This is a genomic window from Campylobacter sp. BCW_4332 (assembly GCF_001763175.1).
Taxonomy (GTDB): Bacteria; Campylobacterota; Campylobacteria; order Campylobacterales; family Campylobacteraceae; genus Campylobacter_D; species Campylobacter_D jejuni.
In genome coordinates, this window is the sequence record NZ_MJYF01000069.1 from 28,863 (window position 1) to 77,551 (window position 48,689).

The window sequence follows — 48,689 nt, forward strand, 5'->3', positions numbered from 1 at the left end:
TAATCACCCTTTTTAGGAAGTTCAAAACCTAATTCTTGAGTTTTAAAAAAATCATGTGGAATTCAGTATTGGGTGATAAAAACATCTGCGCTACGGCATAATCACCCTTTTTAGGAAGTTCAAAACCTAATTCTTGAGTTTTAAAAAAATCATGTGGAATTTGGATCAAAATCCCCGCTCCATCACCTGAATTTTCTTCAGCTCCTGCACCACCTCGGTGCTCAAGATTCATCAAAATTTCTAAAGCATCACAAATAACCTTATAAGAGGCAATACCGCGTATATTAGCAATTGCAGCGATACCGCAGGCATCATGTTCGTTCTTTGGGTGATATAAACCTATGCTTTGATTATTTTCTAGGATATTTTCTAAATCCATTCTGCTCTCCTTATAAGACTGATTTAAATTTTGTTAGCTTTATAAAGGATTATAGCATACATTTTTTTAAAATCGATATAATTTTTATCTTAAAAATAAATAAATTAAAAAATATTTTGATAGATTTGTAAAAATTATAAAAACATGGCGATAATACTACCTAAAATCAATAATGAGCCATTATAAAAAATAAAAGTTGGTATGCAAGTATCTTTAATGTGATCGTGTTGTTTATCAGCATTTAATCCTACAGTAGTTCCCATGGTTGTTTCACTGGCTGGACTTCCTGCATCTCCTAAAGCTCCTGCTACTCCTAAGATAAATATAATAAGTGCTGTACTAAAACCAAGTTCCAAACAAATAGGACAAAAAAGCGTAGCTATGATAGGTATAGTTCCAAAAGAAGTACCTATACCCATAGTGATGATAAGTCCTATTAAAAGCATAAAAAATACTGCTAAAAATTTACTTTGTTCCATCCAAGGAACGACTGAATTTACAAGCTCTACTACTGATCCACTTTCTTTTAAAACTTCTCCATATCCTGCAGCAACAAGGATAACAAAAGCTATAAAACCCATCATTTTAAGTCCATCATCAAAAACTTCATTGACTTTTGAAAATTCAACTCCACCCAAAATAACCATTAAAACAAAACCCAAAAGCCCTGATAAAGGTAAATTCATAGTCAAAATTTGCAAAATTAAAGTTAAAACAAGCCCAGCTAAAACGCCCCATTCCTTACGAGTCATTTCAAGATTTTCTAAATTTACTTTAGCAATTTCTACTTCTTGATACTCTCTTGGCTTACGATAAAACACAAAAAGCGCTAGAAAAAGTCCTGTTATCATACAAATAGCAGCAAAATACATAGTATTTGTAACATCATTTAAAGATACACTTACATTATTTGCATTTAAATTATCTTTTAAAAGATCTTGAAAAGTAAGTCCAAAGCCTACTGGCAAAACCATATAAGGCGTAGTAAGTCCAAAAGTTAAAGCACAAGCAACCGCTCTACGATCGATTTTAAGTTTATTAAAAAGACTTAAAAGAGGTGGAATTAACAAAGGTATAAAAGCCACATGAATAGGAATTAAATTTTGAGAAAAACAAGAAATCAAAGCTATAGACAAAAGCAATAAATATTTTTTATGAGATATAAAATGGCTTACTATCTTAATCAAATATGCAGTTAAATTTGTCTTTGAAATCGCTGCGGCAATGGCCCCTAAGAGTATATAGCTAAGAGCTGTTTTTAAATTTTCCTTCATTCCGCTTATAAGTATATTCATAGTATCTACGAGTTCAAGATGAGAAAATACACCTGCAACAAGAGCTGAAATCAAAAGACTCAAAAGCACATTAAAACGAAACAAACAAAGTAAAGTCATCAAAACAACACTGATAATGATAGGATTAGTAAGTAAAGTCAAAATCATTCCTTAAATAATTTTAAAAATTTAATTGTAGAAAAAACTTAGTTAAAATGTAATAAAACTCGAACATATGATGATTTTATTTAATATGTAAAATTATAAAAATAATTAATTTTTTTAATTTAAATAATTAATATAATTAATTATTTAAATTTTTAAAATTTATAATAAAATAAAAGATTATATAAATATTTAAGGATATTTCAATGAAACAGAACGATCAAAAAGAAAATCGTAGAGACTTTCTAAAAAATATAGGACTTGGTTTATTTGGCATTAGTGTATTGTCAAATTTTTCTTTTGAGAATTTTTTAGGAAGTAAGGCTTTGGCAAAAGAATTACCTGATTTTAAAATAGAAGGTAAAAAAGATCTTATCTATCATGGTGAAAAACCATTAACAGCAGAAACTGAAATTTATGCTCTTGATTCTGATTTTACAAAACCTGAAAATTTCTTTGTTAGAAATAATGGCTTACCACCAAGCCTAGAAACGATAAAAGAAAGACTTCATAAAGGTTGGACTTTAGAAATCGATGGAGAAAGTATTATCAATAAAAAATCTTACACCATAGAAGATTTAAAAAAGAAATTTAAAACCTATACTTATGCCTTAACAGTTGAATGCGGTGGAAATGGTAGATCTGAAGTTATACCTAGCACAAAAGGAACTCAATGGGGTTATGGTGCAGTAGCTTGTGGTAGATGGACAGGAGTGCGTTTAAAAGATATTTTAAAAGATTGTGGCATCAAAAATGATGCGGTGTATATCGGATATTATGGTATAGATACAAAATTAAACGGTGAAGAAACTTCACCTATTAGTAGAGGAGTTCCTATTTCTAAAGCTTTACAAGATGAAACTCTAATAGCTTGGGCTTATGAAGGCAAAGATATTCCTTTAGTTAATGGCTATCCACTTAGACTTGTTTGTGGTGGTTACCCTGCAAGTACAAGCGGTAAATGGCTTTATAAAATTTCAGTAAGAAATAAAATTCATGATGGTGAAAAAATGGAAGGTTCTTATAAAGTTCCTGTAAATCCAGTAAAACCAGGAGATTTTAACTATAAAGGCGAGATGAAAATCATAGAATCAATGCCTGTAAGATCTGTAATCACTAATATCAAAAATGGTTCTGAAATAAAAGCAAATAAAAAATTTGAAGTTAGAGGTAAAGCTTGGGCTGGCGAACTTGAAGTTAGTGAAGTTTATGTAAGCAATGATTATGGCGTAACATGGACCAAAGCAAAAGTAGAAAAACCATTAAATAGATTAGCATGGCAAAAATGGAGTGCTCAAATATCAATACCGACAAAAGGATATTATGAAATTTGGGCAAGAGCTATCGATAGTCAAGGTAACAGTCAACCTATGGTTTTAGCACAGTGGAATCCAGGAGGATATATCAATAATGCATGCCATAGAGTTAATGTTTATGGAGTTTAAGAATGAAAAAAATTATATTGATCTTAGCATTGTTTTTAAGTGCAAGTTGGGCTCAAAATCTTGAAATTAATCCTGATACAGGATTGATTATCGATCCTGATTCACCTTTAGTGGAAGCAAATTGTTTAGCTTGTCATGGATCCAATCTCATTACCAATATGCACGCAAGTAGAAAAGCTTGGTTAGCAGCTATAAGATGGATGCAAGATAGTGAAGGACTTTGGGAAATAGAACCTGAAGATGAAGAAAAAATTTTAAATTATCTTGAAAAATATTATGGAGAAAAATACGATACAAGAAGAAGAATTCCTCTAGCTATATTCTTACAAAACAAAACTCATTGAAGAAATCATTTCTTCAATGATAAATTTACACATCCAAATGTTTTACATCTTTAGCGTGTGCTTGGATATAATCGCGTCTTGGTTCAACTTCATCGCCCATAAAGAGATTAAAGGTATCGTTTGCACTTTGTGCATCTTCAATAGTAATTTTTAAAAGTCTTCTTACACTTGGATCCATTGTGGTTTCCCAAAGTTGCTCAGGATTCATTTCTCCTAAACCTTTATAGCGTTGTATAGTAGCACCTTTTTTAGCATTGGTTTCAACATCTTCAAGAACTTCTAAAATATCTTTATCAAATTCCAAGCCTCTATCTTTAATCTTATCAAAAATATAACTTGCTTCTTCATATAGTGGATGAGTGAAAAGTTCTTCATTGATCACAAGTTCTTCTAGGCCATTTTGAGTTTGAACAAAAGCTCGAATTTCATTTTCGTTGATATAATGATTTAAGATATTATATCCTTGTGTTTCTAAAAATTGTTTGATTACACTAAATAATTCTTCATTATTTGCTTTAGCTAAATTTGAATTTTCTATCATATAGCGTATCACAGAAATCACATTAAAACGCTTTTCAAGATCTTTTAAAATTGCACGATAAGCTGCAACGATTTTTAAATAATCTTTTAAATCATTCATTCCTATACCTTCATAATTTAAACCTTCTATTCCCGTTTCTATCAGGTATTCGCTCAAAGCTTTTTCATCTTTTAAATAAATTTGCTTTTTAGCTTTTTTATAAAGATATAAAGGCGGTTGTGCTAAATAAATATGTCCATTTGTCACAAGTTCATTCATAAAACGGAAGAAGAAAGTTAAAAGCAAGGTTTGTATATGTGATCCATCAACATCCGCATCTGTCATGATGATGATTTTATGATATCTTAGTTTTGAAAGATCAAAATCTTCACCTATACCACAGCCAAAAGCGGTAATCATATTTTGAATTTGCTCAGATTTTAAAATTTTATCCAGTCTTGCTTTTTCAACATTTAAAATTTTACCACGCAAAGGCAATATAGCTTGGAAAGATCTTTCTCTACCTTGTTTTGCAGAACCTCCTGCAGAATCCCCTTCCACAAGATAAATTTCACTTTCACTTGGATCTTTACTTTGACAATCAGCTAATTTCCCTGGTAAAGTTCCTACGCTTAAACTTTCTTTTTTACGCGTTAATTCTCTGGCTTTTTTCGCTGCTTCTCTACCACGAGCAGCCATTAAAGCTTTGTTCATTATAGCTTTAGCTTCGATAGGATTTTCTTCAAAATATTTAGTCAAATACTCAAAACTTGCTTTTGAAACTATAGGACGCACATAAGTTGAACCAAGTTTTCCTTTGGTTTGTCCTTCAAATTGTGGTTCAGGCACCTTTACACTCACAACAGCGATTAAACCTTCACGCACATCTTCACCCGTGATTTTATTATCTTTTTCTCTAGCACTTGCATTTGCTTCTATATAGTTACTTATCACACGAGTTAAGCCCATTCTAAAACCAGCTTCGTGTGTTCCACCATCTGGAGTTTTGATATTATTTACAAAAGAGAGTAAATTTTCGCTATAAGTATCATTGTAAAGCAAAGCTACTTCAACATTCACATCTTCTTCATCTACGCTAAAGAAAATTGCTTTAGTTAAAGCTTCTTTTTTATTTAAGTCTGTAACAAACTGAGAAATTCCACCTTCAAAGTGAAAACTTTCATGTTTGCCTACGCGGTTATCTTTAAAATTTATAGTGATTTTTGGATTTAAGTATGCAAGTTCACGAAATCTTTTAGCCAAAATTTCATAATCAAATTCAGTCACTTCAAAAATTTGATCATCAGGCCAAAATTCTATAGTTGTTCCTGTCTTTTTACTTTTTCCTATCACACCAAATTCACTGATAACTTTACCTTCTGAAAATTCTTGACGATAAATTTCTCCATTTCTTTCAACTGTAGCTACAAGTTTTTTAGAAAGTGCATTTACAACCGAAACCCCAACACCATGCAAACCGCCTGAAACTTTATAAGTATCTTTATCGAATTTTCCCCCTGCATGAAGGACAGTTAAAACAACGGTTAAAGTTGGCATATTTTCAGTTGGGTGCATATCAACAGGAATACCACGACCATTATCACTAACTATACAGCTTCCTTCAGTAGTGATTTCTACATCTATAGTATCACAATGTCCTGCCATAGCTTCATCGATAGAATTATCCACAACTTCATAAATCATATGATGAAGTCCGCCTATGTTTGTATCTCCTATATACATACCTGGGCGTTTTCTAACAGCTTCTAGGCCTTTTAGGACTTTAATATTACTCGCACCGTAATTTTCTTGCATATTTTTCCTTTATCTTTTACTTGTTCTTATTATAAAACCATAGGCATGATAATCATTGATAGTCCTTGGGATTTGACTATAAATGCTGAATTAGGTTCATTTACACTTAAAGTGAATTTTTCTTCTTCTATAGAAGTTAAGAAGTCAAGTAAATATTTGATTTTTATAGTAAGATTAAATTCTTCACTCACTCCTGTTTGAATTTCAAGTTCTGTTTTTGCTTCCATATTGTCTAAACTTATACCTTCAAAGATGATTTTATCTTTGTTAAAATGAAGTTTCATTTTTTCAGTTACAACGCTGATTTTTTTAAGACTATCTATAAAATCTTCAGTTGAAAAGCTAAGTTCTTGTTTGAAAGTTTTTGGTATAACTTTTTCATAATCTGGAAATTTATCGTTAATAAGTTTTGTAAAGAATTCAAAGTTTTCATTTTTAGCGATAAGCATATTTTGATCATAAAAAATTTCTATTTTTTCATAGAAAAGTTTTTGCATTTCCATGATAGCTTTTTTAGGGATACTAAAACTGAATTCTTGATTATTTGCTTTTTCTAAAGTATAGATTGCAAGGCGTTTTGTATCAGTTCCTACGAAGTTAATTTTATCTGTTTTTATATCTAAAAATGCACCATTTAAGGAGTATTTTGGATTGTTTGTATCAATACTTGGTAATATCTTTTTAAGAGAACGACTTAAGTCACTTGAATCAATGTCAAATTGGTTTTTTCCTTCTGTATTTGGAAAATTTGGAAAATCTTCGTGATTAAACATAGGAAGTTTGTATTTTGTACTTTTTTGTCTTATAAATAAGAAATTATCAATAGTTTCTAAAACAACTTCTTCGTTGTTTAAGCTTTTAATAACATCTGCAATACTTTTTGCATTTGCAGTAGCAAAACCACTTGATTCTACGCGGATTTTTTTTATCTTATAGTTGATACCTATTTCATAATCACTAGCTCTAATAAGAAGTTTATCTTCATCAGCATGAAAAAAAAGATGAGAAGTAATGGTGCTTGAATCTTTTTTTTCTACATAAGCATTACATAAAATCACTGCAGATTCTAAAGTATTTTTATTGATACTTAACTTCATTTTTTCTCCTTGGTTTATTTTAATTTAAATTCGTTGTAATAATAAGCTTGTTGAAATTGTGAAATTCTTCAAAGCAAAATAATCAAATTTGTATTTTATCATACTTTGCTTAATTTCTTTTTTTCACACTCTAGAATTTATTTTTCACATCCTTTCACTTAACTTTGACTTTTAACAAGAATTTTGTTTTTAAGTTCTTCGATTTTTGCTTTTAAAGAAGCATCATTTTCTATCATTTCTGTGATTTTTTTAACATTATGTGAAATAGCTGTATGATCTTTCATTTCAAAATAATTCGCAAGTTGTGGCATAGTCAAAGCTGTAAGTGTCCTAGCTAGGTAAATCACAATGCGTCTTGCTGTGACTATATTTTGAGTTTTTTTATTGGATTTCACATCGCTTGGTTTGATGTTAAATTCTTTACATACTAAAGATAAAATATCATCTATGGTGATATTTTCTTTCTTTTCTTTGATATGATCTTTCATCACACTTTTGGCAAGTTCGAGTGTGATTTCTTGTCCTAGTATGGTTGCATAAGCATTTAAACTTATGATGATACCTTCGATTTCTCTTATATTATCCCCTAAAGAAGTAGCGATATAGTTTATGATATCATTAGAAAGATTGATATCGTTAAATTCACATTTTTTTCTTATGATGGCTATTTTTGTATCTAGTTGAGGTGGAGTTATATCAGCTATGATCCCATGTGCAAAACGACTTTTTAAGCGTTCGGTTATACCTTTTAGCATGTTGGGTGGATTGTCTGAAGTCATGATGATTTGTCCATCGTTGTTTTTGATTTCATTAAATATAAAGAAAAATTCTTCTTGAATTTTATCGGTTTTTCCTAAAAACTGCACATCATCTATAAGCAAAACATCGCAGTTTCTATATTTTTCATGAAATTTATCTAAAGAGCCATTTTTTAAATTTGAAGTAAAATCATTGATAAAATTTTCACTTGTAGCGTAAATGACTTTTTTTCCCATTTCTAAGCTCGCATTTCCAACTGCTTGAAGTAAATGTGTTTTTCCAAGTCCTGTAGGCCCATAAACAAAGATAGGATTATAAAGTTTTCCAAGCTTGTCTTTATGTATTATAGCTTTACATGCTCCATAAGCGTATTTGTTAGAATCCCCTACAACAAAACTTTCAAAAGTAAAAGAAGGATTTAAAATCGTGCTTTGTGCCTTTATATGAGCTATGTCGATTTTTGTGCTTTTGTTGCTTTGCTTAGCACTTTGTGCTTGTATGTTTATGATGGCTTTATTTCCGCTTTGCACTTCATAAAAATGCGCGATTTTTTTGCCGTATTTTGTTTGTATGAATTTAGCCATGAGTTCATTTGGAGCGTTAAAAACCAAAAGATCTGCTTTGCTTTGTTTTTCGTTGAATTTTAAATTTGATAAATAGTTTTCGTATTCGTTTTCGCTTAATTCTTTTTTTAAATTTTCAAGTATTTGGCTTGGATTCATAATCTCTCTTTAAATTTTGCATAGTGTATAAATTTTATCTTAAATTTTATAAAAAAAGGTTAAAATCCGCTTTTGTATTTTATTTTAAAAAGGTATGAATTTGAAAATTTTAGGTATAGATCCAGGTTCGAGAAATTGTGGTTATGCTATCATAGAAGCCAACAAAGGAAAAAACATTCTCATAGAAGCAGGGCTTATAAAGATAAAGCCAAGCACCTTACAGTATCAAATCACAGAGCTTTGTGAGGGTTTGGGCTTGATTTTTAAAAATCATTCTTTTGATGAGGTGGCTATAGAAGATATCTTTTTTGCTTACAATCCAAAAACCGTTTTAAAACTTGCACAATTTCGTGGAGCCCTATCTTTAAAAATTCTTCAAATTCATGGAGACTTTGCAGAATATACTCCCTTACAAGTGAAAAAAGCCGTCACAGGAAAAGCCAAAGCAACCAAAGAACAAGTTGCTTTTATGGTAAAAAGACTTTTAGGACTTAGCAAAGATATCAAACCTTTAGATATCACAGATGCTATAGCAGTGGCTTTAACCCATGCGGCAAATTTAAGAGTTAGGGTATGATTTTGGTAATTTTCATTACATAAAAGCCCAAAGTTCCATAAACTCCTAAAATACCTTTAAATTTTTTCTATAAATTTTTAAAAAATTCATAAAAAATTTCAAAAGTTGGAACAGAACTTGCTTGTAAAACTTCACATAAACGCAAAAGTTTTTAAAGTCAAAGCGTTAAATTTTTAAAGCAATATTTTATAAAGGATTTAAGATGATGAGATCACTTTGGTCTGGCGTAAGCGGACTACAAGCACATCAAGTTGCGATGGATGTTGAAGGTAATAACATTTCAAATGTTAATACTACTGGTTTTAAATACTCTCGTGCAGATTTTGGAACTATGTTTAGCCAAACAGTAAAAATCGCTACTGCTCCAACTGATGGAAGAGGCGGACAAAACCCACTTCAAATCGGTCTTGGCGTTTCAGTAAGTTCTACTACAAGAATTCACTCTCAAGGTTCAGTTCAAACTACAGATAAAAACACTGACGTTGCTATCAATGGTGATGGTTTTTTCATGGTGAGTGATGATGGTGGTCTTACAAACTATCTTACAAGAAGCGGGGATTTTAAACTTGATGCTTATGGAAATTTCGTTAATAACTCTGGTTTTGTTGTTCAAGGATGGAATATCAACTGGGATGATCAAACCATAGATAGTTCAAGAACACCGCAAAATATCTTTATCGATCCAGGCATGCATATCCCTGCAGCAAAATCAACCGAAGTAGCTATCAAAGCAAATTTAAATAGTGGTTTAAATATAGGAACTTCAAGTAGAAATCTTTATGCACTTGATTCAGTTCATGGTTATAATAACAAAACCAATAGAGCAGAAGATGAGAACGATACAGGAACGACTCAGTTTTATACCACTTCTAAAAATTCAGTTGAAGTTACAGAAAAAGGTGTGGATGCGGCTTCTTTATTTAATGCTAAAGGACAAGGCTTAAATTTAAGAGACGGACAAGGTATTTGGGTATCTTATGCGGATGCAAAATACTCTACAAATAAATTAGGTGTAAGCGCTTTTGATCCAAATTTACAGAAAAATCAAACCGCAGCTTTTTGGGGAAATGCGGATCAAAAAGTAACTTTAGATATTATGCTAAATGGGGTTAGAATTACAAATGAAAATATCCAAAGCATAGATGATGCGATCGCTTATATCAATACTTTCACTGCTCCAACAGATACAAGAGACGGAACAGGGGTAAAAGCGGTTAAAAATAAAGATGGCAGTGGAATTGATTTTATCAATACAAATTCCGATGGTAGCACGGATAATATGAAAAATATCGATCTTAGTGTTTTAACATCAAATACAGCAGGTGAAGTTTGGACAGCTACTTGGAGTGATCAAACAAAAAAACATACTTTTCAACACAATAAACAAGATACTACATCTTTATGGACAGCAACAGGTGGAAATGCAACTGCCTTGCAAGGTGATAGAAATCCAGTAAAAGTTATCACAGCTCATAAATATATTTATAGTTCAAATCCTGTCGATATAGGCCCTATGTATAATCCTGATGGTGGTCCTTCTTTCGTCGATAATGACAATAATAATGGAACAAGACCAACAGATCCAGCTTCAGGAGCTTATTATGACGCAGTCAATGGCGGACTTTTAAATACCAATGCAAGAACCTTTAGAACGACAGAAGATTTAAGAGAACTTTTACAAAGAGACGCCAGATATGGGGTGGATTATGATGGAAGTGGAACTTTTGCAGCAGCAGATATCAATCAAAATGTAAAAGTTGTCGTAACAGCAAATGGAAATTTCGCTATCTCAAATGCCAATGAAAAATCAGAAGTTCCAGCTAATGCAATCAAGGGTGTGGCAAATGCAACCACAACAGATCCAAAAAATATGAGCTTTAATATCACAGCTTATTCAAACAAAGAAGGTACAGTAAGTAAAAATGATGCTTTTACAAGTATTTTTAAAGCTTTTGATGGTCCTTTGGTTGTAGGCGGATCGATAAAAGAAAGTGAGCAGCTTAAACTTTCAGCTTTTTCAGCAGGACTTGAAATTTATGATTCTTTAGGTTCAAAACATACTTTGGAAGTGCAGTTTGTAAAACAAAGCACTACTCAAGATGGGGGTAATGAATGGCAAATGATCATCCGTGTGCCAGAACCTGCGGAAATCAATACCACAGGAGAAGGTCCAAACAATATCATCGTAGGAACAGCAAGATTTAATAATGATGGATCTTTGGCAAACTATACACCAAAAACGATCAATTTCTCACCAAATAATGGTGCTGCGCCAAATCAACAAATCAAACTTTCCTTTGGAACAAGCGGAAGCAATGACGGCCTTGTAAGCTCAAACTCTGCTTCAACTCTAACAGGACAAGCAACCGATGGTTATACTTCGGGTAACTTAAAACCTGATGCTATCCGCGTTGATGATAAAGGAAATATCTTAGGCGAATTTACCAATGGTAAAACTTTTGCAGTGGCAAAAATCGCTATGGCTTCAGTGGCTAATAACTCAGGTCTTGAGGAAATCGGCGGAAACCTTTTCAAAGTTACTGCAAATAGTGGTAATATCGTAGTAGGTGAAGCAGGAACAGGGGGTCGTGGTGAGATGAAAACCTCAGCTCTTGAAATGTCAAATGTGGATTTGAGCCGTTCTTTAACAGAACTTATCATTATCCAAAGGGGTTATCAAGCAAACTCAAAAACCATTTCAACCAGTGATCAAATGCTTCAAACCTTGATCCAGCTTAAACAATAATTTAAGCTTAGCATTCTATAAAATATTGTTTTTTGCTCCCTTAAAGGGAGCAAGCCTTGCTTTACAAGCCTATCTTGGTAGTCTTGTAATACTAGGCTTAGGCTTGAACTGCCTTCAATTTATTGCTAACTCACTCTTGCTAGGGGTGAGTTGCAATAAAATTGCATTTTCTTATCTGTATCATAATCGTTTTAAAAACTTATTTTGTTATAATTTTTGCTCGAAATTTAAATTTTTAAGGAAAATCTATGCGTTATGGTGAAAAAGAAATCAAAGAATTTGATGTAGAAAATATGGAAATTTGGCCAAATGATGCGAAAAATGACTATATCATTAAAATCACTTTGCCTGAATTTATGTGTTGTTGTCCGCGTTCGGGTTATCCTGACTTTGCGACGATTTATCTTGAATATATGCCTGATAAATTTGTGGTTGAGCTTAAGGCGATAAAGCTTTATATCAATACTTTTATGTATAGAAATGTTTCACATGAAGCAAGTATCAATGAAATTTACAATACTTTAAAAGATAAACTAAAACCAAAATGGATTAAAGTTGTGGGGGATTTTAACCCGCGTGGAAATGTGCATACGGTGATAGAATGTCGTAGTGATATAGTTGTTCCAAAATAATATTTGAGTAAAATATTCACATATTTTTATGTAAAGATTAAATATTTTATAAAAAATTCTTATTTAATCTTTGAAGAATATATAATATAAAAAGATATAAAATTTTTAGATCGAATTTTATTATAAGGAGTTAGGATGAATAAAAAATTATTAAGCATTGTCGCAAGTGCTACTTTGTTTTCAAATTTGGCTTTAGCAGATGAGAATTCTGGTTTTTTTATAGGTGCTGATGCAGCTTGGATGCATGCTCAAGTAAAAAGTGAGTTAAAACATAAGAATACAAAGCAAAATTTTAATGGAGATATTTCAGGTAATATACCATCGTTTGGTCTAAAACTTGGATATCGTTTAAATGAAAATCATAGAATTTATGCTGGTTATAATTATTCTGATGAATTTAGTGATTTTATCAAAACTCCTAGAATTCAAATCGAAGGTGATTTTACTACACATAAATTTTTAACAGGTTATGATTTTACTCCTGAGCTTTTTGAAAAAACCAGAGCTGTTTTAGGTGTGTATGGAGGATATGCAAGAACAGATCTTACCTTAAAAACAAGCTTTTTATCTTTGTCGCAAAATTTTGACGGTTATTTTTATGGAGCGAAAATAGGTGCTTTATATGATTTGACACCACATAATGAAATAGAATTAGGCTTTAAAGCAGAGCAAATTCATTATAATTCTAGAAATTTTTATCAAAATAAAGTGGGCTCAAACTTTTACGATCCTAAACAAACAAATTATGGTGTATATTTAGGATATAATTATAAATTTTAATCTAATGCAAGTTTTTATAACTTGCATTAATGAAATCAACCTCCACCAATAAAGTATTTTTCAACATCATCAAGTAATTTTTCACAAATTTGAGAATCTGTGTTTTTTTCTACTATAAGATTTATATAAGTTTTAGTATCTCTAAAGCTTCCTGCTGATTTTGAATTTTCGCGAGTGAGTTTTTGAGTGTCTCTAGTGTATTCTATATTGATGTTAAATTTTAGCGCAGCGCTTGCTTCTCCTAAATTTGTTTTTACTACTACATTCATTTTAGAAGCTTTAGCGAGTGTGGCTTGGGTTTTATTTATGATTTCTTTAAAGCGTTGGCAAGATCGTATGAGTGTAGCGATAAATTTGTTATCAAGTCCCTCATAAGCTACTTTGAGTTTGTTTTTGATATCTTTTGTACTTTCCTTTTCAGGGGCGACAAAAACCATGTAAAAACCGTTTTTTATAGCTACATTGTCTGTTTTTACATCGCGTCCACTTGACATAACTTTAACATAAATGGCATTATCAAGATAAACACGATCTACCATAGGGCCATAAATTTCGTATTCTTTTTTTCGGACTATGACTTCACGGGCTAGCATATTTAATTTTACATTGGCTTCGTGAATAACAGGTTCCATTTCTTTTTTAATCTCTAAGAGTTCTTTTAACATCAACATCCTTTTTGTTACTTAAAATTACAATTATATCAATAATTTTCTTAATTTAAGAATTTTACAAACACATTTACTAAAAATATGATACATCAAGGATTAGTTTTAACAAAGGAGGAAAAGATGAAACAAATTTGTAAAATTTCAAATTCAGTCCAACAAAAAAGTAAAGACAATACTTTTAATCTGCTACTGCAACTCTCACTCTAAAACTCAATTTTATTTTTAATCATTTTTTACATTTTTAATTTTTTATCATTGTTGTTAAGTTTTTGAAATTTTATTCATTTAGTCTATTTGGTTTTAAAGGATTAAATCATGAAAGATAATAAAATCATAATCTTTGATACCACTTTGCGTGATGTGGAAAATGCGATTTAGAAGAAGTGGTTATGGCGATAAAAACTTGCCTTGAAAATTTAGACTACGATGAAAATATTTATAATTTAGATGATGTTTATGTTTGGTGAGTTTTGAAAATTTTGGTAGTGGCTCTTCAAGAGAGCATGCGCCTTGGGCTTTGGTTGATTATGGTATTAGAGCTATTATCGCACCTTCTTTTGCAGATATTTTTAAAAACAATGCCTTAGGAAATGGTTTGCTTACCATAGAACTTACTAAAGATGAGGTTTTGGAAATAGTTGATGAGTTAAAAAAATCCCAAGATAAAAATATAGAAATTTCTTTGTTGGAAAAAAAGAGTATTTTTTAAAGATAAGATTTTTTCTTTTGATTTAGATGATTTTCACAGAATTTGTCTTTTGGAAGGACTTGATAATATAGCTTTGACTTTAAAACATGAAGCACAAATCAAAGCCTATGAGAAAAACTCAAAAAGCTTTTTGGTTTAGAATTTTTTCATAAGCTAAAAAAGGATCTTGGTAATTAGGTATGTTAAAATTTCCACAAAAATTAAAATCAAGCTTTTTAAAAAGCGAATTCATAGGAAAATTTTTACTATGAGTATCTGCTCTTAAACTTGCCTTGTGATTTTCCAAGGCAAAATTTTCGCAAAAATTTAAAAGTTTTTGTGCCACGCCTTTGCCTTTTGCATTTTGTTTGACGGCTAAACGGTGTAGATAAAAAGCTTTATCATCATATTTTTTGTTAAAAATAACTTGTTTGTAAAATTCAGGTTCAAATTTTTCATTGATACAGATAAAGCCTAAAATTTCATCATTTTCTTTAAACACATAAAGTTCTTGTGCTTGTATATCTTCTTGAAAAACTATTTCATTAGGATAATTCTCATCCCATTGATGAAAATTCATAGCTTTCATAGCGTTTAAAGCATCTTTTGTGATTTCAAGTATAGAATTTAAATCTTTATGGACGGCTTTTTGTATGATAGTGTTTTGCATGATAATCCTTTGTATAAGGAAGGGTGATGGTGGCTCCGATTGGACTTGAACCAACGGCCACTACCATGTCAAGGTAGTGCTCTACCAGCTGAGCTACGGAACCATATGGTGGAGCATAGCGGGTTCGAACCGCTGACCCCAACGCTGCCAGCGTTGTGCTCTCCCAGCTGAGCTAATGCCCCTTTATAAGTCTGAGATTTTATCGCAATATTACTTGTTTTTGGCTGAAAACTAAAATCAAATTTTTAATTTATGATGTAATATACTACTTTATTAAAAGATTTAAATCAAGTTTCTAAATATGTTAAAGATGAAAAAATTAAAAAACTTTTAATAGAAAAAGATAAAGATAAAAAAGGCGAAAATGGCGGAATAGGAATTCCAGCAACAAGAAGTAATCACATAGAAACTTTAATAAACAGAGGCTATATTGTAGTTTCAAAGGATAAAAAGCAAGTTGTTAATGCTACAGAACTTGGAATTAATTTAATCCAAAATTTAGATCCTATATTGACAAATCCAGACATGACAGCTTTATGGTTTGAATCTCAAAAAGAGATACAAGAAGGAAAACTAAAAAGAAGCGATTTTTTAAATTCAATTAATGATTTTATTTTAAAAATAATTGATAATGAAAAGAGTTTAAACAAAAAATTGTTTCTAATGAAGAAAAAGAAAAAATAACTTGTCCTAAATATCAAAAAAGGTTTTTTAAGAGAAATAAATGGAAAATTTGGAAAATTCTTTTCTTGTTCTGAATATTCTAATGGTTGTGATTTTAAGGCGAAATCTGTTAATGGAAAACCTGAATTAGAAAATAAAAGCACTAATTTAAATACATCTTTTAAATGTCCTCAATGTAATCAAGGAAACTTAATAAAAAGAGAAAGTAAAAATGAAAAAAACAAATTTTGGTATGGTTGTTCTGAATGGAAAAATGGTTGTAAATTTATGTGTCCTGAATTAAATGGCGAACCTAATTTAAATGCTAAAAATAATTTTCAAAACAATTATAAGCAAAAGGTTAAATACAAATGAAAAAAATAATTTTATTTTTATTGCTGTTTAATTTCTTATTCGCAGAAGGAACAAATAATGGGCAAGGAGTTGTTTCTGAAACTACTAAAGAAGAAATGCAAAAAATATTTCCTGATAGTGATGACATAGAAACTAATGATAGATGTAGTTGGGAGTGTAGAAAGGTTAATAGCGGATATGGAACTCAAATCATAGGATTTGATTTTAAAAATGGGACAACTTTTTGTAGAGTTTATAAAAATGAAAATTTTGATTTAGATTTAAAATTTAATGCTTCAAAAACTAATTTATCTTGTGCTAAACAAGTGTATACAGGACTTGATACTGAATTAAAAAATTATGAAAATATAGATAGAAAAATTAATTTAGAAAGTATAATTAAATGGACGCCAAGCGATACTAAAATTAATTTTGCAAAATATTTAGTTGCTTTAGCAACTTTAAATCCAAATATTATTGATAGAGAAAAAACTTATAATTTAGGAGAATTAACCTTAAAAGATGGTATAGATAATTTTAGCATTAAAACTATACAAAAAAATCAAAGTTTTATGGATTTTTTGATAGCTCCAAATTCTGTTTTAAATCAAAATAAAGGATTTTCTGCTTCAAGTATAAGTTTGCAAGAAACTTCAGCTGTAGATGGTTTTAATAAAAATAATATGGCGTATTTTTCAAATCTATTTTTAGCCAATGAAAAAATTTATCAACATTTACAAATTCTAATTCTTGTTTTAGTTGGTGGATTTTTTCTTACTTCAATTAGTGCAGAAAAAATTCAAGCTTACTTAGAAAATAGGGGCGAAAATGAAGGAAAGCAAAAATTTTTACATAAATTTTATATTCCAATGATTATGATAGGAACATTTTTTATGCCTATACCCGAAGGAAATGGTTTAGCTCACTCAACAATTATGCAAAACGTCATTAGATATTTTGCATTAAAATCAACAGATATTGCAGATATGGCTAGTGCAATTGGTGGAAAAACCTATATGGATAAAATTTATAAAAGTATAGGTGGAGTAAATATTCAAGGTATTAAAGCCTTATTAGAGAAAAAGAAAGAAAATGAGTTTCTTATAAGTCAAGGAGATGAAATTTATAAAAAAACTTGTTCTTTAAGATATAAAAACCAACTATCTGCCATTAGAGAAAGCTATATCACTTCTTTAACAGATGAAGATAAAGAAAAAATAAAACGATTTTTAGCTGAAGATAGTAATGATATGGCAGGAAAAAATGGCGATATTTCCTTGGAAGCTTGTATAGCTTTAGAAGCTGATATTTTAAAAGCAAGAAATGAAATAACTAAAATAAATTCTCAAATGGAAAAAATTGATAAATTAAGAGATAACACTCAAAAAATCAATGAAATGAAAAATCTTGATGCTTATTTTGCAGTAAGAGAAATGCAACTTGGATGGATAAATTCTTTATTTACGCCAAGTAGTGCAATTTTAGCAGAAGTAACTATGTTTAAAGAAGAGCAAGGTGATGAAGATGAACAAAAAGAAAGGATGATTAAAGCAACTAAAAAAATATTCAAAACACTAAAGAAAATATAAATAAAGGAGATATTGAAATTAGTAAAGATGATATTACAGATAGCTCTTTAGGATGGATAGCAGGTAAATTAGTATGGATGATGTTACCAGGAGCTTCAACTATAAAAGATTTTGTAATGGAAAATACTGGAAAATTCATGGCTGTAATTCAAGCAGCAGCAGCTTCTACTGTGCCAATCATAGGAACAGTAGGTGGAGCTATCGTTGGATACATAACAGGAACAGTTGTCTCAACAATTACAGGATATGCTATAGCTATAATGTTAATAGAATGGACTTTTCAAAAAATACCATTATTGGTTTGCACTACAGCTTCTATTATAATATTTGTATCTTATTTAGTTTCTTTGATAAAATATTTTTATATTTCACCATTCGTTGTAGCTTTCTCCTTAGCAACTAAAAGAATGGATAAAATTATTGAATTCTTAATTAATGGCATGGCTATATTTTTAAAACCCGTATTAATTATTCTCTTTATATATTTATCATTATTTATAAATGTTTTAGTAGACGAATTTTTCTTATTTGTTTCTGTAGAACAATTTACAGGAATTAAAACTAGCGTATATAATTTTCACACTAACTTTATTATAGGTGCAATCACAGGCTTATTAACTATATTTGCAAAAATTGCTTCAGTGGTAATTATGTGGAATTTAATTATTAAAGGGTCTTCATGGGCTTTATCATTAGTAGGTATTGATGGAAAACAAAGTGAAATGATTTCTCAAGGTATGGAAAACACTTTAAACAAGAGAGCAAATATTGTTTAAAGAAATCTCAACTAAACCAAATATATACAAAGGAATAAAATGGAAAATAAAATGAAAAAAATATATAGAACTTGAAAGAAAAGAAGGACAAATCAATGACATTCCATACACTATTTTGAAAGTTGAATATCCTAATCTAAAAGAATTAAAAGATAAGGATTTATTAATGCAAAATGACAAAGGACAATGGCTTTGTGGCTATATTGGCTTAAAACACGAACAAGAATTAGATTTTAATAAGTTGAAAAATGAAGTTTGTAAGCCCCTATTTATTTAGAAAAATTTGACACTGATTTATTTGAAAAAGACGAGAATATTACTAAAATCATATTTTTTGATCAAAATCATTCTTGGAATAAAAGTAGGATAAATACTCAGTTAGATGAAGATTTATGCTTAAAAGATATTGAAAAAGTAGTAAATCACATTATTAATTTTAACAAAAATAATATAAAAGAAGAAAATTCCAATAAAGAATATAAATTTCAAAGGAGAAGAAAATGACAAAAATAGATTATTATAATTTTTTAGATGAAGCAGATTACTTAATGAAAAAATACAAAGAAGAACAAAAGGAGCTTACAGAAGAAGTATTTTTAAATTTTTTAAAAGAAATGGTAGAAAAATACAATCTTAATAAAAGAAAATATGATTTTTTTGTGCTTCATAATAATTTTTTCTTTGTAACAAAAAACAAGCAATGTTACACAATAATCAGCTTTGAAAAAGACAAAGATAGAAAAATAGATTTTTCAGGATATAGCCTTGAAACAAAAGAATAAGGACAAAAATATTTTGAAGAAAATTTTAAAGAATATGAGAAAGTTGATTTTTTATGGAAAACATAAAATTTGAGAAAAAATTAAAAGAATTAGAACTTACAAAAAAAAGAATTTGTAAATATGGAAAGAGTAACTATGTTAAAATTACAAATCCAAACGCAACAAAAAAAGATATAGAAAAGAATAAAAAGAAAATGGTAGAAGAGAAAGAAAGTAAGGGGAGCAATCTTATACAATTAAGAATTAGCGATAAGACGAAAGAATACCTTCAAGAGAGAGCTGACAGCTTAGGTTTTCCTTTAAATACATATATTTATCATCTTATTATGAAAGATATGGAAACTTTTAATCGAAAGTGATTAAAAGTTTTTTCGAAAAATGCTAAACTCAAAGAAACACTAGATAAAAAAGCTGAAGAGTTAGGCATTAACACAACTCAACCCATAAAAACATTTTAATTATCAGAAATATCACAAAATTTCCTTCGCAAATTACACTCAACGCTAAGTATACTATAATGATCATTATAATTTATAATCATTATATCAGCATATTCATATCTTCCATTTTCAATTTCTTTTTTAGATTCTTTTTGTGAATTTAAAAGAAAATTATAATCTCTTTCTTTAAGTGTTTTAATATTTTTTATTTCGCTTAAATCAATTAAAGAATACTTTCCACTTGTTTTATACTCTTCATCAATTTTTTTAAGTGCAAATTCATATCCTTCTTTACTTCCTTGCTCTGAATTATAAGTATATTCTTTAAGTTTAGGTTCTCCACAACCTATAAAAATTAAAGATAATCCAAAAATAATTAAATGCAAACTTTTTTCTTTTTTCATTTTAGTTCCTTCTTATTTTATCTTTTAAATTTTCTTGATATTCATTTTTTTCATTTTTTAGAGCGAAATGTTTTCTTTTTTCTAGTTCATTTTTAACTTCTTTTATTACTATTGTGTCAAATTTTTCAAAGTTTTTATAATAACAAGCTTCTTCCAAAGCTTGAAAGTATTCTTCTTTTGAAGAATACTTAATATTGATAGGTGGATAATTATTTTTAACAAGCTCATAATTCATTAAAAGCCTTGACATTCTTCCATTACCATCAATAAATGGGTGTATTCTAACAAAGTCAATATGTATTCTTGAAGCTCTAATAATAGGGTGTAAATTTTGTGCTTCATTCTCATACCAATTTAAAAAGTTTTTCATTTCAAAATCAATACTCAAATAATCAGGTGGAATATGTTTTGCACCGCTAATCACTACATTAGCCTTTCTATATACTCCAGCATTCTTTATATCAATTGTTTGTAAAATAATTTGATGTAAAGATTTAATATCAAATTCATTTAAAATTGTATTAGCATTTGCAAGTTCTAACATAAAATCAATAGCATGTGAATGGTTTATGGTTTCTAAGTGTTCTTTTACACTTTTTCCTGCAATAGTCATACCTTCAAGCACTGCTTTTGTTTCAAATAAGGTAAGTGTATTTCCTTCGATTGCATTAGAATCATTTGTATATCTTAATTTAAAATCTTCTTCTAGTGATTTTTTAGTTTCAAAAGCTAGTTTGTGTTCTTTCAAAAAATCTTTTAGAATATCAATTTCCTTTAGAACATCTTTTAAATTCATTTTCTTTTCCTATTTTTTATAATGATAGAATATTTTTTTATTTTATCAATTTTTCTATTAATTTAACCATCCCAATACAAAAAACAGATATTTCTCCATATAAGACAGAAATTCCCTAACTTTTCTTTTGTTATTCATTTTTTTCTCCTTTTATTCCAAAGATAATCAATATTATATTATATAGTATTATATTATAAAATTTTCACTCCTTAACTTCTAAATAACTCCTTGTTTTCGTAGATATTGCCTACGATTTCAAAATTATAATAATATTTTTCATAATAAGTTATTTCTCCACCTTGTTCCGCATCTTCATCTATATTCGATGTAAGCACAAAACCATTTTTCCCAAATTTAACAATACCCATATATTTTTGCCAAAAATGATAAGCTGTGATAAATGTATAAAAAGATTTATTTTTTATGAAAAATTAGAGAATTAATGAGAGTAATTTTACTATTTGATTAATTCTAAAATATCTCTTTTTTTGTTAAGTTCAAGTTGTCTAGAATAATAAAAATATTTAGTCAAAACCAAAATTCCTATATGGAATTCTTTTTTCTTATCTAAAAATTTCTTAATATATTGATGAGCATTATTAATAATTTCCAATGCATCTTTTGGGCGACTTTTAAAATATTCAATTACTGCTGACAAATTCTCATTATCAATCAAAGCAAAGTGATAATTTGGTTTTAAAGTTCCTTCCATAAACCAAGTTTCGCAAGTTATTTTTGGAGCTAAAACTAAAGAATTAGAATTCATAGCCCATTTTAAGTTGCTTGCTACATCGTTACCCTCTAAAGAAATTATAAATTTATATTTCATTTGTTCTTTTTTGTTTAAAAAGTTTTTTTCCATTGGCTAGGTTGTTTTGAAGTATCTCCTATATCGCAAAAAGTTCTACCAAAATAAGAATCAAAAAATTCTTTTCGATGTTTTTGATATACTGCTCCTCTAAATATCGCTATATCCTTTTTATTTTCATAGTTTATGTTATCTTTTAAAAAGCAAAAGTGCCTATTTTTATCAAGTTTTAATAAAATATTATTTATATTATTTTCCAAAGATTTCGATTTGCAAATAGTTGCTTCTTTAAAAGTATGTCTTACATCGCCAAATTCTTTATTCCATAAAAATTCATCTTTAAAGTATTTACTGATTTCATAAGCATCAAAAGCATAAGAGGTGCTTTTAAAAGGAAATTTTCCTATTTTTTCCTTTGCTGTAGGTGTAAAAAATTCATCTATTTGATTATAATATTTAACTCGAGTTTGTATTTCTTTTAAGTCTTTAATATTGTATTTTTATCTAAATTTATTTGAAAAAAATATCTTGGTATAAAAGATATTCCCATTCCTTTTAAATTTATCAAAAGTCTTGATTGTAGCATTATAAAAAACCTAATAAATAAAATTTTTAATATTTTATCAAAAATTTAATAATTTATAAACAATAAAATAACTTTTGACAAAACAATAGTATTTTAAATATTAAAAATAAGAATGGCAGACAGGAAGGGATTCGAACCCTCGAAAGCTTGCACTTTACACGCGTTCCAGGCGTGCTCCTTCAACCGCTCGGACACCTGTCTATGAAATAAAGCGTTCATTATATCTATAAAAGCTTTAAAAATAAAGAAATTTTTTAAATATTGAAAATAAAATTATTTTTTAAAAAAATCAGAAAATTTTTAGTAAAAAGTAGTATAATTATATTTTTATTTTAGTCAGGGTAGCTCAGCTGGTTAGAGCGCTGGTCTCATAAGCCGGAGGTCGGGAGTTCAAGTCTCCCCCTTGACACCATTAAATGTAATAATTATTTTTTTTCTTTTGTTACTACAAAAACAATTCCACCAAAACCTATAATCACAACAGCTGTTATAAAAACGATTTCAAAAATATCTAGCATTGTCATTGTTCTTTTGCCCTTTCTTTAAGCTGTCCACAAGCAGCTGAGATATCAAGCCCTTTACTTTCTCTTATAGTGCAAGTTACACCTTTATTGCTGAGTAAATCTTGAAATTTAATCACATTTTCTAAACTAGGGCGTTTATATAAACTTCCTTCATGTGGATTAAAGAGTATTAAATTCACTTTGGCTTTAATACCATTCAAAAGCTTGACTAATTCTTTAGCGTGTTCAAGCTTATCATTGATACCATCAATTAAAAGATATTCAAACATCACCCTTTTTCTTTGATCTATAGGAAATTCACGCACCGCATCCATAATCGCAGCGATATTATAAGCTTTATTGATAGGCATAAGTTCGGTTCGAAGCTCATCATTAACCGCGTGCAATGATATAGCAAGTAAAACACCTAAGTTCATTTGACCTAATTCTTTGATTTGTTTTGCTAAACCACTAGTGCTGATGGTTTGACGGCGGGGACTTATGGCAAGCCCCTCATTTTGTGCTAAAATTTTTACCGCTTTAGAAACATTTTTAAGATTATCCAAAGGCTCGCCCATACCCATATATACTATATTTACACGGCGTTCATAAGGGATATTATTTTGTTTTTTGATCCATAAAATTTGTCCGACTATCTCCCCTGCGCTTAAATTTCTTTTCAAACCACCCTTGGCAGTAAGACAAAAACTACATCCACTTTTACAACCCACTTGAGAAGAAACACAGATAGTGTATCTTGCATGAGAAATTCTTTTGCCTTCTGCGTCTATTTTTTCTTTTTTCATAGGCAAAAGCACACTTTCTACCCTTAAACCATCAACGAGTTCAAAAAGATATTTTATACTTCCATCTTTACTTTGCTCATTTTTAACACATTTTACAGGAGAGAAATGAAAATTTTGCGCAAGTTCTAAACGTAGATCTTTTGATAAACTTGACATATCGGAAAAATTATTGGCGTATTTTTGATAAATCCATTGATAAATTTGTTTCACGCGAAACATCGGTTTGATTTTTTCTCCTAATTCTTCAGGTAAAAAATCTAAAATATTAACAAGCTCTTTCAAAATTATTTTCCTTTTTTGAATTTTTAAATATAATGATATTTTTTTAAGTATTCTTCTAATTTTTCTTTTGCCTTTTGATGATTTTTTATAAAATCTTCGTGAGCGTTTTCATTGCAAAAATTTGTTGCACACAAAATACACTCTGCATCAATATTTAAATTTTTAGCTACGCTCAAAACAGAAAAGGCTTCCATATTTTCTGCAAAAAAACCTAATTTTGAAAATTCTTTTGCTGCTTTTGAATTTTGACAAATATAATTTGAAGAATTGATTTTTATTGTTTCACGAGAAACATTTTCTTTTTCTAAGCAAATTTCATATTTTGCAGGAGTATAAAATGCATGTGAAATTTTAGAAAATTCTACATTAAAAGCGTGCGAACTTCTATAAATTTCTAAAATCTCTCCCTTATCATAAAGCCCACAAGTTCCTATAAATATAAGTTTTGATGGTTTTTCTTTGAAGCAAAGTTGACTCAAATGAAAAGCTGATTCAACCAAACCTATGCCTATAGCTTTTGCAAAAGAAAAATTTTCATTTCCACCCGCACAAACAATCATTTTGATCCTTATGAAATTTTACAAAAAATAATTCTACCTAAAAAGACTTAATTAAGAATTTTTAGATAAAATTATTTCTTATGGTTAAAGCAAAAAAACAATACGGACAAAATTTTTTAATCGATAAAAGCGTATTAGCAAAAATCATCCAAGCCATACCCAAAGAGATGAACAATATCATTGAGATTGGGCCTGGCTTAGGTGATTTAACGCAAGAACTTTTAAAAATTTCTCAAGTAAAAGCTTATGAAATCGATAATGATCTCATACCTATTTTAAAAAAGAAATTTCAAAAAGAACTTGAATGTGGAAAATTTAACTTGATCCATCAAGACGCAAGCGAAGCTTTTAATCCTAGTCTTGATGAAAAACCATATTTTTTGGTTGCAAATTTGCCTTATTATGTTGCAAGTCACATTATATTAAAAGCTTTAGAAGATAAAAATTGTCTAGGGCTTATTGTAATGGTGCAAAAAGAAATGGCTGAAAAATTCTGCGCTAAAGAAGGAAATAGTGAGTTTTCTTCCTTAGGTGTTTTAAGTGCAATGATTTGCGAAAGAAAAATGCTTTTTGATGTTGATCCACAATGTTTTAATCCGCCGCCAAAAGTTATGTCAGCGGTGATGAGTTTGATTAAAACTAAGGATTTTGATGAACTTTGCGAAATAGAAAATTTCAAAAATTTTCTAAAAGACTGTTTTAAAGCTCCTAGAAAACAACTCTTAGGAAATTTAAAAACATATAAAGCAAAAGTTTTAGAAGTTTTAAGCACTCTTGGCTTAAAAGAAAACATCAGACCACATGAAATTTGCGTTGATTCATACCTTAAAATTTATGACAAATTAAAGGATGAATATGGACGAAAACAAAGAGATAAATAAAAATGAACAAAATCCGAACTCAAATTCAAAAAACAATAAACGCTATAAATATAAAAATCGTAGAAAAAAATTAGCTGATTCTTTGCAAAATGAAAACGATACTCCAAAAATCGATCAAAATTCTAACAAGGAAAATTCTGAAAACTCAGAAAATAAAACTGAGAAAAAAAAGAAGAAAAATCGTAATCTTCCTTCAAAACTCACAGGCAATGAAGATTGGCAAATCGCTCTTGCAGAATGTATAGAAGCTAACCGTGTTTCACATGAAAACCGCTTACACCCCTTAAAATATAATAATTCTAGCGAACATAAAATCCGCATCACTCCTTTAGGAGGCTTAGGAGAAATCGGTGGAAATATCAGTGTTTTTGAAACCAATAAAGACGCAATTATAGTAGATATAGGTATGAGTTTTCCAGATGGGACTATGCATGGGGTAGATATTATCATCCCTGATTTTGACTATGTAAGAAAAATTAAAGATAAAATTCGCGGTATAGTGATCACTCATGCACACGAAGATCATATCGGTGCGGTGCCTTATTTCTTTAAAGAATTTCAATTTCCTATCTACGCTACACCTTTGGCTTTAGGAATGATTTCAAACAAATTTGAAGAACATGGCTTAAAAGCAGAACGCAAATGGTTTCGTCCTGTAGAAAAACGTAAAGTTTATGAAATAGGTGAATTTGATATAGAGTGGATCCACATCACGCATTCTATCATTGATGCTTCAGCACTTGCGATCAAAACAAAAGCAGGAACGATTATCCACACAGGTGATTTTAAAATTGATCAAACTCCAATCGATGGCTATCCAACAGACTTAGGACGTTTGGCACATTATGGAGAAGAAGGGGTTTTATGTCTTTTAAGCGATAGTACAAATTCGTACAAAGAAGGTTATACAAAAAGTGAAAGCTCCGTAGGGCCAACTTTTGATCAAATCTTTGCACGTACCAAAGGCAGGGTGATCATGAGTACTTTTAGTTCTAATATCCACCGCGTTTATCAAGCTATCACTTATGGTTTAAAATACGGTAGAAAAGTTTGTGTGATCGGTCGTTCTATGGAAAGAAATCTTTATACTACTATGGAATTAGGCTATATCAAACTTGATAGAAAAATTTTCATTGATGCTGATGAAGTAAGCAAATATAAAGACAATGAAGTGCTTATCGTAACTACAGGAAGTCAAGGTGAAACTATGAGTGCGCTTTATAGAATGGCAACAGATGAGCATAAATTTATAAAGATTAAGCCTACAGATCAAGTAATCATTTCAGCTAAAGCTATACCAGGAAATGAAGCAAGCGTTTCTGCAGTGCTTGACTATCTTTTAAAAGCAGGAGCTAAAGTAGCGTATCAAGAATTTAGTGAAATTCATGTAAGCGGACACGCTAGTATAGAAGAGCAAAAGCTTATGCTAACTCTTACTAAACCTAAATTTTTCTTACCGGTTCATGGGGAATACAACCATATCACCAAACACAAAGAAACAGCAATGAAGTGCGGTATCCCTGAAAGAAATATTTATCTTATGAGTGATGGCGATCAAGTAGAACTTTGCCAAAAATATGTCAAACGCATAAAAACCGTAAAAACAGGTAAAGTTTTTGTAGATAATCAAATCAACAAACAAATCGCCGATGATGTAGTTATAGATCGCCAAAAACTTGCAGATAGTGGTATAGTAGTTATTATCGCACAAATTGACAAAGCTACAAAAACACTGATCAACAAACCAAGAGTATTTAGCTATGGGCTAGTAGCTGACAAACACGATCATGCTTTTAGCAAAGATATGGCTGAAGTTTTAGGACAATTTTTCATCAATGTTAAAGATGAAGTACTCAATGATCCAAGATTTTTAGAAAATCAAATCCGCCAAGTTTTAAGAAAACACATCTTTAGAAAGATTAAAAAATACCCAACCATAGTTCCAACTATTTTTGTAATGTAAAAAAGGGCAAAAACGCCCTTTTTAAGGAAGATCAAATGAGAATTAATAAATTTATATCCCATAACACCCGCTATTCACGCCGTGAAGCCGATGAACTTATCAAACAAGGCTTAGTAAAAATAAACAACAAAATTGCCCTTTTAAGCGATGAAGTTAAATTTGATGATAAAGTTTTTGTTAAAGGTAAAAGAGTACAAAAAAGAACGCAATTTAGCGTGATAATCTACCATAAACAAAAAGGTGAAATTGTCAGTAAAAAAGACGATCGTGGAAGAAAAACTATATATGATACCTTGCCAAGACAATTTAGTACTTGGCTTAGCGTAGGCAGGCTGGATTATGCAAGTGAAGGCTTACTTTTGCTTACAGATTCTCCTGTGATTGCCGATGCTTTAATGCATAGCGATTTAGAAAGAGAATACTACCTTAAAGTTAAAGGCACGGTGAGCAAACAAGTCATCGAAGCCATGCAAAATGGACTTGAGATTAAAAATGAAAAAAAAGGCGCGCATGCAAAAACTAAAATTACCTCTATGAGTTTTGCTCCTTTTATAGACTTTGAAATTTTTGGATCAAGTGGAGGCTATACTAAGCTTAGAGTGGTTATAAATGAAGGTAAAAATAGAGAGCTTAGACGCTTTTTTGGACATTTTGATCTTGAGGTTATGGATCTTAAGCGTGTTGCTTTTGGGGCTTTAGATCTTGGTATGTTAAAGGCGGGAAAACACCGTTATTTAGAAAATGGCGAATATGAAAAATTAAGAGATTTTTTGAAATTTAATGAAATAAGATATTGATCATTATATACAAAAATTTAAAAAATAATGATAATTTTTAAATTCTAAAAATTCTATTATTATTATCCTTTTTAAAAGGAAAATAATAGAAAAATTTCATCAAATTCCTTGACTTTGAAAACAAGATTTTATATACTCTCATTTCAATTTTTATAAATTGGTTAGTTTTTAACTAACGAGTTCTTTTTAAAGGAAATATTATGGAAAGAATTAGGCTTAAGCTAAAAGCTTATGACCATCGAGTACTAGACAGAACAGTTGCAGCAATCGTAGAAGCTGTTAAAAGAACAGGTGCGGATATCAGAGGTCCGATACCAATGCCTACTAAAATCAAACGCTATACAGTTTTAAAATCTCCACACATTAACAAAGATTCTCGTGAGCAGTTTGAGATAAGAATTCACGCGCGTATGCTAGATATAGTAGCAGCGACTCCAGATACAGTTGATTCTTTAACTAAGCTTGATTTAGCGCCAGAAGTAAGCGTTGAAGTAAGAGCTATGGGTAAGTAAGGATAAGATATGGAATATATTGTAGAAAAAATCGGAATGAGTAGAACAATTACTAATCCAAGTATCGCTGTAACTTTACTAAGAGTTGTAAATGCAAAAGTATGTGAAGTTGAAGGCGGAAAGGCTTTAGTAGCATATCCAAAAGGTAAAGCAAGTAATAAATGTGTCGCAGGACAACAAAAAAAGTATAATCTTTCTGCAGAATACAATAGATTTGCGACTTTAGAAGTAGCAAATACTGAAGCAGGAGATTTAGATGAAACTCCATTAAATGAAGCAAAAATTTTAAAAGTAAGCTTTAACACTAAAGGTAGAGGTTATAGCGGTGTTATGAAAAGACATAACTTCGCAGGGGGTCCAGCAAGTCACGGTTCTAGATTTCACAGACGCCACGGATCTATTGGTAATAGAGAATGGCCAGGTCGTGTTCAACCAGGTATGAAAATGGCAGGACACTATGGAAATACTAAAGTGACCGTTAAAAACGAAGTTGTATCTTATGATGCTGAAAATAAAATTTTAGTAGTTAAAGGTGCAGTACCAGGTTATAATGGTGCTATGGGTAAAATAAGGATTGCAAAATGAGTAAAGTAGTTGTTTTAAATGATAAATTAGAAAAAGCAGGTGAACTTGATTTACCTTCAAAATATGCGGAAGTAAATCCACACAATCTTTACTTGTATGTAAAATCTTACCTTGCAAGTTTAAGAGCAAATACAGCTCATACTAAAGGTAGAAGTGATGTAAGTGGTGGTGGTAAAAAACCTTGGAGACAAAAAGGTCGTGGCGGTGCTAGAGCGGGTTCAACAAGAACTAACGTTTGGGTAGGCGGTGCGGTTGCTTTTGGTCCAACAAATGAAAGAAACTACTTTCAAAAAGTAAATAAAAAACAAAAAAGATTGGCGCTTGAAAGAGCTTTAGCAGATAAAGCAGCTAAAGGTGTGTTATTTACTGCTGATTCTTTGGCTATTGAAAGTGGTAAAACAAAAGATGCAAACGCTGTGATTAAAAAACTTGGCGTCAAAGATGCTTTAATCGTTAAAGATTTACTAGATGAAAAAACACTTTTAGCTTACAGAAATTTAGCAAATTGCTATGTAGTTGATGTAAGCGAAGTAAATGCTTATTTAGTATCTGTATTTAATGCTGTTATTATGGAAAAATCAGCGTTAGAATCTATTATAAAAGAGGGATAATTATGGCAGATATTACTGATATAAAGACTATACTTTACACAGAAAAAAGTTTGAATTTGCAAGAGCAAGGTGTCGTAGTTATTCAAACTTCGCCAAAAATGACTAAAACAGGTTTAAAAGCGGTTTTAAAAGAGTATTTTGGTGTAACTCCAAAAAGCATCAATTCCTTAAGAATGGATGGAAAAGTTAAGCGTTTTAGAGGTCGTTTAGGTCAAAGAAACGATTATAAAAAATTCTATGTTAAGCTACCTGAAGGTGTTAGCTTAGAAAATACGGAGGCTTAAGATGGCAATTAAAACTTATAAACCATATACTCCAAGTAGAAGATATATCACAGGTTTAAGTTCTGAAGATATTACAGCTAAACCAAGTGTACGCTCACTACTTGTTAAACTTCCAGCACACGCAGGTCGTAACAGCTATGGAAGAATTACAAGTCGTCATAAAGAAGCGGGTGCTAAAAAACTTTACAGAATTATTGATTTTAAACGTCGTAAATTCGGTATAGAAGGCAAAGTAGAAGCAATCGAGTATGATCCATATAGAAATTGTAGAATTGCTTTGATTGCTTATAAAGATGGGGAAAAAAGATATATTCTTCAACCACGTGGATTAAGCGTTGGCGATATCGTTGTAGCTGCTGAAAGCGGACTTGATATTAAACCAGGTAATGCAATGAAGCTTAAAAACATTCCTGTGGGTACTATTGTTCATAATGTTGAGTTAAAACCAGGTAAAGGCGGTCAAATGATCCGTTCTGCGGGTGCTTATGCACAACTTATGGGTAAAGAAGAAAAATATGTTATTTTAAGACTTGCAAGTGGCGAAATGAGACAAGTTTTAGCTGAATGTATGGCAAGTATCGGCGAAGTTGGAAATGAAGAATGGGCTAACGTAACTATCGGTAAAGCAGGTAGAAATCGCCATAGAGGTATCCGCCCGCAAACTCGTGGTTCTGCAATGAACCCAGTAGATCACCCACACGGTGGGGGTGAAGGTAAGAAAAATTCAGGCCGTCATCCAGTAACTCCATGGGGTAAACCAACCAAAGGTGCGAAAACTCGTCGTAAAAAAGCTAGCGATAAGCTAATAATTTCAAGAAGAAAAGGAAAGTAAGATGGCTAGATCACTAAAAAAAGGTCCTTTTGTTGATGATCATGTAATGAAAAAAGTCATCGCTGCTAAAAAGGCTAATGATAATAAACCAATTAAAACTTGGTCAAGAAGAAGCACAATTACTCCTGATATGATAGGACTTACATTTAATGTTCATAATGGTAAAAGCTTTATTCCAGTTTATATTACTGAAAATCATATCGGTTATAAGCTTGGTGAATTTGCTCCAACACGCACATTTAAAGGGCATAAAGGCTCTGTGCAAAAGAAAATTGGTAAGTAAGGGATAAGATATGAGTAAAGCATTAATTAAATTCATAAGATTATCTCCAACTAAAGCAAGATTGATTGCTAGGGAAGTTCAGGGGATGAATGCAGAATTAGCTATGGCTAGTTTAAAATTTATGCCAAATAAAGGTGCAAAATATATCGCAAACGCAATTTCAAGTGCAGTAGCAAATGGTGGCTTTGAAGCAAACGAAGTGGTTGTAAAAAGTTGTCGCGTGGATGCAGCTGCGGTGTTGAAAAGATTTAGACCAAGAGCTAGAGGAAGTGCAAGTCGTATTAGAAAACCAACTTCACATATTTTAGTAGAAGTGGCAAAAGCAGAAGTGAAAGCTGAAGAGAAAAAAGCAGTAGCTAAAAAAACTACTACAACAAAAGCTCCAGCTAAAAAAACAACAAGCACTAAAAAAGCAACAGCGAAAAAGGAAAGCTAATGGGACAAAAAGTTAATCCAATTGGTCTAAGACTAGGAATCAATAGAAACTGGGAATCAAGATGGTTTCCAACTAAAGCAAATTTAGTAGAAAATATCGGTGAAGATTACAAAATCAGAGCTTTCTTAAAAAGAAAACTTTATTACGCAGGAATTAGTCAAATTTTAGTAGAAAGAACTGCTAAAAAACTTCGCGTTACTGTAGTTGCTGCAAGACCAGGTATCATCATCGGTAAAAAAGGTAGTGATGTTGATAATTTAAGAAAAGAATTGCAAGATTTAATCGGTAAAGATGTAAATATCAATATCAAAGAAGAAAGAAAAGCAGGAGCTTCAGCTCAACTTGCTGCTGAAAGTGTTGCAACTCAACTTGAAAAAAGAATTGCTTTTAGAAGAGCAATGAAAAAAGTAATTCAAGGCGCGCAAAAAGCAGGCGCTAAAGGGATTAAAGTTTCAGTTTCTGGTCGTTTAGGCGGTGCTGAAATGGCAAGAACAGAATGGTATCTTGAAGGACGCGTTCCACTTCATACTTTAAGAGCAAAAATCGATTATGGTTTTGCAGAAGCTAGAACTACTTATGGAAACATAGGGGTTAAAGTATGGATCTTTAAAGGTGAGGTATTACACAAAGGTATGCAACCTGAAAAAACTGAAGAAAGTGCTCCAGCTAAAAAGCCAAGACGCACAAGAAGGGGTAAATAATCATGTTAATGCCAAAAAGAACTAAATATCGCAAAATGATGAAAGGGCGTAACAGAGGTTATGCTAATCGTGGAACAGAATTTACTTTTGGTGAATTTGCATTAAAAGCAACTGAAGCAGGACGCATTAACTCACGCCAAATCGAAGCAGCGCGTATTGCTTTAACTCGTTTTGTTAAAAGACAAGGAAAAACTTGGATTAGAGTTTTCCCAGATAAGCCTTTGACAAAAAAACCTTTAGAAACTCGTATGGGTAAAGGTAAAGGTGCTGTTGAGGAATGGGTAATGAATATCAAGCCAGGCCGTATCATTTATGAAATGGCAGGAGTAAGCGAAGAAATGGCAAGAGAAGCATTGACTTTAGCTATGCATAAACTTCCATTTAAAACTAAGTTTGTTACAAGAGAGAGCCAAAATGAAATATACTGAGATTAAAGATAAAACAGCAGCTGAGCTTGCAACAATGCTAAAAGAAAAAAAGGTGCTTTTATTCACTTTAAAACAAAAGCTAAAAACAATGCAACTTACTAATCCAAAAGAGATTAGCCAAGTAAAAAAAGACATTGCTAGAATAAATACAGCAATTAACGCTTTAAGATAAGGATAGAGAAAATGGCATTTAAAAGAGAAATTCAAGGCGTTGTTGTTAAAATCGCTGGTGAAAAAACCGCAAGTGTTTTGGTTGAAAGAAAAGTGGTTCATCCAAGATATAGAAAAATTGTTAAACGCTTTAAAAAATATCTAATTCATGATGAGAGAAATGAAGTTAAAGTGGGTGATACTGTTGTTGCAGTAGAATGCAGACCACTTTCAAAAAGAAAATCATTTCGCTTAAAATCTGTATTAGCTACAGGAGTTGAGTAATGATTCAAAGTTTTACAAGACTTGCAGTTGCTGATAATAGCGGTGCAAAAGAATTAATGTGTATCAAGGTTTTAGGGGGTAGCAAAAGAAGATACGCTACCGTAGGTGATGTAATCGTTGCATCTGTTAAAAAAGCTTTACCAAATGGAAAAGTTAAAAAAGGTCAAGTGGTAAAAGCGGTTATCGTTAGAACTAAAAAAGAAATTCATAGAGATAATGGTTCTTTGATTCGTTTTGATGAAAATGCTGCGGTTATTCTTGACAACAAAAGAGAGCCTATCGGAACTCGTATCTTTGGGCCAGTGGGCAGAGAAGTTAGATATGGTGGCTTTATGAAAATCGTTTCACTAGCACCGGAGGTATTATAATGGCGGTTAAATTAAAAATCAAAAAAGGTGATAGCGTTAAGGTTATCACAGGCGATGATAAAGGTAAAACAGGTAAAGTTTTAGCGGTATATCCAAAAACACTTAAAGTGGTAGTTGAAGGATGTAAAATCGCTAAAAAAGCTATTAAGCCGAGTGAGAAAAACCCAAATGGTGGTTTTATCAATAAAGAAATGCCAATGGATATTTCCAATGTGGCAAAAGTTCAGGAGTAAGCGATGATGAGATTAAAAGAAAAATACAATCAAAGCATTAAACCTGCATTGGTTAAAGAATTTGATATTAAAAATCCTATGCTTATCCCTGTGATCGAAAAAGTAGTTATCAGCGTAGGTGCTGGTGAGTTGGCTAAAGATCAAAAAGTATTGCAAAATGTTGCAGATACTATTTCTTTAATTGCAGGACAAAAGGCTGTGATTACTAAAGCTAAAAAATCAGTTGCAGGATTTAAAGTTCGCGAAGGTTTTCCTGTGGGTGTAATGGTAACTTTAAGAAAAGAAAATATGTATGCTTTTCTTGATAAATTAATCTCTATTGCTTTGCCAAGGGTGAAAGACTTTAGAGGTTTAAGTAGAGATGGTTTTGATGGACGCGGAAACTATAACTTCGGTCTTGATGAGCAGTTGATGTTCCCAGAAGTGGAGTATGATAAAATTTTAAGAACTCATGGTATGAATATTTCTATAGTTACAACAGCACAAAATGACAAACAGGCACAAAAGTTATTAGAACTTATCGGTGTGCCATTTACAAAAGGAAAGTAAGATGGCTAAAAAATCAATGATTGCAAAAGCGGCACGCAAGCCTAAATTTAAGGTTAGAGCTTATACGAGATGCCAAATTTGTGGGCGTCCGCATTCGGTTTATAGAGATTTTGGAATTTGCAGAGTTTGCTTAAGAAAAATGGGCAATGAAGGTTTGATTCCAGGCCTTAAGAAAGCAAGTTGGTAAGGATAAAATATGATAAATGATATTATTTCAGATTCACTCACTCGTATCAGAAATGCAGGAATGAGAAAGCTTGAAACAACCAAGCTTTTACATTCTAAAGTTGTAGAAGCTTTAGTTGGAATTTTTCAAGCTAAGGGCTATATTGAGAGTTTTAATGTTATTGAAGAAGATAAAAAGAAATTTATCAATGTAGTTTTAAAATACGATGAAAAAGGTAAGAGTGTTATCAATGAGCTTAAAAGAATTTCTAAGCCTGGTCGTCGTGTTTATAAAGGTAAAGATGAAATCAAGCGTTTTAAAAACGGTTATGGTACTATCGTAGTTAGCACAAGTCGTGGCGTTTTAGCTAATGATGAAGCTTATAAAGCAGGTGTTGGCGGCGAAATTTTATGTACTATTTGGTAAAAAATCTGCTTTTTATGGCATTGGGTATCCATTCTTTTAAAAAAGTAGAAATATCCTAGACAAATAAAAAGGAAAAATATGTCTCGTATAGGTAAACAACCGATTGCTATTCCAGCAGGAGTAGAAGTAAAATTAGAAGGAAATTTGCTTAAATTTAAAAAAGGAAATTTGGCAAAAGAACTTGATACTAAAGCAAATGTAAATGTTGAGATTAAAGATAATAATATTCTTTTTTCTCCAAAAGGTGAAGATAGACAAAGTAGAGCTTATTGGGGAACTTACAGAGCTTTAGCTTACAATATCGTTGTAGGTTTAACTCAAGGTTTTTCAAAAACTCTTGAAATCAATGGAGTTGGTTATAAAGCAGCTTTAAAAGGTAAAGTTTTAGAACTAAGCCTTGGTTTTTCTCATCCTATTAATTATGATATTCCAGAAGGAATTGAAATTGTAGTGGATAAAAATACTATTACAGTTAAAGGAAGTGATAAACAAGTTGTAGGTCAAGTTGCTGCTCAAATTCGTGAATTTAGACCACCAGAGCCATATAAAGGAAAAGGCGTTAAGTATTCTGATGAACGCATTATCCGCAAAGCTGGTAAGACATCTAAGAAGTAAGGGTAGAATATGAGAGCAAATGTATTAAAAAGAAAACTAACTTTAAGAATCAAAAGAAAAAAAAGAATTAGAGCGAAAATTTCAGGTTGTGAAAATTTTCCAAGAATTTCTGTATTTAAATCGAACAGAACTCTATATATCCAAGCGATTGATGATGCAAAAGCTGTAACTTTAGCAGCAGTTGATGGACGCAAACTTGGCGTTAAAGCAAATAAAGAAGGCGCTAAAAAAATCGCTGCTGAATTTGCTAAAACTTTAAAAGCTAAAAAGATAGAACAAGCTGTTTTTGATAGAAATGGTTATGTATATCATGGTGTTATTGCAGTTTTGGCTGAATCTTTAAGAGAAAATGGCATTAGGCTATAAGGGGTAAATCGATGGAAAAATATAATAGAGAAGAATTTGAAGAAGTAATCGTCGATATCGGCAGAGTTACTAAGGTTGTTAAAGGTGGTAGAAGATTTAGATTTACTGCTTTAGTTATCGTTGGAAACCGCAAAGGTTTAGTAGGTGTTGGTTATGGTAAGGCTAAGGAAGTTCCAGATGCTATCCGTAAAGCTGTTGACGATGCGTTTAAAAATATCGTTGAAGTTAAAACTAAAGGCTCAACTATCGCTCACGATGTAGAGGTAAAATATAATGCAAGTAGAATTTTACTTAAACCAGCTAGTGAAGGTACAGGAGTTATCGCAGGTGGTTCTACACGCCCTATCGTGGAACTTGCAGGTATTAAAGACATCTTAACCAAGTCTTTGGGTTCAAATAATTCAGCTAATGTGGTTCGTGCTACAATCAAAGCTTTAACAATGTTAAAAGGATAAGAAGATGAATTTAACAAAAGCAGCGGGTTCAACGCATAAAACTAAAAGAATTGGCCGTGGTCAAGGTTCTGGCATGGGTAAGACTGCTACTAAAGGGGGTAAAGGTCAAACTGCTAGAAAAGGTTATAATGAAAAAAGAGGTTTTGAAGGGGGTCAACAACCGCTTCAAAGAAGACTACCAAAAGTAGGTTTTACTTCTAAAATTCAAAAACCTTATGTGATCAATGTTGAAAAAATCACAGCTGTAAAAGAGCTTAGTGAAATTACATTTGAGAGTATTAAAAGTGTTCACAAAATTTCAAAATCTGTGAATAAAATCAAATTAATTGGTGCAAGTGCAAAAGATTTAGTATCAAAAATCAAAGACGAGAATATTAGCGTCACCGGATCAAAATAATGAATAGAGCATTGACGAATAAGATTTTAATCACCTTAGCATTTTTGTTTGCTTATAGGGTTCTGGCTTATGTGCCAGTTCCTGGCGTCAATGCTGATGTGATTGCGGAATTTTTTAATAACAATCAAAACAATGCTTTGGGTTTATTTAATGTTTTTAGTGGTGGAGCGGCTGAACGCTTTTCTATCATTTCTTTAGGTATTATGCCTTATATTACTGCTTCTATTATTATGGAGCTTCTTGCAGCAACTTTTCCAAATATTGGTAAGATGAAAAAAGAGCGTGATAGTATGCAAAAATATATGCAAATTATCCGTTATGCGACTATTGTGATTACTTTGGTTCAAAGTATAGGCGTTGCTATAGGTTTGCAAAGCTTACATGGTCGTGGTGGCGCAGGGGCTATAATGGTGGAAGATTTAAATATGTTTATCGCACTTTGTGCTATTTCTATGCTTGCAGGAACTATGCTTTTAATGTGGCTTGGCGAACAAATTACACAAAGAGGTATAGGAAATGGTATTTCTTTAATCATTTTTGCAGGTATTGTTTCAGGTATTCCAAGAGCGATTTCAGGAACTGTAGGACAAATTAATTCAGGTGAGATGAATTTCTTAACCGCTTTTGCAATTTTTGCTTTGATTTTAATCACTATAGGCGTGATTATTTATGTAGAACTTGGAGAAAGAAGAATTCCTATTTCTTATTCTCGTAAAGTTGTAATGCAAAATCAAAACAAACGCATTATGAATTATATTCCTATTAAACTCAATCTTAGTGGAGTTATTCCACCGATTTTTGCTAGTGCGATTTTGATGTTTCCAACAACGATTTTACAAACTAGTACAAATCCTTATCTACAAGCCATTAATGACTTTTTAAATCCAAATGGTTATTTGTTTCATGTTTTAACTTTCTTGTTTGTAATTTTCTTTGCTTATTTTTATGCTTCTATTGTATTTAACGCTAAAGACATAGCAGAAAATTTGAAAAAGCAAGGCGGTTTTATCCCTGGAATTCGTCCAGGTGAAGGAACTTCAAATTATCTTAATGAAGTGGCTTCTCGTTTAACTTTATCAGGTTCTATTTATTTAGGGCTTGTTGCAACCTTGCCTTGGGTTTTGGTGAAATTTATGGGTGTGCCTTTTCATTTTGGCGGTACTTCTGTACTTATTGTAGTTCAAGTAGCGCTTGATACAATGAGAAAAATTGAAGCTCAAATTTATATGAGTAAATACCAAACTTTAAGTGCAGTAGGTTTGTAATAAATAAAATTAGCAAGATTTTTCTTGCTAATTTATCCTAGGTTTTTGCTTTAAAAATAAAAACACAATGCACACTATAAAAATTACTATTGACCATATTAAAAAAGCATCTACAAGACCCATTTGCCTAACGATAGGTTGAGAGATAATAGGACTTAAAAATTGTCCTAAAAATATACAACTTGCTAAAATTCCATAAGCCCTAGCGCGAGCATTTTCAGGACAGATTGAAAAAAGATAAGCCGTATTATTTACAAGCATAATACCTCCGCCCATTCCAAGCAAAGCTAAGGCGATTAAAACTGTGAAAAAGCTATCTACTAAAAAAAGCAGCAAAAAAGAACAAGATACGATAAAAAGAGTTAAAACATAGATAGTTTTAATACTTAAGAATTTTATAATATATCTATAGCTTAGAGAGAAAAAACCATAACATAGTGCAGACACAGACATCGAAATACCTATATATTTAGGATCCAATCCTAAATGTTCTTCTATATAGTAAGGAAGTTGAGTTGGTGAAATATAATAAACTACCATGATAAAAAAACCTATAAAATAGATAGGAAAAAATTGCCAATAATTTGTTTTTGCTTCTATTTTTGTATGATTATAGAATTTAAATTTTCTAGGTTCAAAAAGATAAATGATAGCCATTAAGGTAATTAAAATTCCAAGTCCATATACCAAAAAAGGATAACGCCAAGAATAACTTGAAACAAATCCCGCAATAGAAATAAAAACAGCACCCCCTACCGCACAAAAAAATCCTTGAAGACTTAAAGCATTTTCTCTGCGATTAAAGCCACCGCGACTATAATAATCTCCAAGTAAAGCCGAAGCGCCTGTCATTATAAAAGCAGTTGCCATACCAAAAATAGCTCTTGAAGTCAGTATAGCATAAATATCATTTAAGAAAAAGCCACTTACTCCAGAAATAGTCCAAACCACCATAGCTGGAAGAATGAATTTTAATTTGCCAAATTTATCCATTAAAATACCAGCGAATGGAGATAAAATGACAACAAAAATAGCAGGAATGGTTAAAACTAAGCGAACAAGTATATCAAGATGAGCTAATGTGAAACTTGAAGCAAGAGTAGCACCACTTTGGGTTAAAAGTTCTTCAAAATGTCTGTTGATAGCAGGCAGAGCAGATGAAATGACCACACTTCCTAGCATAGTCATAGCGGCCATAGAAAACACAGCTGCTTTAAATCCGGATTTTTCGGTAATTTGAATTATTTTTTTATCCATTTTTGTATCATTTGGATGAAATTTATAAGTTTTGCCATTCATAATTTTGCCTTTTTTATTTTATTATACTCCAAAAATTATGATTTGTATTTAAAATTACTTAAAATTATATTTTATTTATTTTGTTATGATAGTTTTGTTTTTAAAATATATTTTATAAGTAGAATTTTAAATAATTTTAGCTAAATTCAGCTTTTTATTTAACAAGGGTGTAAAATGAAGAAAAATTTAATCATAGTAGAATCTCCTGCAAAAGCTAAAACCATAGGAAATTTTTTGGGAAAAGATTATGAAGTGATTGCTTCTAAAGGACATATTAGAGATTTACCTAAATCAAGCTTTGGGATTAAAATAGAAGATGATGAATTTATTCCAGAGTATAGAATCACAAGTGATCATAGCGCCTTAGTTAAAGAACTTAAAAGCAAAGCCAAAGATGCCAAAGAAGTCTATCTTGCAACGGATGAGGATAGAGAAGGAGAAGCCATAGCTTATCATATTGCAAAAGCTATAGGCAAAGATGAAAATACCTTGCCGCGCATTGTTTTTCACGAAATTACCAAAAGCGCTATAGAAAATGCTTTAAAAAATCCAAGAAAATTAGATATGCACTCTGTAAATGCTCAACAAACTAGACGCCTTTTAGATCGCATTGTAGGATATAAACTCAGCCCCTTATTGGGGCAAAAAATTCAAAGAGGACTTAGCGCAGGGCGTGTTCAAAGTGCGGCTTTAAAGATCATAGTCGATCGTGAAAAAGAAATTCGTGCCTTTGTACCACTGGAATATTTTAGCATAGATATGATTTTTCAAAAAGATTTGGATGCAGAACTAGTTGAGTTTGACAAAGCTAAGATAGAAAAACTTACCATTATCAACAAAGATCGTGCCAAACTTGTACTGGAAGCTTGCAAAAATGAAGCTTATACTATAAGTGACATTGAAAGCAAAGAAAGAAAAATCGCTCCACCACCTCCTTTTATGACTTCAACTTTACAGCAAAGTGCTAGCAATCGCCTTGGTTTTAACCCTAAAAAAACCATGATGATAGCTCAAAAACTCTATGAAGGAGTAAATACTCACGAGGGCGTGATGGGGGTTATTACCTACATGAGAACTGATAGTTTAAATTTGGCCAAAGAAGCTATAGAAAATGCAAGAAAATTCATACAAGCAAATTTTGGCCAAGATTATCTTCCAAGCCAAGCAAATGTATATACTACAAAGGCTAAAGGTGCTCAAGAAGCTCATGAAGCTATACGCCCTACAAATTTAAGTTTTACTCCAGAAATTGCGGCCAAATTTTTAGACAAAGATGAGTTAAAACTTTACACACTTATTTACAATCGCTTTTTAGCCTGTCAGATGAATCCTGCTATCTCTCAAACTCAAAATGTATTTGTAAAAAATGATAGAGCAGTTTTTAAAATAAGCGGTAGAAAAATCCTTTTCGATGGATATTATAAAGTTTATGGTGATATGGATAAGGATAAAATTTTACCAAATTTTAAAATAGGTGAAAATTTAAAAATACAAAATTTAGAAATGAACTCACATTTTACCGAACCACCTTCAAGGTATTCAGAAGCAGGACTTGTAAAAAAACTTGAAAGTTTAGGCATAGGTCGCCCTTCTACTTATGCACCAACCATTTCTATACTTACAAGCCGTGATTATGTAAAAATAGACAAAAAACAACTTATTCCTAGTGAGGTTGCTTTTAATGTAACCGAAGTGCTTGAAAAAAATTTTAGCGATATAGTAGATAGCAAATTTACTTCAAATCTTGAAAACACTTTAGATGAAATCGCAGAAGATAAGGCAGATTGGCAAGAAACTTTAAAAGAATTTTACTATCCTTTTATGAGAAAAATCGAAGAAGGAAAAACAAAAATCGCCAGTCAAAAAACTGTTACAAAATTAGGTGAAAGTTGTCCTGATTGTGGTGGGGAACTTGCTATTAGAAAAGGGCGTTTTGGAGAATTTGTAGCGTGTTTAAATTTCCCAAAATGTAAGTATTCAAGAAATTTAAAAAGTGAAAGTAAAAATGAAAGCGAAAATACTGCCGCAAAAGCTAAAGCTAATGGTACAGGTATTACTTGTCCAAGTTGTCAAAAAGGTGAAATCGTAGAACGCTTTTCAAAACGCGGTAAATTTTATGGCTGTAGCGCTTATCCAAAATGCAATTTTATAAGTAAATACAAACCAAGCGAAGAAAAATGCGAAGAGTGTGGCGAAACTTTAGTGATAAAAGAGCTTAAAAAAGGTACATTCTTAGAATGTTTAAAGTGTAAAATTAAAAAAGAAATGAAGGATTAAAATGCAAATCATGCTTTGTGCTATTTCAAATATAGCGAGTGGAAATTGTTCAGAAGACTGTAAATACTGTACCCAAAGTGCCCATGTAAAAACAGATATTCAAAAATATCGTCGTAAAGAACTTTCACAAATCGTTTTAGAAGCAAAAATGGCAAAGAAAAATGAAGCCTTGGGTTTTTGTTTGGTTACAGCAGGACTTGGGATTGATGATGAAAAGCTTGAGTATGTTTGCGAAGCTGCTAAGGCTGTGCAAAAAGAAGTGCCTAACTTGCTTTTAATTGCCTGTAATGGCATGGCAAGCGTGGAGCAACTCAAAGAACTTAAAAAAGCAGGAATTTTTTCTTATAATCACAATCTTGAAACTTCTAAGGAATTTTTTCCACAAATTTGCACCACGCATACTTGGGAAAGTAGATTTCAAACCAATTTAAACGCTAAAGAAGCAGGGCTTATGCTTTGTTGTGGTGGAATCTATGGTATGGGTGAGAGTGAAGAAGATAGGCTAAGTTTTAGAAAATCTTTGCAAGAATTACAGCCTTTTTCAACGCCTATTAATTTTTTTATAGCAAATGAAAATTTAAAACTACAAGTTCCAAGACTTGGCGCTGATGAAGCTTTAAAAATCGTGCGTGATACCAAAGAGGCTTTACCGCAAAGCGTGGTAATGGTAGCAGGTGGGCGTGAAGTGGTATTACGAGAAAGACAATATGAAATTTTTCAAGCAGGTGCTGGGGCTATTGTTATAGGGGATTATTTAACCACTAAAGGTGAAGAACCAAGTCAAGATATAATAAAATTAAAAGAAATGGGATTTACTTTTGCATCAGAGTGTCATTGATCCGCAAGGTTTAATTGATCTAAAAATTCTTATTGTTATAGCTTTATGCTTACTTTTTTCTCCGCATATTGCAAAAATTTTACGCTTGCCTCTTTCGGCTACTGAAATTATTTTAGGGGCAATAATAGCGTATTTTGGTTTCATAGGAAAAAGTGAAAATTTTGCACTTTTAGCCAATGTAGGTTTTTATTATCTAATGTTTATAGCGGGCATGGAGGTAAATTTAAGAGCCTTTTTTAATATGGATAAAGAAGTTGTCAAAAAAAGTTTTTTTTATATTTTTTTACTTTACGCTTTATCTTCTTTTATAGTATGGATTTTTGGACTTTCTTTAGTATTTATTATCATTATACCTGTGATGAGTGTAGGGCTTTTATCTTTACTTTTTAAGGATTTTGGAAAAGAGTGTTATTGGCTAAATATTGCTATGATAGTAGCTACTTTAGCTGAAGTGATTTCTATTGTGCTTTTGACTATAGCGGGAGCTTTTTTGCGCGAAGGAACAGGTATTATTGATGTAGCGCAAAGTATTTTATATCTTAATATCTTTTTGGGACTTTGTTTGCTCGGATTTAAAATGCTTGGTGTGCTTTTTTGGTGGTATCCTCAGCTTAAAGTTGTGCTTATGCCATGGGAAGATAAAAATGAAAAAGATATAAGATTCTGTATGGCCATTTTTATACTGATTATTGTTGCTATGGTTATTACAAAACTTGAAATCGTTCTTGGCTCTTTTATAGCAGGTTCATTTATAGCTACTTTTTTTGATCATAAAAAAGATCTTGAGCACAAGCTTTCTACTTTTGGACACGGGTTTTTGATCCCTATTTTTTTTATCCATATAGGCTCAACCTTTGATCTTAAAATGATTTTAGATTATAAAATCGTTTTACAAGCATTTTTACTTATGTTTGTTATGGTGGGTTTAAGAATTTTATGTGCAAGTGTTTTTTTAAAAAGAATTGGTTTTAAAAATATGATTTTATTTGGTCTTAGTCATTCTATGCCTTTAACCTTGCTTATAGCAACAGCTACTCTGGGTTATTCGGGCAAGGTTATTGATGAGAAGCTTTATTCAGCACTTATTTTAACAGCGTTATTTGAGGCTATTATTGTTATGAGTATGATTAAATTTCTTTCTAATTCTAAAAAATGAAAGTTACTTTTTTACTCAAAAAAGCAAACAAAATCTTAAAAATTCAATAATAAAAAAACTCATAATCGTCCTTTTTTGTTAGAATTAATAAAAGTAACAATAAAAGGAGCGAAAATGTCAGATTCCGTTACTATAACCGATAATAGAAATGGAAAAAGCTATGAATTTCCTATATATGATGGTACAACTGGGCCAAGCGTTGTAGATATGTCAAGTTTTTATAAACAAACAGGAATGTTTTCTTATGATGAGGGCTTAACTTCTACAGCTACTTGTAAATCAAAAATCACTTATATTGATGGAGAAAACGGAATTTTAATGCACCGTGGCTATCCTATAGAGTGGCTTGCTGAAAACAAACTTTATTTAGATGTGGTTCATCTTTTACTTTATAAAGAATTACCTGATGCTACGCGTCTTGAAGCGTTTCGTTATGAAATGAAAAAGCGTTCTTTTATCCATGAAGGTATGCATCGTCTTTTTGATTCTTTCCCTGATAATGCTCATCCTATGGCAGTTTTACAAGGTGCTGTTTCATCGCTTAGTGCTTTTTATCCTGATCATTTAAATATGAACGTAAAAGAAGAATATATGGAAATGGCAGCTAGAATAGTAGCTAAAATCCCTACTATAGTCGCCACCGCTTATAGATATAAACATGGCTTTCCTATGGCTTATCCAAATTTAGATCGTGGTTTTACAGAAAATTTCTTATATATGTTAAGAACTTATCCTTACGATCATGTAGAGCTTAAACCTATAGAGGTAAAAGCACTTGATACAGTTTTTATGCTTCATGCAGATCATGAGCAAAATGCTTCAACTTCAACGGTTCGTGCTGTGGGTTCAACTCATGCTCATCCTTATGCCTGTATAGCAGCAGGTATTGGCGCACTTTGGGGTCATGCACATGGTGGAGCTAATGAAGGTGTTATTAGAATGCTTGAGCAAATAGGTAGTGTTGATAGGGTAGATGAATTCATCAAAAGGGCTAAGGATAAAAACGATCCTTTCCGTTTGATGGGCTTTGGGCATAGGGTTTATAAAAATTTTGATCCTAGAGCAAAAGTACTTAAAAAACTTCGTGATCAACTTATTGATGAGTTGGGTATTGATACCAATCTTATTAAAGTAGCAACGCGTATAGAAGAGATTGCTTTAAATGATGATTATTTTGTTCAAAGAGGGCTATATCCGAATGTTGATTTTCATAGTGGACTTATTTTAAAAGCCTTAGGTATTCCAAATGAAATGTTTGCTACTTTATTTGTTATAGGACGCACCCCAGGATGGATAGCTCAGTGGATAGAACAAAAAGAGCAAGAAAGTCTTAAAATAGTCCGTCCAAGACAACTTTATTTGGGTGAAACTAGTAAAGTTTAATTAAAATTTTTGTGGAAATTAAAAATTCCACAAAATCTTCTTGTATAATTTTAAAAAATCTTATAGAAAGTCTTATAATCATGCTTAATCTTGATAAATTTTTAGAAATTGCTATAAATGCTAGCAATCAAGCTTCTAAAGCTATTTTAGAAGAGAGAAAAAATTTTAAAACTTGGGAAAAAGAAGATAAAAGCCCGCTTACATCAGCAGATCTTGCTTCTAATAAAATTCTAAATGATATTTTAGGTTCTACGAATATTAAAATTTTATCAGAAGAAAAATTACTCAGCAAAGAAGAATGTGAAGAATTAAAAACTTTTTGGCTTATCGATCCTCTTGATGGAACAAGTGGTTTTTTAAAAGGCAGTGATGAATTTTGTGTTATGATAAGTTTAGTTCATGACAATCGCCCTGTTTTATCGCTTATACAAAATCCATCAAAAGGTGATATGTTCTATGCTCATGTAAAAACTAAGGTTTATAAAAACGATAAACCTTTGCAAATTGACCAGCAAGAATACGAGAAAAATAAATATAAAGCCTTATTGAGTGTTAATCATCTTAGCAAAGAAGATGAAGACTTTGCAAAAGAGCATCAATTAGAAGCTATTAATATAGGCTCTGGATTGAAATTTTGTGCTATTTTAGAGGCTAAAGCAGGAGTTTATAAAAGATTTGAAAAGCTTAATATTTGGGATATTGTAGCAGGAGATTTTTTGATTAATCAAAATGGAGGATTTATGGGAGATTTTTTTAAAAAATACATTTTATATAACCCTTTAGATTATAAATCCAGTCCTTTTATTTGTGTTTCATCTATGAATTTTTTACAAGATTTTTTATAAAATAAAGAGTATAATTTTATATTTAAATAGTTTATAAGGATGAAGATGAGGTATTGTTTCATTTTGTTTTTAAGTTTAGTTTTAAGTTCTAATCTTTTGGCAAATAATTTTTCTCAGAAAAAAGTTATTAAAATTGAAAAAAACGCAGATAGTTTTGAGCTAATAGATCTAAATCAAAATGTTACAAATCCAAATCTAAATCAACAAAAAGCATTGTTTGATAGTTCTACTTTGATTGAAAAAAAATCACAAATCACCAAAGATAAAGATATTGATTTTGCTATTGTATTAACTTTTAGGAAAAATTTCGGTTATTTTTTAGATGGTTTCAGGGTGAGTGATAAGGAGTTTTCTACATTATTTGCTAAAAATTTGATTCAAAGTTTAAAGCTTAATTGGGTTAATTCTGCTGCAAATGGTATTTATCAAAGTTCTAAAACTTTGTCACATTTTAGTCCTAAAGATGCAAAACTTATAAATGTAAGTCCTTTTTTAACACAAGAAAAAGACAAGGCTAAAATGTATGCTAAATTTACAGATTATGTTGTGGTGGTAAATTTGCAAGATTTTTATGTAAATATTACAAATTATTTTATCACAACAAGCAAGGAAGGTGTGGCTAGTATTAATTTTAAAATCATTTCTACAAGCAATGGAAAAATTCTTTCAGCAAAAAATGCAAAATTAAATTTGACATTAAAAGGTCAAGATGCAAAGCAAAATTATCAAGATATTATAAACCAAATGCCAAAAATGCTAGCTGATGTTATCAAAAACCAAATTTTCCACCTAAAGCTCTTAAACTAAGCTTCAGTTTAAAATATCTTTAATCAGTTTTTGCAAATTCCTTTTTGTTTCTTCTTGTTCTTTTATGATAAAACATTTTGCTTTTGGCCAAAAATAACTTTTAGGATTTTCAAATTTTCCCCAACGCCAATCAAACCTAGGATGTAAAAGAACTATAGTAGGAAGATCCATAGCTAAACTTAAATGCGCTATAGCACTATCAATACTAAGCATACAGTCAATATCATATAAATAATTTAGAGTATCATTCCAATTTTCTATAAGCTTGCTTCTATCTTCTATTACCTTAGGTAATTCTTCTTTTAATTGCATTTGAAAAGAAATGATTTCATAATCTAAGTCTTTTAATATATCAAATAAAAATTCAAATTTTACATTTCTTAATAAATCAGAATTTTCAGCATTAGGAGTAGCATAAAAAATACCAAGTTTTTTTCTTTTATTATGCGGTTTTTTCTGTGGCAATATAGGTGTTTTTAATCGTAAAATCTCATCAAGCTTAATATCAATAAAAAAAGGCAAAGAACAAATAGGAATAGCATAATCAAAATTTGTAGGTAGATTTTTTAAAACCTTTACATTTTTAAAAATATCATCATTTTGATTTAAAAATTTGATTTGATTTTTAAACATTTCATACATGGCACTTTGAGGAGCAAATAAAACCTTTGAAGCGATTTTGCAAAGTTTTTCTAAGCATCTTGCATACATTATAGTATCGCCAAAGCCTTGCTCGCAAAATACTAAAACTTCTTTATTTTTAAAAGCATCAACGCCAAATTTATTAAAAGCTTTTAGGCTTTCATTATAATGATAAGTAGAAAAAGTTTCATTATGAGCATAAAATAATCTGCTTTCATAATATTTCTTACCCTCTTCAAAATTATCATCCACTCCCATACGCATCAAAAGATAAGCCAAATCAAATTGATAGGTTGCATGAGAATCCAAACTAAGACATTTTTTATAAGCATGATAAGCTTCTTGATAGTTTGAGTTAAATTCTAATACCTTAGCATAGTTTTGCCAAAACTGTGCATGGTGTTGATTGGCTTCTTGTAGTGATTGAAAAAGTTCTAAAGAATCAGATATTCTAAAAAGCTTAAAAAGCAAGTATGCTTTTTGGGGTAAAATTTGATGAGTTAAAAAATCTTCTATTTTAGAAATAGTAAGATTTTCTTTGGTTTTACTGTGAAGTCTATCTTCGAGTTTAATTAAATTAAGATTGGTTTGTTCAGCAATGATTCCTTTTTGTAGTTTATCAATCAAATCTTGCATAAAATGACACAAGTGTTCATGTGCATTTAATGCCTTAGTAAAATCATGTTTAAAATAAATTTCTGCATAATTTTTCCATAGATTAAGATTATACATATCTTTAGAAAGCAATTCTTTGAAAATTTGTTCAGATTCTTCTAATTTATTACTCAGCTTATAAATAAAAGCCAATTCTAACTTAAGTTCATCTTCTAAATCATCTTTGCGAGTTAAAAGTGTTTGTAATAAATTCAAGGCTTCATCAAGTCTTAAATTTTCAATATAGCTTTTAGCAAGCATAAGACCATTAAAACTTGTAGGATTTAAAGAAAAAAGCTCTTGAGCGTAATATAAAGCTTTTTGAAAAAGAGAAAGTTTATAAGAAGAAAGCATAGCAAATTCTAAAGCAAATTTTGGACTTTCTTTTAAAAATTGCTCACTCAAGTTTAAACATTTTTCATAATTAGCATTAAAATAATAATAATGAATTTTATCAAACATATTTTTCCTTGATAGTTACATTAAATCCAATATTATCTTATAAGTTGCATAAAAAGATAATTATATTTTTATAAAATTAAATAATAAAACAAAAATAAAAAAATAAAT

The 48,689-nt window shown here is 30.9% G+C and carries 55 protein-coding genes, 4 tRNA genes and 3 pseudogenes; 43 read left to right on the plus strand and 19 right to left on the minus strand.

What is annotated here, in order from left to right:
* Positions 1-67 precede the first annotated feature (67 nt).
* Positions 68-379, minus strand: a pseudogene (locus AJN64_RS08830) (hypothetical protein); the annotation flags it as partial.
* 134 nt (positions 380-513) lie between these two features.
* A complete protein-coding gene (locus AJN64_RS08835) occupies positions 514-1,821 on the minus strand; it encodes a Na+/H+ antiporter family protein (protein ID WP_044779740.1) in 1,308 nt (435 codons plus the stop codon).
* A gap of 203 nt (positions 1,822-2,024) precedes the next feature.
* Here AJN64_RS08835 and AJN64_RS08840 point away from each other — a divergent pair, with 203 nt between their 5' ends.
* Together AJN64_RS08840 and AJN64_RS08845 are read left to right on the plus strand one after the other, a co-directional pair.
* Positions 2,025-3,263 (plus strand): sulfite oxidase, encoded by a 1,239-nt coding sequence (locus AJN64_RS08840; RefSeq protein ID WP_044778576.1) that lies wholly within the window; start codon positions 2,025-2,027, stop codon positions 3,261-3,263.
* Between the two features lie 2 nt (positions 3,264-3,265).
* Positions 3,266-3,607: a monoheme cytochrome C gene (locus tag AJN64_RS08845; RefSeq protein ID WP_002857673.1), complete on the plus strand. Its 342-nt coding sequence runs from the start codon at positions 3,266-3,268 to the stop codon at positions 3,605-3,607.
* A 25-nt stretch (positions 3,608-3,632) separates the two neighbouring features.
* On the opposite strand, the gene gyrB is transcribed toward AJN64_RS08845, so the two are convergent.
* The 3 genes from gyrB to dnaA all read right to left on the minus strand — a co-directional run bounded on the left by gyrB (position 3,633) and on the right by dnaA (position 8,520).
* Positions 3,633-5,942 carry a DNA topoisomerase (ATP-hydrolyzing) subunit B gene (gyrB, locus tag AJN64_RS08850; protein WP_052859133.1) on the minus strand — a complete coding sequence of 770 codons (2,310 nt, stop codon included), beginning with the start codon at positions 5,940-5,942 and terminating at the stop codon, positions 3,633-3,635.
* 29 nt (positions 5,943-5,971) lie between these two features.
* A complete protein-coding gene (gene dnaN / locus AJN64_RS08855) occupies positions 5,972-7,039 on the minus strand; it encodes a DNA polymerase III subunit beta (RefSeq protein ID WP_002860849.1) in 1,068 nt (355 codons plus the stop codon).
* A 158-nt stretch (positions 7,040-7,197) separates the two neighbouring features.
* Entirely contained in the window at positions 7,198-8,520 is a 1,323-nt protein-coding gene (gene dnaA / locus AJN64_RS08860; protein ID WP_020246800.1) for a chromosomal replication initiator protein DnaA, read from the minus strand.
* A gap of 94 nt (positions 8,521-8,614) precedes the next feature.
* Between dnaA and ruvC the strand changes: the two genes are divergently transcribed.
* The 4 genes from ruvC (at position 8,615) to AJN64_RS08885 (ending at position 13,255) form a co-directional block, all read left to right on the plus strand.
* Positions 8,615-9,097 carry a crossover junction endodeoxyribonuclease RuvC gene (ruvC, locus tag AJN64_RS08865; RefSeq protein ID WP_083271930.1) on the plus strand — a complete coding sequence of 161 codons (483 nt, stop codon included), beginning with the start codon at positions 8,615-8,617 and terminating at the stop codon, positions 9,095-9,097.
* Between the two features lie 202 nt (positions 9,098-9,299).
* Positions 9,300-11,843 (plus strand): flagellar hook protein FlgE, encoded by a 2,544-nt coding sequence (gene flgE / locus AJN64_RS08870; RefSeq protein ID WP_070292896.1) that lies wholly within the window; start codon positions 9,300-9,302, stop codon positions 11,841-11,843.
* A gap of 248 nt (positions 11,844-12,091) precedes the next feature.
* Positions 12,092-12,475, plus strand: coding sequence for a preQ(1) synthase (gene queF / locus AJN64_RS08880; RefSeq protein WP_044778580.1), 384 nt, complete (start codon positions 12,092-12,094; stop codon positions 12,473-12,475).
* Between the two features lie 135 nt (positions 12,476-12,610).
* Positions 12,611-13,255: an outer membrane beta-barrel protein gene (locus tag AJN64_RS08885; RefSeq protein ID WP_070292897.1), complete on the plus strand. Its 645-nt coding sequence runs from the start codon at positions 12,611-12,613 to the stop codon at positions 13,253-13,255.
* Between the two features lie 35 nt (positions 13,256-13,290).
* Here the strand turns inward: AJN64_RS08885 and AJN64_RS08890 are convergent, their stop codons facing one another.
* Positions 13,291-13,920 carry a hypothetical protein gene (locus AJN64_RS08890; protein ID WP_002860843.1) on the minus strand — a complete coding sequence of 210 codons (630 nt, stop codon included), beginning with the start codon at positions 13,918-13,920 and terminating at the stop codon, positions 13,291-13,293.
* Between the two features lie 463 nt (positions 13,921-14,383).
* Between AJN64_RS08890 and leuD the strand changes: the two are divergent.
* Positions 14,384-14,771: pseudogene (leuD, locus tag AJN64_RS08895) on the plus strand (3-isopropylmalate dehydratase small subunit); the annotation flags it as partial.
* Here leuD and AJN64_RS08900 read toward each other — a convergent pair.
* From AJN64_RS08900 to AJN64_RS08910, 3 genes are all read right to left on the minus strand, one after another.
* Complete coding sequence (locus tag AJN64_RS08900) at positions 14,751-15,281, minus strand: GNAT family N-acetyltransferase (protein WP_070292898.1); 531 nt, start codon at positions 15,279-15,281, stop codon at positions 14,751-14,753. The pseudogene leuD and the gene AJN64_RS08900 overlap by 21 nt on opposite strands.
* Before the next feature lie 27 nt (positions 15,282-15,308).
* Positions 15,309-15,384, minus strand: a tRNA-Val gene (locus AJN64_RS08905).
* 3 nt (positions 15,385-15,387) lie between these two features.
* Positions 15,388-15,463: transfer RNA gene (locus tag AJN64_RS08910), tRNA-Ala, on the minus strand.
* Positions 15,464-15,563: 100 nt separating this feature from the next.
* On the opposite strand from AJN64_RS08910, the pseudogene AJN64_RS09845 reads away from it, so the two are divergent.
* The 5 genes and pseudogenes from AJN64_RS09845 to AJN64_RS08930 form a co-directional block, all read left to right on the plus strand.
* Positions 15,564-15,965, plus strand: a pseudogene (locus AJN64_RS09845) (DNA topoisomerase); the annotation flags it as partial.
* A gap of 350 nt (positions 15,966-16,315) precedes the next feature.
* Entirely contained in the window at positions 16,316-17,887 is a 1,572-nt protein-coding gene (locus tag AJN64_RS08915; RefSeq protein WP_070292899.1) for a hypothetical protein, read from the plus strand.
* An 80-nt stretch (positions 17,888-17,967) separates the two neighbouring features.
* Entirely contained in the window at positions 17,968-18,663 is a 696-nt protein-coding gene (locus AJN64_RS08920; RefSeq protein ID WP_126265082.1) for a hypothetical protein, read from the plus strand.
* Positions 18,664-19,163: 500 nt separating this feature from the next.
* A complete protein-coding gene (locus AJN64_RS08925; RefSeq protein WP_070209948.1) occupies positions 19,164-19,445 on the plus strand; it encodes a hypothetical protein in 282 nt (93 codons plus the stop codon).
* Positions 19,446-19,498: 53 nt separating this feature from the next.
* Positions 19,499-19,804, plus strand: coding sequence for a hypothetical protein (locus AJN64_RS08930; protein WP_070209947.1), 306 nt, complete (start codon positions 19,499-19,501; stop codon positions 19,802-19,804).
* Positions 19,805-19,899: 95 nt separating this feature from the next.
* On the opposite strand, the gene AJN64_RS08935 is transcribed toward AJN64_RS08930, so the two are convergent.
* The 5 genes from AJN64_RS08935 to AJN64_RS08950 all read right to left on the minus strand — a co-directional run bounded on the left by AJN64_RS08935 (position 19,900) and on the right by AJN64_RS08950 (position 22,680).
* Positions 19,900-20,289 carry a hypothetical protein gene (locus AJN64_RS08935; protein ID WP_053872655.1) on the minus strand — a complete coding sequence of 130 codons (390 nt, stop codon included), beginning with the start codon at positions 20,287-20,289 and terminating at the stop codon, positions 19,900-19,902.
* Position 20,290: 1 nt separating this feature from the next.
* A complete protein-coding gene (locus AJN64_RS08940; RefSeq protein WP_004305857.1) occupies positions 20,291-21,085 on the minus strand; it encodes a Fic family protein in 795 nt (264 codons plus the stop codon).
* Positions 21,086-21,294: 209 nt separating this feature from the next.
* Entirely contained in the window at positions 21,295-21,453 is a 159-nt protein-coding gene (locus AJN64_RS09340; protein ID WP_079729000.1) for a hypothetical protein, read from the minus strand.
* An 89-nt stretch (positions 21,454-21,542) separates the two neighbouring features.
* Positions 21,543-21,914, minus strand: a complete 372-nt coding sequence (locus AJN64_RS09850) for a glycosyl transferase family 90 (RefSeq protein WP_012006801.1) — start codon at positions 21,912-21,914, stop codon at positions 21,543-21,545.
* 678 nt (positions 21,915-22,592) lie between these two features.
* Positions 22,593-22,680, minus strand: a tRNA-Ser gene (locus AJN64_RS08950).
* Between the two features lie 134 nt (positions 22,681-22,814).
* Between AJN64_RS08950 and AJN64_RS08955 the strand changes: the two genes are divergently transcribed.
* Positions 22,815-22,891, plus strand: a tRNA-Met gene (locus AJN64_RS08955).
* Between the two features lie 13 nt (positions 22,892-22,904).
* Here AJN64_RS08955 and AJN64_RS08960 read toward each other — a convergent pair.
* From AJN64_RS08960 to AJN64_RS08970, 3 genes are read right to left on the minus strand one after another with little or no spacing between them, the layout of a single operon-like run.
* The gene (locus AJN64_RS08960; protein WP_002869298.1) at positions 22,905-23,003 is read right to left on the minus strand and encodes a hypothetical protein; all 99 of its coding nucleotides are present in this window, start codon (positions 23,001-23,003) and stop codon (positions 22,905-22,907) included.
* Positions 23,000-24,070, minus strand: a complete 1,071-nt coding sequence (gene rlmN / locus AJN64_RS08965) for a 23S rRNA (adenine(2503)-C(2))-methyltransferase RlmN (RefSeq protein ID WP_053872656.1) — start codon at positions 24,068-24,070, stop codon at positions 23,000-23,002. Before rlmN ends, AJN64_RS08960 begins: the two co-directional genes overlap by 4 nt.
* Before the next feature lie 23 nt (positions 24,071-24,093).
* On the minus strand, positions 24,094-24,630 hold the full coding sequence (locus tag AJN64_RS08970) for a purine-nucleoside phosphorylase (RefSeq protein WP_002859707.1): 537 nt from the start codon (positions 24,628-24,630) through the stop codon (positions 24,094-24,096).
* 80 nt (positions 24,631-24,710) lie between these two features.
* Between AJN64_RS08970 and rsmA the strand changes: the two genes are divergently transcribed.
* The 24 genes from rsmA to secY all read left to right on the plus strand — a co-directional run bounded on the left by rsmA (position 24,711) and on the right by secY (position 38,218).
* Positions 24,711-25,511, plus strand: a complete 801-nt coding sequence (gene rsmA / locus AJN64_RS08975; protein WP_002937496.1) for a 16S rRNA (adenine(1518)-N(6)/adenine(1519)-N(6))-dimethyltransferase RsmA — start codon at positions 24,711-24,713, stop codon at positions 25,509-25,511.
* Entirely contained in the window at positions 25,480-27,474 is a 1,995-nt protein-coding gene (locus tag AJN64_RS08980) for a ribonuclease J (RefSeq protein ID WP_079264877.1), read from the plus strand. The genes rsmA and AJN64_RS08980 overlap by 32 nt, the downstream gene beginning before the upstream one ends.
* 35 nt (positions 27,475-27,509) lie before the next feature.
* Entirely contained in the window at positions 27,510-28,271 is a 762-nt protein-coding gene (locus AJN64_RS08985) for a pseudouridine synthase (protein ID WP_002853086.1), read from the plus strand.
* Between the two features lie 200 nt (positions 28,272-28,471).
* A complete protein-coding gene (gene rpsJ, locus AJN64_RS08990) occupies positions 28,472-28,783 on the plus strand; it encodes a 30S ribosomal protein S10 (RefSeq protein ID WP_002779353.1) in 312 nt (103 codons plus the stop codon).
* A 9-nt stretch (positions 28,784-28,792) separates the two neighbouring features.
* Positions 28,793-29,368 (plus strand): 50S ribosomal protein L3, encoded by a 576-nt coding sequence (rplC, locus tag AJN64_RS08995; RefSeq protein ID WP_002779987.1) that lies wholly within the window; start codon positions 28,793-28,795, stop codon positions 29,366-29,368.
* The gene (gene rplD, locus AJN64_RS09000) at positions 29,365-29,979 is read left to right on the plus strand and encodes a 50S ribosomal protein L4 (protein ID WP_070292900.1); all 615 of its coding nucleotides are present in this window, start codon (positions 29,365-29,367) and stop codon (positions 29,977-29,979) included. The genes rplC and rplD overlap by 4 nt, the downstream gene beginning before the upstream one ends.
* Before the next feature lie 2 nt (positions 29,980-29,981).
* Positions 29,982-30,263, plus strand: a complete 282-nt coding sequence (locus AJN64_RS09005) for a 50S ribosomal protein L23 (RefSeq protein ID WP_002856384.1) — start codon at positions 29,982-29,984, stop codon at positions 30,261-30,263.
* Between the two features lies 1 nt (position 30,264).
* The gene (gene rplB, locus AJN64_RS09010; protein WP_052949462.1) at positions 30,265-31,095 is read left to right on the plus strand and encodes a 50S ribosomal protein L2; all 831 of its coding nucleotides are present in this window, start codon (positions 30,265-30,267) and stop codon (positions 31,093-31,095) included.
* A gap of 1 nt (position 31,096) precedes the next feature.
* Positions 31,097-31,378, plus strand: coding sequence for a 30S ribosomal protein S19 (gene rpsS, locus AJN64_RS09015; RefSeq protein WP_002851509.1), 282 nt, complete (start codon positions 31,097-31,099; stop codon positions 31,376-31,378).
* A gap of 10 nt (positions 31,379-31,388) precedes the next feature.
* Positions 31,389-31,814: a 50S ribosomal protein L22 gene (gene rplV / locus AJN64_RS09020; protein WP_004305840.1), complete on the plus strand. Its 426-nt coding sequence runs from the start codon at positions 31,389-31,391 to the stop codon at positions 31,812-31,814.
* The gene (gene rpsC / locus AJN64_RS09025; RefSeq protein ID WP_002851138.1) at positions 31,814-32,515 is read left to right on the plus strand and encodes a 30S ribosomal protein S3; all 702 of its coding nucleotides are present in this window, start codon (positions 31,814-31,816) and stop codon (positions 32,513-32,515) included. The genes rplV and rpsC overlap by 1 nt, the downstream gene beginning before the upstream one ends.
* 2 nt (positions 32,516-32,517) lie before the next feature.
* Complete coding sequence (gene rplP, locus AJN64_RS09030) at positions 32,518-32,943, plus strand: 50S ribosomal protein L16 (RefSeq protein WP_002779441.1); 426 nt, start codon at positions 32,518-32,520, stop codon at positions 32,941-32,943.
* The gene (rpmC, locus tag AJN64_RS09035; RefSeq protein WP_002851566.1) at positions 32,930-33,115 is read left to right on the plus strand and encodes a 50S ribosomal protein L29; all 186 of its coding nucleotides are present in this window, start codon (positions 32,930-32,932) and stop codon (positions 33,113-33,115) included. Before rplP ends, rpmC begins: the two co-directional genes overlap by 14 nt.
* Before the next feature lie 11 nt (positions 33,116-33,126).
* Positions 33,127-33,378, plus strand: coding sequence for a 30S ribosomal protein S17 (gene rpsQ / locus AJN64_RS09040; RefSeq protein ID WP_002851549.1), 252 nt, complete (start codon positions 33,127-33,129; stop codon positions 33,376-33,378).
* The gene (gene rplN, locus AJN64_RS09045; protein WP_002779438.1) at positions 33,378-33,746 is read left to right on the plus strand and encodes a 50S ribosomal protein L14; all 369 of its coding nucleotides are present in this window, start codon (positions 33,378-33,380) and stop codon (positions 33,744-33,746) included. Before rpsQ ends, rplN begins: the two co-directional genes overlap by 1 nt.
* Positions 33,746-33,979, plus strand: coding sequence for a 50S ribosomal protein L24 (gene rplX, locus AJN64_RS09050; RefSeq protein WP_002779437.1), 234 nt, complete (start codon positions 33,746-33,748; stop codon positions 33,977-33,979). Before rplN ends, rplX begins: the two co-directional genes overlap by 1 nt.
* Before the next feature lie 3 nt (positions 33,980-33,982).
* The gene (gene rplE, locus AJN64_RS09055; RefSeq protein WP_002851453.1) at positions 33,983-34,528 is read left to right on the plus strand and encodes a 50S ribosomal protein L5; all 546 of its coding nucleotides are present in this window, start codon (positions 33,983-33,985) and stop codon (positions 34,526-34,528) included.
* A gap of 1 nt (position 34,529) precedes the next feature.
* On the plus strand, positions 34,530-34,715 hold the full coding sequence (locus tag AJN64_RS09060) for a type Z 30S ribosomal protein S14 (protein ID WP_002851478.1): 186 nt from the start codon (positions 34,530-34,532) through the stop codon (positions 34,713-34,715).
* Between the two features lie 9 nt (positions 34,716-34,724).
* The gene (gene rpsH / locus AJN64_RS09065) at positions 34,725-35,120 is read left to right on the plus strand and encodes a 30S ribosomal protein S8 (RefSeq protein WP_002860830.1); all 396 of its coding nucleotides are present in this window, start codon (positions 34,725-34,727) and stop codon (positions 35,118-35,120) included.
* Positions 35,121-35,198: 78 nt separating this feature from the next.
* Positions 35,199-35,735 carry a 50S ribosomal protein L6 gene (gene rplF, locus AJN64_RS09070; protein WP_004305835.1) on the plus strand — a complete coding sequence of 179 codons (537 nt, stop codon included), beginning with the start codon at positions 35,199-35,201 and terminating at the stop codon, positions 35,733-35,735.
* Between the two features lie 9 nt (positions 35,736-35,744).
* Complete coding sequence (gene rplR, locus AJN64_RS09075; RefSeq protein ID WP_002860829.1) at positions 35,745-36,101, plus strand: 50S ribosomal protein L18; 357 nt, start codon at positions 35,745-35,747, stop codon at positions 36,099-36,101.
* 11 nt (positions 36,102-36,112) lie between these two features.
* Positions 36,113-36,556 (plus strand): 30S ribosomal protein S5, encoded by a 444-nt coding sequence (gene rpsE / locus AJN64_RS09080; RefSeq protein WP_002779428.1) that lies wholly within the window; start codon positions 36,113-36,115, stop codon positions 36,554-36,556.
* A 4-nt stretch (positions 36,557-36,560) separates the two neighbouring features.
* On the plus strand, positions 36,561-36,953 hold the full coding sequence (rplO, locus tag AJN64_RS09085) for a 50S ribosomal protein L15 (protein WP_002851292.1): 393 nt from the start codon (positions 36,561-36,563) through the stop codon (positions 36,951-36,953).
* Positions 36,953-38,218: a preprotein translocase subunit SecY gene (gene secY, locus AJN64_RS09090; RefSeq protein ID WP_002860827.1), complete on the plus strand. Its 1,266-nt coding sequence runs from the start codon at positions 36,953-36,955 to the stop codon at positions 38,216-38,218. Before rplO ends, secY begins: the two co-directional genes overlap by 1 nt.
* Positions 38,219-38,245: 27 nt before the next feature.
* On the opposite strand, the gene AJN64_RS09095 is transcribed toward secY, so the two are convergent.
* Positions 38,246-39,517, minus strand: coding sequence for an MFS transporter (locus tag AJN64_RS09095; RefSeq protein ID WP_002892040.1), 1,272 nt, complete (start codon positions 39,515-39,517; stop codon positions 38,246-38,248).
* Positions 39,518-39,691: 174 nt separating this feature from the next.
* Here AJN64_RS09095 and topA point away from each other — a divergent pair, with 174 nt between their 5' ends.
* From topA to AJN64_RS09125, 6 genes are all read left to right on the plus strand, one after another.
* Complete coding sequence (gene topA / locus AJN64_RS09100) at positions 39,692-41,794, plus strand: type I DNA topoisomerase (RefSeq protein ID WP_070209939.1); 2,103 nt, start codon at positions 39,692-39,694, stop codon at positions 41,792-41,794.
* Position 41,795: 1 nt separating this feature from the next.
* Positions 41,796-42,632, plus strand: coding sequence for a biotin synthase (locus AJN64_RS09105; protein WP_070210588.1), 837 nt, complete (start codon positions 41,796-41,798; stop codon positions 42,630-42,632).
* Positions 42,613-43,788, plus strand: a complete 1,176-nt coding sequence (locus AJN64_RS09110) for a cation:proton antiporter (RefSeq protein WP_060816449.1) — start codon at positions 42,613-42,615, stop codon at positions 43,786-43,788. Before AJN64_RS09105 ends, AJN64_RS09110 begins: the two co-directional genes overlap by 20 nt.
* 114 nt (positions 43,789-43,902) lie before the next feature.
* A complete protein-coding gene (locus AJN64_RS09115; protein ID WP_070287834.1) occupies positions 43,903-45,171 on the plus strand; it encodes a citrate synthase in 1,269 nt (422 codons plus the stop codon).
* Between the two features lie 80 nt (positions 45,172-45,251).
* Entirely contained in the window at positions 45,252-46,016 is a 765-nt protein-coding gene (locus AJN64_RS09120) for a 3'(2'),5'-bisphosphate nucleotidase CysQ (RefSeq protein WP_070292902.1), read from the plus strand.
* Between the two features lie 39 nt (positions 46,017-46,055).
* Positions 46,056-46,823, plus strand: a complete 768-nt coding sequence (locus AJN64_RS09125) for a hypothetical protein (protein ID WP_083271931.1) — start codon at positions 46,056-46,058, stop codon at positions 46,821-46,823.
* Positions 46,824-46,826: 3 nt separating this feature from the next.
* Here the strand turns inward: AJN64_RS09125 and AJN64_RS09130 are convergent, their stop codons facing one another.
* Positions 46,827-48,581, minus strand: coding sequence for a tetratricopeptide repeat protein (locus tag AJN64_RS09130; protein WP_070292752.1), 1,755 nt, complete (start codon positions 48,579-48,581; stop codon positions 46,827-46,829).
* Positions 48,582-48,689: the final 108 nt, after the last annotated feature.

Excerpts from the sequence above, each read along its gene's own strand:
- AJN64_RS08835 (WP_044779740.1), bottom strand. The coding sequence starts at position 1,821 with ATGATTTTGACTTTACTTACTAATCCTATCATTATCAGTGTTGTTTTG.
- AJN64_RS08840 (WP_044778576.1), top strand. The coding sequence starts at position 2,025 with ATGAAACAGAACGATCAAAAAGAAAATCGTAGAGACTTTCTAAAAAAT.
- AJN64_RS08845 (WP_002857673.1), top strand. The coding sequence starts at position 3,266 with ATGAAAAAAATTATATTGATCTTAGCATTGTTTTTAAGTGCAAGTTGG.
- gyrB (WP_052859133.1), bottom strand. The coding sequence starts at position 5,942 with ATGCAAGAAAATTACGGTGCGAGTAATATTAAAGTCCTAAAAGGCCTA.
- dnaN (WP_002860849.1), bottom strand. The coding sequence starts at position 7,039 with ATGAAGTTAAGTATCAATAAAAATACTTTAGAATCTGCAGTGATTTTA.
- dnaA (WP_020246800.1), bottom strand. The coding sequence starts at position 8,520 with ATGAATCCAAGCCAAATACTTGAAAATTTAAAAAAAGAATTAAGCGAA.
- ruvC (WP_083271930.1), top strand. The coding sequence starts at position 8,615 with ATGAATTTGAAAATTTTAGGTATAGATCCAGGTTCGAGAAATTGTGGT.
- flgE (WP_070292896.1), top strand. The coding sequence starts at position 9,300 with ATGATGAGATCACTTTGGTCTGGCGTAAGCGGACTACAAGCACATCAA.
- queF (WP_044778580.1), top strand. The coding sequence starts at position 12,092 with ATGCGTTATGGTGAAAAAGAAATCAAAGAATTTGATGTAGAAAATATG.
- AJN64_RS08885 (WP_070292897.1), top strand. The coding sequence starts at position 12,611 with ATGAATAAAAAATTATTAAGCATTGTCGCAAGTGCTACTTTGTTTTCA.
- AJN64_RS08890 (WP_002860843.1), bottom strand. The coding sequence starts at position 13,920 with ATGTTAAAAGAACTCTTAGAGATTAAAAAAGAAATGGAACCTGTTATT.
- AJN64_RS08900 (WP_070292898.1), bottom strand. The coding sequence starts at position 15,281 with ATGCAAAACACTATCATACAAAAAGCCGTCCATAAAGATTTAAATTCT.
- AJN64_RS08915 (WP_070292899.1), top strand. The coding sequence starts at position 16,316 with ATGAAAAAAATAATTTTATTTTTATTGCTGTTTAATTTCTTATTCGCA.
- AJN64_RS08920 (WP_126265082.1), top strand. The coding sequence starts at position 17,968 with ATGTTACCAGGAGCTTCAACTATAAAAGATTTTGTAATGGAAAATACT.
- AJN64_RS08925 (WP_070209948.1), top strand. The coding sequence starts at position 19,164 with ATGACAAAAATAGATTATTATAATTTTTTAGATGAAGCAGATTACTTA.
- AJN64_RS08930 (WP_070209947.1), top strand. The coding sequence starts at position 19,499 with ATGGAAAACATAAAATTTGAGAAAAAATTAAAAGAATTAGAACTTACA.
- AJN64_RS08935 (WP_053872655.1), bottom strand. The coding sequence starts at position 20,289 with ATGAAAAAAGAAAAAAGTTTGCATTTAATTATTTTTGGATTATCTTTA.
- AJN64_RS08940 (WP_004305857.1), bottom strand. The coding sequence starts at position 21,085 with ATGAATTTAAAAGATGTTCTAAAGGAAATTGATATTCTAAAAGATTTT.
- AJN64_RS09340 (WP_079729000.1), bottom strand. The coding sequence starts at position 21,453 with ATGGGTATTGTTAAATTTGGGAAAAATGGTTTTGTGCTTACATCGAAT.
- AJN64_RS09850 (WP_012006801.1), bottom strand. The coding sequence starts at position 21,914 with ATGAAATATAAATTTATAATTTCTTTAGAGGGTAACGATGTAGCAAGC.
- AJN64_RS08960 (WP_002869298.1), bottom strand. The coding sequence starts at position 23,003 with ATGACAATGCTAGATATTTTTGAAATCGTTTTTATAACAGCTGTTGTG.
- AJN64_RS08970 (WP_002859707.1), bottom strand. The coding sequence starts at position 24,630 with ATGATTGTTTGTGCGGGTGGAAATGAAAATTTTTCTTTTGCAAAAGCT.
- rsmA (WP_002937496.1), top strand. The coding sequence starts at position 24,711 with ATGGTTAAAGCAAAAAAACAATACGGACAAAATTTTTTAATCGATAAA.
- AJN64_RS08980 (WP_079264877.1), top strand. The coding sequence starts at position 25,480 with ATGAATATGGACGAAAACAAAGAGATAAATAAAAATGAACAAAATCCG.
- AJN64_RS08985 (WP_002853086.1), top strand. The coding sequence starts at position 27,510 with ATGAGAATTAATAAATTTATATCCCATAACACCCGCTATTCACGCCGT.
- rpsJ (WP_002779353.1), top strand. The coding sequence starts at position 28,472 with ATGGAAAGAATTAGGCTTAAGCTAAAAGCTTATGACCATCGAGTACTA.
- rplC (WP_002779987.1), top strand. The coding sequence starts at position 28,793 with ATGGAATATATTGTAGAAAAAATCGGAATGAGTAGAACAATTACTAAT.
- rplD (WP_070292900.1), top strand. The coding sequence starts at position 29,365 with ATGAGTAAAGTAGTTGTTTTAAATGATAAATTAGAAAAAGCAGGTGAA.
- AJN64_RS09005 (WP_002856384.1), top strand. The coding sequence starts at position 29,982 with ATGGCAGATATTACTGATATAAAGACTATACTTTACACAGAAAAAAGT.
- rplB (WP_052949462.1), top strand. The coding sequence starts at position 30,265 with ATGGCAATTAAAACTTATAAACCATATACTCCAAGTAGAAGATATATC.
- rpsS (WP_002851509.1), top strand. The coding sequence starts at position 31,097 with ATGGCTAGATCACTAAAAAAAGGTCCTTTTGTTGATGATCATGTAATG.
- rplV (WP_004305840.1), top strand. The coding sequence starts at position 31,389 with ATGAGTAAAGCATTAATTAAATTCATAAGATTATCTCCAACTAAAGCA.
- rpsC (WP_002851138.1), top strand. The coding sequence starts at position 31,814 with ATGGGACAAAAAGTTAATCCAATTGGTCTAAGACTAGGAATCAATAGA.
- rplP (WP_002779441.1), top strand. The coding sequence starts at position 32,518 with ATGTTAATGCCAAAAAGAACTAAATATCGCAAAATGATGAAAGGGCGT.
- rpmC (WP_002851566.1), top strand. The coding sequence starts at position 32,930 with ATGAAATATACTGAGATTAAAGATAAAACAGCAGCTGAGCTTGCAACA.
- rpsQ (WP_002851549.1), top strand. The coding sequence starts at position 33,127 with ATGGCATTTAAAAGAGAAATTCAAGGCGTTGTTGTTAAAATCGCTGGT.
- rplN (WP_002779438.1), top strand. The coding sequence starts at position 33,378 with ATGATTCAAAGTTTTACAAGACTTGCAGTTGCTGATAATAGCGGTGCA.
- rplX (WP_002779437.1), top strand. The coding sequence starts at position 33,746 with ATGGCGGTTAAATTAAAAATCAAAAAAGGTGATAGCGTTAAGGTTATC.
- rplE (WP_002851453.1), top strand. The coding sequence starts at position 33,983 with ATGATGAGATTAAAAGAAAAATACAATCAAAGCATTAAACCTGCATTG.
- AJN64_RS09060 (WP_002851478.1), top strand. The coding sequence starts at position 34,530 with ATGGCTAAAAAATCAATGATTGCAAAAGCGGCACGCAAGCCTAAATTT.
- rpsH (WP_002860830.1), top strand. The coding sequence starts at position 34,725 with ATGATAAATGATATTATTTCAGATTCACTCACTCGTATCAGAAATGCA.
- rplF (WP_004305835.1), top strand. The coding sequence starts at position 35,199 with ATGTCTCGTATAGGTAAACAACCGATTGCTATTCCAGCAGGAGTAGAA.
- rplR (WP_002860829.1), top strand. The coding sequence starts at position 35,745 with ATGAGAGCAAATGTATTAAAAAGAAAACTAACTTTAAGAATCAAAAGA.
- rpsE (WP_002779428.1), top strand. The coding sequence starts at position 36,113 with ATGGAAAAATATAATAGAGAAGAATTTGAAGAAGTAATCGTCGATATC.
- rplO (WP_002851292.1), top strand. The coding sequence starts at position 36,561 with ATGAATTTAACAAAAGCAGCGGGTTCAACGCATAAAACTAAAAGAATT.
- secY (WP_002860827.1), top strand. The coding sequence starts at position 36,953 with ATGAATAGAGCATTGACGAATAAGATTTTAATCACCTTAGCATTTTTG.
- AJN64_RS09095 (WP_002892040.1), bottom strand. The coding sequence starts at position 39,517 with ATGAATGGCAAAACTTATAAATTTCATCCAAATGATACAAAAATGGAT.
- topA (WP_070209939.1), top strand. The coding sequence starts at position 39,692 with ATGAAGAAAAATTTAATCATAGTAGAATCTCCTGCAAAAGCTAAAACC.
- AJN64_RS09105 (WP_070210588.1), top strand. The coding sequence starts at position 41,796 with ATGCAAATCATGCTTTGTGCTATTTCAAATATAGCGAGTGGAAATTGT.
- AJN64_RS09115 (WP_070287834.1), top strand. The coding sequence starts at position 43,903 with ATGTCAGATTCCGTTACTATAACCGATAATAGAAATGGAAAAAGCTAT.
- AJN64_RS09120 (WP_070292902.1), top strand. The coding sequence starts at position 45,252 with ATGCTTAATCTTGATAAATTTTTAGAAATTGCTATAAATGCTAGCAAT.
- AJN64_RS09125 (WP_083271931.1), top strand. The coding sequence starts at position 46,056 with ATGAAGATGAGGTATTGTTTCATTTTGTTTTTAAGTTTAGTTTTAAGT.
- AJN64_RS09130 (WP_070292752.1), bottom strand. The coding sequence starts at position 48,581 with ATGTTTGATAAAATTCATTATTATTATTTTAATGCTAATTATGAAAAA.